Here is a 55221-nt window from a genome sequence, read left to right on the forward strand (position 1 = left end):
CAGGTGCCCGGCCTCGAGACGCGAAGTGCACGCCGTCGAAGTAGGAGAGGGTACGCAGAGCGCCCTCGGTGCGGCCGCGGTGCGTCTTGAGGTAGAGGCCGATCTCCCGGTACGGGTGACGGTCCGTGAGCGTGGCCGCGCGCGGGTAGTCGCACAGGAACGGCACGTCCGGCGCGACGGCCGCCAGGTCCGGGACCAGACCGCCCACCGCGATCGTGATGCCGCCGCCCTGACTGGAGCCGATCGCCACCGTGCGCGCGGGATCGGCCAGGGGATGCGAGCGGGCGGCCTCCACGGCACGCACCGCGTCCGTGAACACCCGGCGGTAGTAGTAGTTCTCGGGGTCGTCGATGCCCCGCGTCATGAAGCCGGGGTACGCGGGCGCGCCGCCCACCGGGTCCGCGGTGCCGCCACCGCCGCCCCAGGCGCTGCCCTGGCCGCGGGTGTCCATCACGAAGTGCGCCCGGCCCGTGGACGCCCACAGCAGATGCTCGTGCGGCAGACCGCGCCCGCCGCCGTAGCCCACGAACTCCACGACCAGCGGGATCGGCGCGGAGACCTCGGCGGGGATCGTGAACCAGCCCTTCACCGGGTGCCCGCCGAACCCGGCGAACGTCACGTCGTACACCTTCACCGTCGTCAGGCCGGTGTCGACGAGCTCGAAGCGGGCGTCCAAGTCGTGCTCGTGGGCTTCCTCCAGGGTCTTGGACCAGAACGCGTCGAAGTCCTCGGGCTCGGCGGACTTGCTGCGGTACTCGCGGAGCTCGTCGATCGGAAGGTCGAACAGGGCCATGTAGGACCGCCTTTGTGAAGAGTGAGTGCGGATGATCACACCGTACGTGGGTGGTCGGACGACTCGCCAGGTATTTGGCCCGCCACGCGCCAACGATGACGTCATGCCGTCTGACGCCGAAGGGCCGGTCGAGGAAGCAGAACTGCTGGTCAGGGATGCCGAACTGCTCATGGTGGACGAGGAGCGGGAGATCCCGGGCGGCTGGCTGGCAGCCAGGGGTGGTCGGGTCACCGGCGTCGGATCCCCCGGGACCGAACCCGAGGCGCGTACGACCGTCTCCGCGGCCGGCCGGCTCGTCACCCCCAGGCCAGTTCCGACATGCTCATCGGCGGTGGCACCGCCAGGGTCGAGGAGATGCGCGAACTGGGCCACCTGCGGCCCGGCGCATGCGCCGACGTGGTCGTCCGGGACCTGTACGAAGTGCCGTCGCCGGCGCCTTGAGCGACCCGGTGGAGGCGTGGCTGCGCTGCGGGCCCGCCCCGGCCTGGCGCTGGTGGGCAGGCCGGTCATGCCCGGCGGCGTGTCCACTGCGGTTCGGTGAGGGCCCACTCGCGTTCCCACTCGGCCATCCGGTGGCGGTTGGCCGCACCTCGTACGACGGAGTGGCCGAGGAGCACCATCGCGACCGCACCGCCCGCCGCGCACGCGCCGATGGTGAGCGTGTGCTGCCAGACCGCTGTTTTGTCCGGGGGCGGGGGCACACTGTGGCCCTTGGTGTCGAACCACACGTCCACCACTTCACCCTGGCGAGTGCCCCCCGGGACCCGTGCCGTGGCCGTCCGCGGACCGCCGCCCGGGTCCGTCCAGCGCACGGTCGCCCGGTACGCGTGCTCGCGCCCGCCCTGCACCGAGGGCAGCGAGCCGGCGGTCCTGCCGACGACCTCCGCACGGACACGATGGCGATCGGCACGCTGCTCGGCGGCGACCGCGCCGGCCTCGGTGTGTACCCACGAGGCCACGAACGCCCCGACGAGAGGAGCGCCCACCCATATCAGGACCGCGACGACCAGGACCGTCCATGCCTCGACGACGTCCGACCGGCGCCGCAGCGGGCTGTGCCGCCAGCGCCAGCCGCGCACCCGGGTTCGCATGTCGACCTCCGCACCGCGCACGACTGCGAGTGCCCTCCAGGATCCAGTACCCGTTCCACCGGCATCGTTCACCAACGGCCCCGAGCGGGGCCGCCGGACAAGTGCCCAACAAGGTGGTGCCGAAACGCCGGGGCGGTGCGGGCCGGGGTGAACCGGCCACGAGGCCGCGACAGGTTCCGCCCGCGTGCTGCGAATGGATACGGCCGCGTTCTGCGAACGGACACGGCCGCGTGCTGCGAACGGTTACGGCTATGTGGCGCGAACGTTCACGGCCACGTGGCGCGAACCGTCGCGCCGTCAGCCGAAGCGTTCGATCCGGATACGGTCCACCGGCTGACCGGCGTCGACCAGCAGGCGGGAGGCATGCTCGGCGAAGGCGTTGGAGCCGCACACATAGGCCTCCCACCCACCAGGAGGCTGCTCGGCCAAGAGCGGCGCCACATGTGCGGCCGCCATACGGCCCACCGGCACATCCTCCGGTGCGTTCCGTGTGAACACCGGCGTCGTCTCGGCGCCCAACTCCCGCGCGTAGATCAGCTCCTCGGGACTGCGCGCGGACACCAGCAGCCGCAACGGCACGGACAGGTTCCGCGCTCGGTGGTGCCGCACCATCGACATCAGCGGAACGACCCCGGAGCCGGCCCCGATCAACAGGGCGGGCCGGTCGCCGGGCCAGGCGAAGAACCCGCTCAGCGGACCGCGCACCTCGACCTCGTCCCCGGGCTTGGCAACCGTATGGAACCAGCCCGAGACCTCACCGCCCTCGACATGGTCCAGGGTCAGCTCGATGTGTCCCGATTCGTCGGGTGCGGACGCGATCGAGTAGTGGCGCTGGGCCGCGTAACCGTCCTCGGCGGTCAGCCGCAGGATCAGGTGCTGGCCGGGCAGATGCCCCGCCCAGGCGGGCACCGCGAACCGGTACGTGGCGGCGTGCGGGGTCTCGTGGCGGATCTCGGTGAGCGTGGCCCGCTGCCACAGGGCGGCGGCCTGTTTGCTCACGGCGATCCGCCCGGGCACGGCGAACCGCGTCGGGGGAGTGAAGCCAGGGGCAGTGAAGCCAGGGGCAATGAAGCCAGGGGGAGTTGTGGCGGGCGCAGTGGCGCCGGGGGGAGTGGGCGTCTCAGTCACCGGAGTACCGCTGCTCCTCCCAGGGGTTGCCACGGGCGTGGTAACCGTTCTGCTCCCAGAAACCCGGCTCGTCGTGGTCGAGGAGGCGCAGACCCGCGATCCACTTGGCGCTCTTCCAGAAATACAGGTGGGGGACCAGCAGCCGCGCCGGCCCGCCGTGCTCGGCGGCCAGCGGCTTCCCGTCGTACTCCCAGGCGATCCAGGCACGCCCGCCGGTCAGGTCGGCGAGCGGGAGGTTCGTGGTGTAGCCGGTGTGCGAGTAGGCGACGGCATGGGTGGCGGACCCATGGGGCCGCACCACATCCAGGAACGCGTCCAGCGACACGCCTCCGAACCGCACCCCGAACTTCGACCAGCTCGTCACGCAGTGGATGTCGCCCTCGTAGGCGGACGCGGTCAACTCGTGCGCCTCGGCCCAGTCCCAGGTGCGGGGCGCCTCGACCAGCCCGTCGACACGGAACGTCCAGTCGTCGGGCGTCAGGTCGGGCGTGACCTCCGCGGACAGGACGGGCCAGTCGTCGCCCGCGTCGTACTGGCCGGGCGGCAGCCCAGGATTGTGGACACGGGCGCGTCCGGTGAAGCCTCGGGTGACGTTCATATGGGTCCAGCGTGACAGCGACGACAATTGCTTACGCGTTCAACCGTACGCGCACGTCAGGTATCCCCCCGTCTCGGGGCGGCCCCACGATCATTAAGGCCGTATGAAGTCTCCTGCGTCCCGGGAATAGCGGACCGCCGATCCTCCTTGCCGACTGATGTCACAACCGGTGGCCCATACAACCGCCGATCCGGCGACGGTGAAGGAGAGTGGGAGCAGTGCCCAAGGCGTACGTCTTCACGCGGTACGGCGGCCCGGAGACCGAGGCCTTTGCCGAAGTGGACCGGCCCGTTCCCGGCCCCGGTCAGATCCTGGTCTCGGTGCGGGCCGCCGGGGTCAACCCCGTCGACTGGAAGCTGCGCACCGGGTACCGGCGGCCCGGCGAGAGCGGCGAGCGCCTGTTCCCAGCCGTCCTCGGCAGCGAGGTCTCCGGGGTCGTCGAGGAGGCCGGCGAGGGTGTCGAGGGGTTCGCCGTCGGAGACGAGGTCTTCGGCAACACGGCGGCCGGTGGCTACGCCGAGTACGCACTGCTGCTCGCCGCGGTGACCGCGCAAAAGCCTGCCGGGCTGTCCTTCACGGACGCCGCGACCCTGCCCGTCGCCGCCGCGACCCTGCCCGTCGCCGCCGCGACCGCGTACGACGGGATCCGCCAGCTCGGCCTGCCCGCCGGCGCGACCGTGCTGGTCACCGGCGCGGGCGGCGGCGTCGGCGCGGCGGCCGTGCAGATCGCCCGGGCCTACGGAGTGACCGTCGTAGGCGTGGCGAGCGAGACCAAGAAGGACTTCGTCGAGTCGCTCGGCGCCGTGCACGTTTCCTCCGGGCCGGGCTGGGCCGACCGGGTGCGGGCGGCCGCGCCGGAGGGCGTCGACGGGGTCTACGACCTCGTGGGCGGCGACGTGCTGTCCGAGGCGGCTCGGCTGATCACCGACCGGACGAAGCTGATCACCGCCGGCGCCCCGTCCGAGGACGTGGAGCGCCTGGGCGGTGCCAGGGTGGCCCGGGCTCGTGACACGGCCGTCCTGGAGGCAGTGGCGCGCCTCGTGGTGAACGGCGACCTGAACCCGCACGTCACCGAAACGTTCCCACTGGACCGAGCCGACGAGGCCCTCCGCACGGTCGAGGACGGCCACGCCCGCGGCAAGGTCGTGATCGAGGTCGCCCGATGAGCACCGGAGCACCGCAGACCACGGGCGGACGTCAGACCGCCGACGGACGTCAGAGCGCCGACGGACGCCAGGCCCACAGCCAGCCGCAGGCCGCCGGTCAGGCGCAGAGCCCCAGCCGTCAGCAGGCCGGTGGTCAGTCGCAGGTCGTCGGGCAATCTCAGAGTCCCGGCCGTACGCAGAGCCCCGCCCAGCCGCAGCCCCCCGACGCACCCCACGTCCTGGACAACCCCGCCCGCGCCGCCCTGACCGGCCCGCACGCCCACTTCGCCGAGCGGCACGGCCGGATTCTGCGCTACCCCGTGGACGTCACGCCATGGCTGGCTCTGCCCGACGAGCCCGAGGCCGACGACTGGGCCGACCTCGCGGCCTTCGCGGGCCCCGGCACCGAGGTGCCGCTGCTCGGGTTCCGGGGGCGGGTCCCCGACGGCTGGGAGGTCACGTTCCGAGTGGAGGGCGTCCAGTTCGTGGACGATGGCCTGGCCACCGCCCCGGAACCCGAGGCGGTCCGACTCGGCCCCGACGACGTGCCCGAGATGCTCGACCTGGTCGCGCGGACCCGGCCCGGCCCCTTCCTGCCCCGCACCGTCGAGCTCGGCACCTACCTCGGCATACGGCGGGACGGTGCCCTCGTCGCCATGGCGGGGGAGCGGCTGCGCCCGCCGGGCTGGGCCGAGATCAGCGCCGTCTGCACCGACCCGGCCTTCCGCGGCGAGGGCCTGGCGAGCCGGCTGATCCTCGCCGTCGCCCACGGCATCCGGGAACGCGGCGAGACCTCGTTCCTGCACACCGGCGCCGGCAACACCAATGCCATCCGGCTCTACGAGTCGCTGGGCTTCCGCCTGCGCCGCACCACCGCCTTCATGGCGGCACGGTCGCCGGGCCGGCTGCCGGCGGATGATGTCACGGCCGTACCGGTGTCGTAGCCGGAGCCGGAGCCGGAGGACAGCGGTCAGTCGTCCTCGGAGTCGGCCGCCGACCAGCCGTTGTACCGCACGAGATACCGGGCGAACCGCTCCAGGTCCTCCGTCGGCCAGTCCTCGAGCCGCTCCCGGACTGCCGTGCGGCGCCGCTCGGTGACCTGGGCGAGGATGCTCAGGCCGGCCTCGGTGAGGTCCAGGACCTGGACGCGGTGGTCCTCAGGGTCCTGGCGCCGCTCGACGAGCCCGGCGCGCTCCAGGGCGGCCACCTGACGGCTGACCGTGGACTTGTCGAGAGCGTAGTGCGCCGCCAGGTCGGTGGCGCGACAGCCGCCGCTCTCCTCCAGGTGTCCGAGGAGGGTGTACGACACCAGCGACAGCTCCGGGTGCATGCGCCCGGCCGAGGCCCGGGCCCGGCGGGCGAACGCCGTCATCTCGCGCTGGATGGTCTCCACGGCTGCGTCGCCGCCGGTCGTTGCGGATGCTTTCACGGGACCTCCCTCGCGCCACTGGTTGCATAATACAACTCCGGATGGAGTCGGCCCTCGGCGACTGATCATTGGGGTAATGTGGCCGCGCTGTGTCCGTCGCGAACGACCGAGGAGGTGAGACCCATTACCGCTGTGTCAGGTCGGGTGCTCTCTCCTCGTACCGTCGCGGATCACCGCCAGTAGGCGGCCGCGAGAGCGCCCTTCGGCTCCCGAAAGGCCCTCGGCTTCATGCCTCCACTCTCTGCTGCCTCACCTTCCTCACCGCAGTCCTCGCCCTCGTCCCGTGACTCCGTCGTGGCCGCGCTGCGCGCCGCCGGCTGTGTCTTCGCCGAGGACGAGGCACGATTGATCCTGGCCGCCGCCCGCAACCCGGCCGAACTGGCCGCCATGGTCGACGGCCGTGTCCTGGGCCGTCCCCTCGAACTCGTCCTGGGCTGGGCCGAGTTCAGGGGCCTGCGCATCACCGTGGAACCCGGCGTCTTCGTACCCCGCCGCCGTACCGAGTTCCTCGTCGAACAGGCCCTCGCCCAAGTCCCCCACGCGTCCGTCGTGGTGGACCTGTGCTGTGGTTCGGGTGCCGTCGGCGCCGCCCTCGCCACCGCGCTCGGCCCCGTCGAACTGCACGCCGCCGACATCGAACCGGCCGCGGTGCGCTGCGCCCGCCGCAACGTCGCCGCTGTCGGCGGTCACGTCCACGCGGGCGACCTGTTCGACGCTCTCCCCGGTGAACTGCGCGGCCGCGTCGACATTCTGGCGGCCAACGTGCCGTACGTCCCCACCGGCGAGGTCGCCCTCCTGCCCGCCGAGGCACGCGACCACGAGCCGCTGGTCGCCCTCGACGGCGGCGCGGACGGCCTGGACGTCCTGCGCCGGGTCGCGGCCGAGGCGCCCCGCTGGCTCGCTCCCGGCGGCTGCCTCCTGGTCGAGACAAGTGAACGCCAGGCGTCGGCAGCCGTCGAGGCCTTCGTCGGCGGCGGACTGGAGACGCGCCTGGCCGTGTCCGAGGAGATGTACGCCAACGTGGTGGTCGGCACCCGCCCGTAGCGAGCCGTTGCGTGACCGTAGGGTTGTGGCGCCCCGCCGCGGTGGCTGCCGATCGGGGCGCTCGGCCGCTCTCATGGCGTCGGCCGCTCTCATGGCGTGGGCCGACGTGCGGCGGATCGAAGGCGATGGCGAGGAGTGTGCGGGGCGTGCGGGGCGTGCGGGCGAGGCGGTCGCTGGGGAGACCATTCGGCGGCAGTGGAGTTCGGGCTGATCACCTGCAGTGGCGTCTTCAACCGGGTGCTCGCCACCTACCGGCTCGACCACACCCCGACCCACCGCGTCGCCCGCACCCTGTCCGCGTGGTCGGTCACGGCAAAGCTCACCACCGCGGCCCTTACCGCCCTGTGGGGCCTGCTCGCCGCCCTCGTCGGAACCCGCTCCGCGATCGCGGCCGCCGGTCTCCTCCTGCTGGCGACTCCCCTGCTGCTCCCACGTCACGACCGGGCGGTTCGCCGACGGCACGAGCCGGAACCGGACCCCAGCCGCACCTGACACCCCCAGGTCAACCGGGCGTCTGCACCCGCGCGATGAGCAGCGCCACGTCGTCGGAGTTGTCGGGCTGGTGCAGGGTGCGCAGCAGGAGATCGCAGACCTCCTCCAGCGGGCGGTCGGGGCCGTCGAGCAGGGCCAGCAGGGCGTTCAGGCGCTCGTCGAGCGGGTGTTGCCGCGTCTCGACGAGGCCGTCGGTGTAGAGCACCAGCCGGTCGCCGGGTACGAGGTCGATGGTGGTGGTGGAGAAGGCGACCCCGCCCACGCCCAGCGGTGCCCCGGTGGGCAGTTCGAGCAGCTCCGGCGGACGTCCCGTACGGAGCCGGGCGGGTGGCAGATGCCCGGCGTTGGCGATCCGGCACTGCCGCAGCGCCGGGTCGTGGACGACGTACACACAGGTCGCGATCGACTGGTCCGGGCCGTCGGTGATCCGGTCGAGGTGCTCCAGGAGCTGGGCCGGGTCGAGGTCGAGGGAGGCCAGGGTGTTCGTCGCGGTGCGCAGCCGGCCCATGGTCGCCGCCGCGTTGAGCCCGCTGCCCATCACGTCGCCCACCACGAGCGCGGTCTTGCCGCCGTCCAGTGGGATCACGTCGAACCAGTCGCCCCCGACCTCGGCGGTGGCCCCCGCGGGCTGGTAGCGGGAGGCGACCTCCAGGCCGCCCGTCATGGTCGGGTGGCTGGGCAGCAGGCTGCGCTGGAGGGTGAGGGCGGTCTCGCGGGCGTTCTGGTACCAGCGCGCGTTGTCGATCTGCACGGCAGCGCGGGACGCCAGCTCACGGGCGAGCAGCAGGTCGTCCTCGGTGAACGGCAGCGGATTGCGGGTGCGTTTGAGATCGAGGGCGCCGAGCACCTCGCCGCGTGCGATCAGCGGTACCGCCAGATAGGAGTGCACGCCTGCCCGGGCCAGCAGCTCGACCGCCTCGGGGGAGCGGGCGATGCGGGGCAGGTCCCCGGCCTCGACCTGCGCGACCAGGATCGGTTGTCCGGTGCGTACGCACTCGGTGACCAGGCGGTCGGGAGCGTACCGGGCCACCTCTCCGGGCGGGTCGGCCGCGCGCAGGGCGTCCGGGGCGCGGTCCGCCTCGACGGCCAGGGCACGGATGACGGCCGCCTCCGCGGGGCCGAGGGTGCTGGGTCGGCCCTGCACCACCGCCTCCAGCAGATCCACCGCCGCGATGTCGGCGACCTCGGGCACCGCGACCTCGGCCAGCTCCCGGGCGGTGCTGTCCAGGTCCAGGGTGGTGCCGATCCGGGCGGAGGCGTCGGCGACGAGGGCCAGGCGGCGCCGTGCGGCCTCGGCCGCGACGGCCGCTCGGTGCTGCTCGGTGACGTCCACGACCGAGCCGGCCACGCCCAGCACGGTGCCGTTGGCGTCCTCCAGCCGGTAGAGCGAGATCGACCAGGCGTGCTCCTCGTCCGGATCGGCCGGGGTCCGGCCCACGGCCTCCTGGTCGACCAGCGGCTGTCCGGTGTCCAGCACCAGACGGGCCGCGGACTCGAGGGCCTCGGCGCCCACGTCCGGCAGGACCTCGCCGATCGTGCGTCCGACGTGTTCCTCGGCCGGAATGCCGTTGAGCCGCTCCATTGCCGGATTGACGGAGACGTACCGCAGGTCGGTGTCGAGGACGGCGAGCCCGATCGGGGACTGCGCGACCATCCGCGTCGACAGCGCCACGTCCCGCTCCAGCCGTCGTACGGTCGACTGGTCGGCGGCGAGGCCCAGCGCGTAGACGTCGCCCCGGTCGTCCAGGAGCCGCATGTTGCGGAACTCCACCAGCTTCGTACTGCCGTCCTTGTGTCTGACGGGGAACGCGCCGGCCCAGCCCTGACCGGTCTCCATGACGTCGGCGAACAGCTTGACCACCAGGTCGACATGCTGCTCGTGGATCATCAGGTGCGCCGCGTACTGCCCGAGCGCCTCCCGTGCCGGGTAGCCGAACAGTTCCTCGGCCTGCGGGCTCCACAGCACGATGCGTCCTTCGGTGTCCAGGACGATCGAAGCCACTCCGAGCACGTCGAGGAGCCCGCTCGGCTGTACCGGTCCACGCACCGGCCCGTCAGCGGGGCCGTCGGCCCGTACCTGCTGCTCGCCGTCCTCGGTCAACGGACACTCCCGGCTGCTCTCATTGCACGCACCGCCCTCGGCCGTCTTCACGACACGCCGTTCCCCCGTGCCGACTCCCCTGTTCTATCGCGTCCGGCCCTCTTTGCGACGTCACCGGCGGCTTCTTCCACCATCCCTCAACACGGCGCCGCTTCCACCATCCCTCAACACGGCGCTACGCGTCGGCGAAGCCGCGGCGCCGCACCGTGACCGAGCCGACGCGCCGCGTTCTCGATTTGGTCTGTACATGACGATCTGAACGGGCCACACTGTCCGCCGAGTACGCCCACCCCCCGAGGAGCCCTTCCATGCCCCTGCGTGCCCGGCAACGTTGTCACACGGTCCTCGCCGCCGCCGTCGCCCTCACCGCCGCCACCCTGCTGGCCACCGCCCCGCCCGCCTCCGCCGCCGACACCTGGACCGAGGCGGGCTCCGACCGGGCCGACCCGCTGACCGAGAGCCAGGGCCTCACCTCGGTCGAGGTACCCGCCGGGGCCGCCAACCGGTACACGGGGATCGGCACCATCCCCGTCGACCTGAGCGGCCGTGGCTGGAACCACGTGGGTGACCCCGACGCCTCGTACGACGGCCACTACATCGAGCCCTACCAGCGGGACTCCGGTACCACGAAGATGTTCCGCGTGCAGTCGCCGGGCGGGACCTGGTCGGAGTACGTCCACACGCTGAGCTCCGGGGAGGTGCTGAACAACTCCTGGGTCGCCGTCTCGCCCGGCGGCCAGTGGATGCTGGCGGGGGAGTACGGCACCATGAGCCGGCTGCTGGTCTTCCCCACGCCGGGCGTCAATGCGAGCACCTCGCCCGCGGCGAACCTTCCGCAGGCGTCCACCGTCCGCCTCGACCACGCCGTACGCGACGTACAGGGCTGCGACTTCCTCAGCGCCACCCAGCTGCTCTGTTCCTCCGACGACCCCGCGGGCACGCTCTTCGGCATCACCAAGCCGCTGCTCCAGATCGACCTCTCCGCGGAACCGAACGGCACCTCCGACGTCACCGGCCACGTCACCGCCCTGCGCCAGCTGCCCCTGCGCAGCTCCTGTTCGGGCACGTTCGAGGCGGAGGGCATCGACTACGACCGCCGTACCGGCACCCTGCGCGTGATCGTCGTGTCACCGGGATTCTGCGTCCTGACGGACAGCAAGACGTACCGCCTCACGCGCGGCTGACCGCGCCGACCGAGGAACTGCGCCTTCGCCGGTAGTGCTCCGGCGAAGGTGGTGCTTTTCTGGGGGTGGGGTGCGGTACCGCAGGGTTTGCCCCACGGCACCGCAGCGCGGCCACGAGAGGAGCGATCACGATGGACAGCGAGCGACCGCACCCGGAATCCGTCTCCGTGGAACTGAGCGGCAGCAAGGAGGACGCCCGGATCGTGTTCGACACCCTCTGCGCGTGCTTCGGGTCCGACCGGTGCGCGGACGACGTACCCCGGGACTACCACGAGGTACGTCCGACCGTGTGGCTCGGCACCTTCGATGTGGCCGACGTGCACGAGGGCTGCCCGCCCGTCAGCCTCGGAGCGTCCGTCATGGCCGACGTGCAGGGTGGCTACTGGGCCGTCGACCGGTTCCGCACGACCCTCCACTCCCACTTCACCGTGCATGACCTCGCCACGGTCTCCGGCGACCAGGAGAGGGAGCTGCACGTGCGGCTGGAGAGCCACTGATCCAGCGGATCAGCCCTGCTCGACGGGTACGACCACCAGCTCGGCGACATTGACGTGGGCGGGCGCCGCGACCGCGAAGGCGATGGCGTCGGCGATGTCGCCGGCGGCCAGTGGGCGCAGTCCGGCCCGCATCCGGGCCAGGCTGTCGCGCATGCCGGTGTCCTGCATGTCCGCGCCCAGTTCGGTGCTGGTGACGCCGGGCTCGACGTTCTTCACGCGGACTCCGCGCGGGCCCAGCTCCGCCCGCAGGTTGCGGGTCAGGTGGGCCACGGCCGCCTTGGTGGCGCTGTAGACGGCCCAGCCGGGGTAGAGGACGTGACCGGCCACCGAGCCGACGTGGACGAGGTCCGCGGGGCCACCGCGGGCGGCCGCGGCCAGGAGGTCGTCGGTGAACGCGCGGGACGTGTTCAGCAGGCCGCGCAGGTTGATGTCGATCATGCGGTCCCATTCGTCTCGGGCAGCCTGCTCGAAGGGGGCGCCGAGCATGGCTCCGGCGTTCGCCACGACGAGGTCGACGGGGCCGAGTTCCCCGGCGACGGCCAGGGCGGCCCCGGTGACGGCCGCGGCATCGGTCAGGTCGACGGCCAGGGGCAGGACGGTTTCTGAGGTCGTACGGCCCAGTTCGTCGGCCAGCGTCTTGAGGCGGTCCTCGCGGCGGCCCAGCAGGGCGACGCTCGCTCCGTCGGCGGACAGACGCCGGGCAGTGGCCGCGCCGATCCCGCCGGAGGCGCCGGTGACCACCGCCACCCGGCCGTCGAGGGGGTGTACGTGTTTCGGTGAGGTGTGTGTCATGCCGTCCACCGTGCGGCCGGCTCCGGTGAACGACCAGGCCGTGGCGCCCCGAGGAGAGCGGGTCATAGGAGTGCCACGGTCACCTGTCGCCACCGCCCGGCTCGACATCCGAGGGACACGTCCGGCACCTGGCGGCACGTCACCCTGAGTGCGCACGTCCCCGCCGCACGACGTGGCTCGCATCACTCCGCTCTGGTTGTGCAACTAGTTGCATAAACGCGTCGCGGTCCTCTACAACAAGAGGGCACACTGCCGCGCATGGAGGGGCCCGATGAGCCGTTACCCGCACCTGTTGACCCCGCTCGACCTGGGCTTCACCACGCTGCCCAACCGCGTCCTCATGGGCTCGATGCACGTCGGCCTGGAGGAGGCCGAGCGAGGCTTCGAGCGCATGGCGGAGTTCTACGCCGCCCGGGCGCGCGGCGGAGTGGGCCTGATCGTGACCGGCGGCATCGCCCCGAACGACGAGGGACGGCCGGCCGAGGGCGGCGCGAAGCTCACCACGGACGCCGAGGCCGAGCAGCACGCGCTCATCACCGAGGCCGTGCACCGCGAGGGCGGCCGGATCGCGATGCAGATCCTGCACTTCGGCCGGTACGCCTACCACCGGGACCTCGTCGCCCCGAGCCCGCTCCAGGCGCCGATCAGCCCCTTCGTACCGCGCGAGCTCACCGACACCGACGTCGAGAAGACCATCGACGACTACGCCCACACCGCCCGCCTGGCCCGGCAGGCCGGGTACGACGGCGTCGAGATCATGGGCTCCGAGGGCTACCTGATCAACGAGTTCATCGCCGCGCAGACCAACCGACGCACCGACCGCTGGGGCGGTTCGTACGAGAACCGCATGCGCTTCCCCGTCGAGATCGTCCGGCGGGTGCGCGAGGCCGTCGGCGAGGACTTCGTCATCATCTACCGGCTGTCCATGCTGGACCTGGTCCCGGGCGGCTCGACGCTCGACGAGGTGATCACGCTCGCCAAGGCCGTCGAGGCGGCCGGGGCGACCATCATCAACACCGGCATCGGCTGGCACGAGGCCCGCATCCCCACCATCGCCACCTCGGTGCCGCGCGGTGCCTACACCTGGGTGACGAAGAAGCTCATGGGCGAGGTCTCCGTGCCGCTCGTGACCACCAACCGCATCAACACCCCCGAAGTCGCCGAGGAGTTGCTCGCCGAGGGCTGCGCGGACATGGTGTCGATGGCCCGCCCGATGCTCGCCGACCCCGACTTCGTGAACAAGGCCGCGGCGGGCACGCCCGAGGCGATCAACACCTGCATCGGCTGCAACCAGGCCTGCCTCGACCACACCTTCAGCGGCCGGATCACCTCCTGCCTGGTCAACCCGCGCGCCTGCCACGAGACCGAGCTCGTTCTCTCCCCGACCCGGCTGCGCAAGCGGGTGGCCGTGGTGGGCGCGGGACCGGCGGGGCTCGCCTGCGCCGTCAGCGCGGCCGAACGCGGCCACGAGGTCACCCTCTTCGACGCCGCGAGCGAGATCGGCGGCCAGCTCAACGTCGCCCGCAAGGTCCCCGGCAAGCAGGAGTTCGACGAGACCCTGCGCTACTTCCGCCACCAGCTCGACGCCCACGGTGTCGACGTACGGCTGAACACCTGGGTGGCCGCCGAGCACCTCGCCGACTACGACGAGGTCGTCGTCGCCACCGGCGTCACTCCGCGCACCCCCGACATCCCCGGCATCGACCATCCGAGTGTCGTCGGCTACCTCGACGTCCTGCGCGACGGCGCCCCCGTCGGCGACCGCGTCGCGATCCTCGGCGCGGGCGGCATCGGCTTCGACGTCGCCGAGTTCCTCACCGACGGCGGCGACAAGGCGAGCGAGGACCCGGCGACGTACTTCCGGCAGTGGGGCGTCGACATGGACTACGCGGCACCCGGCGGACTCGCGGCCCCGGAGCGGCCCGCCCCGCCGCGCACCGTCCACCTGCTCCAGCGCAAGACCACCAAGGTCGGCGCGGGCCTCGGCAAGACCACCGGCTGGATCCACCGCACCGAGCTCAAGCACCGCGGCGTCACCATGGTCCCGGGAGTGCAGTACGACCGGATCGACGACGCCGGCCTGCACGTCACCGTCGGTGACACGAGCACGGTCCTGGAGGTCGACACCGTGGTGCTGTGCACCGGACAGGATCCGCGCCGCGACCTGTACGAGGCACTGCTCGCCGCGGGGAGCAACGCCCACCTCATCGGCGGTGCCGACCTCGCGGCCGAACTGGACGCCAAGCGCGCCATCAAGCAGGGCACCGAGGTGGCGGCGACGCTGTAAGGGCCGTGTGACGGCCTCCCTAGGATGACCCCATGTCACTCCCGCACGCGATCCTCACCGCCCTGCTCGAGAAGCCGTCGTCGGGCCTCGACCTGACCCGCAGGTTCGACAGGTCGATCGGCTACTTCTGGTCGGCGACGCATCAGCAGATCTATCGCGAGCTGGGAAAACTGGAGGCCGAGGGGCACATCCGCGCGCTGCCCGCCGAGCAGCCGGCGCGCGGGCAGAAGAAGAGCTACGAGGTCCTGCCCGCGGGCCGCGCCGAACTCCGGCGGTGGACGGCCGCGGCGCAGGACCCCAAGCCGCACCGCGATGCGCTCCTCCTGCGCCTGCGGGCCGCCGCCGTCGTCGGCACCGCGGGCCTGGAGGCCGACCTGCGCCGCCATCTCGACCTGCACCGCCTGCAGTTGGCGGAGTACGAGGAGATCGAGAAGCGCGACTTCCCGCCCGGCAACGACAGCGCGCAGGCCAGGCTGCAGCACCTGGTCCTGCGCGCGGGCATCGAACTGGAGACCTTCTGGACGCAGTGGCTCACCGAGGCCCTGGCGGAGCTGCCCGTTCCCGAAGAAGGGCTGGGCTAGAGCCGGTAGGGCTTCGAGCGGCGGCGCAGGAACCAGGCTGTGGCCAGGGCGCCCGCTCCCACCAGGCCCCCGCCGGCCGCCAGCGTGAGAGTGCCGTAGTCCTTCGTGGCACCGCCGATTCCGCCCATGACACCGCGTGACGGCGAGGCCGTGGCGGAGATCGTGGGAGTGGACACGGGGGTCACGATGACCGACTGGGTGCCCGCGGTGCTGTTGTCCGCGCACCGGACGATGACGGTGTAGGTACCCGCGCTCACGCTCGACCAGGCCGCCGACTGAAGGGTGCTCGTCCCCGACAGCGCCACCTGGCGGCCCTGGGAGAAGCTGGCCTGGCTGCTGTTGAGGAGCGAGGCGGTGCCCCAGCTGCCGTTGACCTGCGTACAGGCGCTGGTCGTGACGGAGACCGTGGACCCGGTGGTGCTCACGGAGATCCCCGAAACGGCGGCGGCCGGCGTGGCGGTCAGGGCGAGCGGCAGCGCGGCGGCCGCCACGGTCAGGCCGGAGCGGAGGAGTAGTTGAGTAGTGTGCATGGACCTGTCCTCCGGCGGCACGGTCGGCGGTACATCCCTTGCGCCGCCGAGGGTCGGGGAAGGCCCGTGCTGCCCTCAGGGGAAGCCAACGTGCACCTGGCCCGGTCCGCATGCGGAGGGCGCCCGGGCAGGTGACGGCTTCCATCGTCCGGGGGAACCGGGAGCGGCCGTCATGGCTGTTCCGGCCGCGGGGTGGCGCCCGTGGTGACCGTCCGCTCCGTCGAGAAGCCGCCCCAGGTGCCGTCCGGCAGCTTCGCCCGGATCCGCACCCGGTGGCCGGCCCCGGCCTCCGGCCCCAGGTAGAAGCTGTACGTCGCCCGGTCGCGCGGCGCGGCCCCGCCGAACACCAGCGAGGTGGCCGGACGGCCGTCGAGGTGGACCTGGTACTCGGTGACCACCCCGTCCGTGCGCGGCGGAACCCAGTCGAGGTCGAGGTGGTACGCCCCGTCGACGCGGCGGGTGGTCGCGCGGAAGTCGGTGGGAGCGGTGGCCCGTCCGTCGTCGGTGCCCGCAGTGGTGAGGCGGACGGGACCGCCGACGGGAGAGACGTTGTCCGCAGCGTCCCGCGCCCGCACGGTGAAGGAGTAGCGGGTGCCCGGACGCAGCCCGATGACCACGGCCGACGTCTGGTTGCCGCCCACGCTGTGGATCTTCGTGGTGCCCTGATGGATGTCGTACGACGCCACGTCCCGGTCGTCCGTCGAGGCGTCCCAGGACAGCTGGACCGCGCGGCTTCCGGCCGCCCGGCCCCGCAGCTTCCCCGGTCGCGTCGGGGCCGAGCGGTCCGCCGTCACGGCCGCCGGAGTCGTCGCCCGTACCTCCCGGCTGCGGGGCCCGACGCGGCCCTCGGTGTCGCGAGCCCGCACGGTGAAGACGTACAGGGTTGACGGCCTGAGCCTGGTGACGTCCACCATGTGCTGCGAACCCGGCACCTCCTCGACCTTTGTGGTGCCGCGATATACCTCGTAGGCTCCGACGCTCTCGGACGCCGCGTTCCACATGACGTGCACGCTCGTCGCGCTGCCCGCGGTGGCGGTGACGCCCGGGGGCGCCGCGGGGAGCCGACCGCCGTCGGCCGTCCCGTCCCCTCCGCAGGACGCGACCAGGGTGAGCGCTGCGCAGAGCGCGAGGCGGTGGGGCAGGGAAGCGAGGGCAGGGGCGGGGGCGGAAACGCGTCGCACGGCTGCCTCCCGGAGGGCACGTGGCGGTATTGGTCCGGACCAATATGGCTCGGCTGACGCGATCACATCAAGAGGCGGGTCCGGGTGGCTGTCCGCCGAGGGCGGCTGCGGGGTATCGGCAGCCGTCCGCCGAGGGTTTCGTATGCTGAGTCCCTTCGCGGCGGAACTCGCCATGAGATGTGGGTGGTTCACGCCGCCGCGCGGGCCGCTGTCGTCGCTGATCCCGCGCCGGTGCGGGCGGCCGGGAGGCCGGAGCCCTTGGCGGGCCAGGGCTCCCGGCCCCCGTCGGGACTTCGCGGACGTGCACCGTCCGGCCCCACAACGGTGGCGGCACCATTGATACGGCATCAGATTGGGCTGGGTGTGCGTCCTTGTCCCCCAGGAGAGGGTTCCGTATGGTGCGTGCCCAGTCACTGACGCTGGCCGCGGCAGGGGCCGCCCTGCTCGCCCCCACGGTGCCGCCCGTGCCGATCCAGGTCGCCGCGTCCGCCGGGCCCCAGGCCGTTCGGCAGGGGCCGACCGTGCGGCGCGTCGACCAGGTCCGCGCTGCCGACCTGCTGGCCAGGGTGCGTGACTGTGCCCCCGTCTCCCGCGGCCGTTACCGCAACGACGACGGCACGCCCGCGACGACCCCGGTCTGTGACACCCGGGACGCCGTGTTCTGGAAGGCCGACCTGGACATCGACTGCGACGGTCGGCCCGGTCGCCGCTGCAACGACCGCACCGACCCGCTCTTCTCCGGCGCCACGGCCTACCAGCAGTCCGACGGCCGCCAGTTGGACGCCGAACGCCTTCCGTACATCGTCGTGCCCGGCCCGAGCCGCGCCTGGGACCACGGCGACGACGGCGTGCGCGGCGGTTCGGTGGCGGCAGTCGTCCACCGTGACCGCGTGCAGTACGCGGTCGTCGGTGACGTCGGCCCGCACGACATCATCGGCGAGGCGTCCTACGCCACCGCCGAGGCACTCGGTATCCGCGCCGATCCGCGGGGCGGCGGCACCAGTTCGGGTGTCACCTACATCGTCTTCAAGGACACGCGGGTGGCGCCCATCGAGAACCATGAGGCCGCCGTAATGATGGGGGAGCGGCTGGCGAGGCGGTTCGTGCGGAGCCGGTGAGTGCCTGGCGGTGCGTCAGACCGCAGACCATCCGTCGTCGACCGGCAGGACCACACCGTTGATGTTGCCGGCCGCGTCCGAGGCGAGGAACACGATGGCGGCGGCCTGCTCCTCGGGCTGGGCGACGCGACCGACGTTGACGAAGTGCGGGCCGAGCGCCGTCGGCCCGTGGGTGCCCTGCTCGGCGTCCACGACGATGGGGGTCGCCGTACCGCCCGGGGCGATGGCATTGGCCCGGATGCCCTGCTTGCGGTACATCACGGCGAGGTTCTTCGTCAGTCCCACCACCCCGTGCTTCGAGGCCGTGTAGGCGGCGCCCGCCGCGCTGCCGCGCAGGCCGGCCTCGGAAGCGGTGCTCACGATGGCGCCCTTGCCCGCGGCCAGCATGTGCGGCAGTACCGCCCGCGTGAGCAGGAAGGGCGCGGTGAGGTTGACCCGGATGACCCGCTCCCACTCCGCGTCGCTCACGTCCGCCAGTGCTGACATGCGGTCCATGATCCCGGCGTTGTTCACCAGCACGTCCACCCCGCCGAAGCGCTCCACGGCCGTCTCGGTCACCCGGTCGACGACGGCCTGCTCGCTCAGATCCCCGGTGACGGCGACCGCGCTCCCGCCCGCCTGCTCTATCTCGTTGACCACTGCCTCCGCGCCCTCGACGTTGAGATCCGCCACCACCACGCGCGCACCCTCCGCGGCGAAGGCGAGAGCGGTGGCGCGCCCGATGCCCGATCCCGCTCCGGTGACGATGACGCTACGTCCGTCGAGTCCGCTGGTCATGAGGTGCTCCTGTCCGTATCTCCGCAGGCGAGGTGCCCGCCGTGCGCTCACCCTACGACTTAATGTCTGTGAGTGACATAAACTCTTGGTGGAGAATTCCCGGAGAGTGATCGCCGTGATCGCCAGCAGCCGGAGGAACCGATGACCGCACCCAGCGGACGCACGGGACGACCGCCCCTGACAGAGGAGCGCAAGGCCGAGATCAGGTTGGAGATCGCCCGGGCCGCGGTGGACCTGTTCGTCACCCAGGGTGTCACGGCGACCACCGGCGAGCAGATCGGACAGGCGGTCGGCGTCTCGGCGCGGACCGTGTGGCGCTATTTCCCGAGCAAGGAGAGCTGCGTACGGCCGCTGTTCTCGGAGGGCATCGACGTGATCGCCGCCTGTCTGCGGGACTGGCTGCCCGGCCGACCCCTGGAGCAGCTCTTCGACCGGTCGCTCACGAGGGAGCTCGCTCTGGTCGGCGGTCCCGACCGTGCCACCGTCGGCGCCCTGGTCCGGCTGACCCGTACGGAGCCCGGACTGCGTGCCGTCTGGCTCCAGACCTACGACGAGGCCGAGCCGGCGTTCGCCCGCGCCCTGGCCGAACGGGCCGGGCTGCGCGCCGACGACCTGCGGCCGACGATCCGCGCGGCGATGTTCAACGCCGCCCTGCGCGCGGCGGTCGAGCACTACGCCTGGCGCACCGCCGACACATCGACCGACCGCACGACGGCGGAGGCCGAGTTGGTGGCAACGCTGCGCTCGGCCCTCGCCGTCGCGGCGGAAGGGGTCATATAGCTGTCTGAAGGGGCGTCACACCTTGCGGTACGTGTACGCCTCCACGGCCGCCGCCTCCACCGCCGCGAGGTCGGCTCCCGTGGCCGCAGTGACGACCGCGGCCACCGCTCCCTCGACGAAGGGGGCGTCCACCAGGCGGGTGTTGCCCGGCAGTTCGTCGCCCTCGGCGAGCAGCGCCTTCACGGTGAGGACGGCACTGCCGAGGTCGGTGAGGACGGCGACTCCGGCGCCCCGGTCCACGGCGGCGGCCGCGGCGGCGATCAGCTCCGCGCTCGTGCCGAGCCCGCCGCCCTCGGTGCCGCCCGCCGGAGCGACGGGCGCCTCGGTACCGCCGCCGGCCAGCCCCTTGGCCAACTCGGCCACCGACTCGGCGACCGCCGCGCTGTGCGACACCAGCACGATCCCGACCAGCTTCCCGTCACTCACCGGCCGCCTCCGCAAGTCCGGCGATGAGCAACGACGCCGACGTGGCACCGGGATCCTGATGCCCGATACTGCGCTCCCCGAGGTAACTCGCCCGGCCCTTGCGGGCCTGCAAGGGCGTGGTCGCCAGCGCACCTTCCTCGGCGGCGGCTCGGGCCGCGAGGAAGCCGTCGCCGAGCGCGTCGAGGGCCGGCACCAGGGCGTCGATCATGGTCTTGTCGCCGGGTGCGGCACCGCCGAGCGCCATGACCGCGTCCACGCCCTCGCGCAGCGCCTCGGCGAACTGCTCCGCGCCGACCTCGCCGGCGTCCCCGAGCGCCTTGCCGGTGCGGCGCAGCAACGTGCCGTACAACGGCCCCGAGGCGCCACCGACGGTCGAGATGAGAGTGCGACCGGAGAGCATGAGGACCGCCCCCGGCGTGGTGGGCGCCTCCTTCTCCAGCATCGCGGTCACCGCGGTGAAACCGCGCTGCATATTGCTGCCGTGGTCGGCGTCCCCGATGGGTGAGTCGAGGTCGGTGAGCCGTTCCGCCTCGCGGTCGACGGACACGGCGGTCGCCGTCATCCAACGGCGGAAGAAGTCGGTGTCGAGCACTGGATCTCCTTGCGTGGTCGGTACGTTGTGTTCGCCGGCCCTCGCCTGCTCACACTCCCCAGCGCAGTCCCGCCGTCTTCACCGGCGCGTCCCACAGGCGCAGCAGCTCCTCGTCGATCTGGCACAGGGTGACCGAGGCGCCGGCCATGTCGAGAGAGGTGACGTAGTTGCCGACGAGGGTGCGGGCGACGGCGACACCGCGCTCGGCGAGCACCCGATGCACCTCGGCGTTGAAGCCGTACAGCTCCAGCAGCGGAGTCCCGCCCATGCCGTTGACCAGGACGAGGACGGGATTGCGCGGGGTCATGTCGTCCAGGATCGCGCCGACCGCGAAGTCGGCGATCTCCCGCGAGGTCATCATCGCCCGCCGTTCCCGGCCGGGCTCGCCGTGGATGCCGATGCCCAACTCCAGCTCGCCGGGCGGCAGATCGAAGGTCGGGCTGCCCTTGGCCGGCGTGGTGCACGCGCTGAGCGCGACCCCGAAGCTGCGGGAGTTCTCGTTGACCTGATGGGCAATCGTCTGCACCCGCTCCAGGGGCTGCCCCTCGTCGGCCGCGGCTCCCGCGATCTTCTCCACGAACAGCGTCGCACCCGTGCCGCGCCGCCCGGCCGTGTAGAGACTGTCGGTGACCGCCACGTCGTCGTCGACCAGCACCTTGGCGACCTGGATCCCCTCGTCCTCGGCGAGTTCGGCCGCCATGTCGAAGTTCAGCACGTCACCCGTGTAGTTCTTCACGATGAACAGCACACCGGCGCCGCTGTCCACGGCCGCCGCCGCCCGCACCATCTGGTCCGGCACCGGCGACGTGAACACCTCACCCGGGCAGGCCGCCGAGAGCATCCCGGGCCCCACGAACCCACCGTGCAGCGGCTCGTGCCCCGAACCCCCGCCGGAGATCAGGGCGACCTTCCCGGGCACGGGAGCGTCCCGTCGTACGATCACCCGGTTCTCGACGTCGACGGTCAACTCGGGGTGGGCGGCCGCCAGGCCGCGCAGCGCATCGGCGACGACGGTCTCGGGGACGTTGATCAGCATCTTCATGGGTACCTCCTGGTGAGACTGGAAGGTGAGCCTCTGACCTCTAGGGGAAGTATCGATGCTCAGAGAGCACCGGTCACGTTTGCAGGAGAGGAACGACCACTTCCTGTGGGGTGCGGAGGCGGGTGCCGCGGGGTCCCGTTTCTCCAGGGCGTGCAGGACGGCTTCCGCGGCCGGTGGGAGGCGGCGGCTGCAGTGTTCGCCACCTGGACCGGGCCCCGGCGGACACGGACGTGCCCGAGGAGCGGGCGGTGCGCTCGCCACGCCGGTGATCAGCGTGCTGGACTACCGGAGCGTGGCCACGAACTTCCCGAGCCGGGCGATCCCCTCGCGGAGCGCGTCGGCCGACGCCGCGTACGACAGGCGGACGTGGCTTTCCGCCGTGTGGATGCCGAAGTCCCTGCCCGGAGTGAGGGCGACGTGTGCCTCCTGCAGCGCTCGTTCGCAGAACTGCCACGAGGTGAGGCCGGTGTTGCTCACGTCGAAGTAGACGTAGAAGGCGCCGTCGGGCGGGACGGGGACCGGCAGGCCGATCCGCGCCAGACCGTCGAGGACGAGCGCGCGCCGCTCGGCGAACTCGACGCGGCGGGCCTCGCAGACCGCGAGGGACTCCGGGGTGAAGCAGGACAGCGCGGCATGCTGGGCGGGAGTGGAGGCGCACAGGAAGTAGTTCTGGGCCAGGCGCTCCATCGCCGGCACCAGAGCCTCGGGGACGACGCACCAGCCGAGTCGCCAGCCCGTCATGCCGAAGTACTTGGAGAAGCTGTTGATGACGACGGCGTCGGGGTCGTACGACAGCGCGCTGCGCGGCGGCCCGCCCTGAGCGTCGTGATCGCTCAGGTTGAGGTAGATCTCGTCGACGATGCGCCACGCGTCGCGCTCACGGGCGAACTCGCAGATCGCCGCCAGTTCGTCGGCCGGGACGGAGGTACCCGTCGGGTTCGACGGGGTGGCGATCATGACGCCGCGGGTCCGGTCCGTCCAACTCGACCGTATCGACGAGGCGTTCAGCTGGAAACGGGACTCGGCGGTGGTGGGGACGAGCGTGACGTCCGCGCCGAAGCTTTCGACGATCTGCCGGTTGCAGGGATACGACGGGTCTGCGATGAGCACCTCGTCGCCCGCGTCGACGAGGGCCGCCGTGGCCAGCACCAGGGCGGCCGATGCGCCCGCGGTCACGACGACCCGGGAGGGATCGACCTCGACACCGTGCAGGTCCCGGTAGAACTGCGCGATCGCCTGCCGCAGGGCGGGCAGTCCAAGCGCCGCGGTGTAGGTCATCGGGCGCCCGTCCATGGCCTCGCGCATCGCGTTCAGTACGGCCTCAGGCGCGCCGAAGTCCGGTTCGCCGAGGCTGAGTTTGACGACGTGGTGCCCCTGGGCCTCCAGCGCCGCGGCATGCTTGCCGAACTCCATGGCGTAGAACGGGGCGACGGCCTGGGCACGTTGCGAGATCCTCATGCCGCGACCTCCGGCTCGATCGCGGACAGAAGTGTCGGGGCGAACCGGTTGGCCGGAACATCGATGCCTTGGTTCATGTCGTCTTCCTGGTCGCCGGTCAGCAACGTGGGTGGCGGCACAGTTTATGCGGTGAGCTGGGCGCGAGCGTGCGTGGGGCGGGCGCCGGCCTCCCGGCCGGGAGGTGCGCCCGCCCCACGATCGGCGGTCGGGCCGTCAGCAGCAGCGGCTCTGGGGGTGGCTCTCCCGGTGGAGTGTGCGTTGCACCTCGTACTCGCGGCGGGTCGGTACCGGTGCGAGCGGGTGGTGGCGTCGGTGTCGGTCGCAGTAGCGGTCGTACTCGGCCTCGCCCGTCAGCTCGCGCAGATACCAGTGCACCGCCCGTGCCCAACGCCGGGCGGTCATGAGCGGGCTCCCGCCAGCGGCTCGGCGACCTGCTCGGGTACGTCGATGCGTGACTCGATGTACGGCGCCTCGGTGGTCGGGAGCGGAGACGAGGACCGTATCGCGCGCACGCACACCACCGTCGCGTTCACGATCACCACGGCGACCAGCAGGAGGAAGAGGGAGATGAGAACGCCGTCGACGGTGGAGTTGGTGACCACGGTGTGCATGTCGTCGACGGTCTTGGCGGGCGGCAGGACCTGGCCGGCATCGATGGCGTCGGCATACCGCGTGCGCTGGGTGAAGAAGCCCACCTTGGGGTCGTCGGAGAAGATCTTCTGCCAGCCGGCGGTGAAGGTGACCACGACCACCCACGCCAGCGGGATGCCGGTGACCCAGGCGAAGCGCAGCCGCCCGGACTTGATCAGGATCGTGGTGCAGACGGTGAGGGCGATGGCGGCGAGCAGCTGGTTGGCGATGCCGAAGAGCGGGAAGAGCTGGTTGATCCCGCCCAGCGGGTCGGTGGCGCCGGTGTAGAGGAAGTAGCCCCAGGCGGCGACGACGAGGGCGCTGCACAGCCAGATGCCGGGCTTCCAGTTGACCCGGCCGACAGGCTTCCACACGTTGCCGAGCATGTCCTGCAGCATGAACCGCCCGACCCGGGTACCCGCGTCGACCGTCGTCAGGATGAACAGGGCCTCGAACATGATCGCGAAGTGGTACCAGAAGGCCTTCATCGCCGTGCCGCCGAAGACCCCGGAGAAGATCTCCGACATGCCGACGGCCAGGGTGGGCGCGCCGCCCGAGCGCGCGATCAGGGTCTGCTCCTCCACCGCCTTGGCCGCCTGGGTCAGCTGGTCGGGGGTGATGGTGAAGCCGAGGCCGGCCACCGCGTGGGACGCGGACTCGGCCGTGGCGCCGAGGAGGCCCGCGGGGGCGTTCATCGCGTAGTACAGGCCGGGTTCGAGGGTGGCCGCGGCGATCAGCGCCATGATCGCGACGAACGACTCCATCAGCATGGCGCCGTAGCCGATCAGCCGGACCTGGGACTCCTTCGCGATCAGCTTCGGCGTGGTGCCCGAGGCGACCAGGGCGTGGAAGCCGGACAGCGCACCGCAGGCGATGGTGATGAAGAGGAAGGGGAAGAGGGAGCCGGCGAAGACCGGACCGGCGCCCGAGCTCGCGAACTTGGTGACCGCGTCCGCCTGCAGCACGGGGGCGGCGACCACGACGCCGACCGCGAGCAGCGCGATCGTGCCGATCTTCATGAAGGTGGACAGGTAGTCGCGCGGCGCGAGCAGCATCCACACCGGCAGGACCGAGGCGACGAAGCCGTATCCGATCAGGCAGAAGACGAGGGTCGTCGGGCTGAGGGTGAAGGTGCCCGCGAGCGAGGAGTTCTGGATCCAGCTGCCGCCGGCGATGGCGAGCAGGAGCAGTGCCACGCCGATGAAGCTGGTCTCGACGACCCGGCCGGGGCGGATGCGGTGCATCCAGAAGCCCATGAACAGGGCGATGGGGATGGTCATGGCGACGGAGAAGGTGCCCCAGGGGGAGTGCGCGAGGGCGTTGACCACGACCAGGGCCAGTACACCCAGCAGGATGATCATGATGGCGAAGACGGCGATCAGGGCGGCGGCCCCGCCCGCCCGGCCGATCTCGTCGCGGGCCATCTGCCCCAGCGACGTGCCGTTCCGCCGCATGGACAGGAACAGCACCACCATGTCCTGCACCGCCCCGGCGAAGATCACCCCGGCGACGATCCACAGGGTGCCGGGCAGGTACCCCATCTGGGCCGCGAGCACCGGGCCCACCAGCGGACCGGCGCCGGCGATCGCGGCGAAGTGGTGGCCGAGCAGTACCCGGCGGTCGGTCGGCTGGAAGTCGACGCCGTCCTCCAGGCGCTCGGCAGGGGTGGCCCTGCGGTCGTCCGGCTTCAGCACGCGCCGTGCGATGAAGCGGGAGTAGAAGCGGTAGGCGATGGCATACGAGCCGAGCGCGGCGACCACGAGCCAGACCGCGGAGATCTTCTCCCCACGGGCCAGTGCGAGGACGCCCCAGGCGACGGCGCCCAGCAGCGCGACGGTGGCCCACAGCAGGATCGACCGGGGGGACATGCGGGGCCGTACGGACGGCGGCTCCTGTGGCGCCGGGAGACCGGATTCGGGCATGGCTGACGTACTCATGGCGGCTCCTCACCTCGGGGGTGATGGGGGACAGGCAGTGCGTGAAGACCGGCGACCGGGGTGTGACCTCCGGTCGCCGGCCCGGATCAGGGATCGCGGTGTTCGTGCCTGGTCAGCGCGTACGCGGCGAGCAGGCAGAGGCCGCACCCCGGCACCCAGGCGAGCTGGTACCAGTAGAAGAACGGCGTGCCCGCGAGCCGTGGGCTCGCACCGGCGTACCAGGGGACCCACAGCAGTCCCGCCGCGGGTGCGAGGAGCAGGAGGGCGACGGCGACGCGCCGTAGCCGGTGATGACCGGTCCGTGCCATGACCTGCGCTCCTCTCCCGCTCGCTGTGGGTCTGTGCAAGAGTTGCCCACCCGCCGGAAGTGGTTGACAGCGGATTTCCAGAAGATTTCCGGCCGTGCTCCGTCAACCGAATCAGCCGTCTGCGCAACCAACCGGTGAGACCCAGGCACACCAAGGACGGTGACCCATGGCCGATGGCGCCATGACCGCGACGTTTCTCGCCGTGATCGGCGGGGCGTCGCTGCTCGCGGTCACCGCACGCCGCCTGCACCCGAGCGACCGGCTGCCCTCCCTGGAGGGCTGGGCGCTGGCCGACCGGAGCCTTGGCCCCGTGTGGACCTGGTTCCTGCTCGGCGGCACGATCTTCACCGCCTACACCTTCACCGCCGTCCCCGGACTGGCGTACGGCAACGGCGCGCCCGCCTTCTTCGCCGTGCCGTACACGGTGATCGTCTGCCCGCTCGCCTTCGTGCTGCTGAGCAGACTGTGGACCGTGGCCCGCCGGCACGGCTACATCACCGCCGCCGACTTCGTGCGCGGACGCTACGGGTCGCCGCCGCTGGCCCTGGTGGTCGCGCTGACCGGGATCCTCGCGACGATGCCGTACCTGGCGTTGCAACTGCTCGGCATCCGCGCGGTGTTGACGGCCGGAGGCGTGTACCCGCGCGGCGCGGGCGGCGACCTGGTGATGGTCGCGCTCTTCGCGGGGCTCGCGGTGGCGACGTACCGGCACGGGCTGCGGGCGCCCACCGTGATCTCCGCACTCAAGGCGGTGGCCGTCTTCGTCTCGCTCACCGCCGTCTGCTGGCTGGTCCTCGACCGGCTCGGCGGCCCCGGGCCGGTCTTCGACGGCGCCGCCCGGCGGCTCGGCGGGACGGACGCGGCGCACTCCGCGCTGCTGTTGTCCCCCGCCCAGCAGCCGGCCTACGCCACGCTCGCCCTCGGTTCCGCGCTGGCCCTGCTGATGTACCCGCACGTCCTCACCGCGGGGTTCGCCGCCGACGGCCCGCGCACCCTGCGCAAGGTCTCCGTGGCGCTGCCCGCCTGGACGGGGCTGCTCGCGCTCTTCGGCTTCCTCGGCGTCGCCGCCCTCGCGGTGGGCGTACGCGCACCGGAAGGCGGGGCCGAGGCCGCCGTGCCGATGCTCGTCGACCGGCTGATGCCGGCGCCGCTGGCCGGGCTGGTGTTCGCCGCGATCACCGTGGGGGCGCTGGTCCCGGCCGCCGTGATGTCCATAGCCGCCGCCACCAGCTTCGTACGGAACGTGTACGTCGAGTACGTCCACCCGACCGCCACCCCCAAGCGGCAGGTGCGCATCGCCAAGGCGGTGTCGCTGACCGCGAAGGTGGGGGCGGTCGCGTTCGTGTTCGGGCTGCGCGACCAGGACGCGATCAATCTCCAACTGCTCGGCGGCGTCTGGATCCTGCAGATCTTCCCCGCCGTGGCAGTCGGGCTGTTCACCGGGCGGCTGCATCCACGGGCGCTCCTGGCCGGATGGGCCGTGGGCATGGCGGCCGGAACCGTCCTGGTGGTGCGGGAGGGGTTCTCGTCCGTCGTGCCGGTCGGCCTCGGCGGCCCGCCCGTGGAGATCTACGCCGGGCTCGTCGCCCTGCTGCTCAATCTGACCGTCGCCGTGGCCGCAACCCTGGCCATGGAACGCCTCGGCGTCCCGCGCGGCGCCGACCTGACCGACCTACCGACCCGCCTGGCCGTCAGGCGGCGCCCCGAGACGGGAGCGAACAACCCGTGAGACGCAGACCGGACATCCCCCTCACGCTGCCGCCCGTGCCGCCGCCCGCGACTCCGGCCGATCCCCTCATGCCCCCGGTGAGCGACCCGGCCGACCTGGAGCGGGAGGCCGCCCTGGCCCGTCTGTTCGAGCTGCACTACGCCTCCATGCTGCGCCTGGCGGTGCTGCTCGGCGCGGACGATCCGGAGAACGTGGTCGCCGAGGCGTACTACCAGATCTACCGCAAGTGGCGGCGGCTGCGGGACACCCAGGCGGCGGAGGCGTATCTGCGCTCCACCGTCTGCAACCTGACCCGGATGCGCATACGTCACCTTCAAGTGGCCCGCAGACATGTGGAGAACCCGCCGGAGGAGGTCGTCGCCTCCGCCGAGAGCACCGCCCTCCTGCACGACGACCAGCGTGTGCTGATCGACGCACTCCAGCAGTTGCCGGCCCGGCAGCGCGAGGCGCTCGTGCTGCGGCACTGGCTCGGCCTGAAGGAGAGCGAGATCGCCGCCGCGATGGGCATCTCCTGCGGGTCGGTCAAGACACACACGGCGCGCGGTATCGCCGCCCTGAGCCAGGCGATGGAGGCTCGGAGATGAACGACACCGGCCGGGGCCGCACCGAGAACGAACGCACGGCGAAGGGCCACCCCGCGAACGAACGCACGGCGAACGACCACACGGAGAAGGACGGCATGGAACACGAGCGCGGCCGGGCGCCGGAAGGCGTGGCGGACGTGGGCCGGACGGAACGGGAACTGCGCGAAGCCCTGGAGACGCTGGCCGGCGGAGTACGGGCCGCGCCGGACGCCTATCGCACGGCCCGCGGCGAGTGGCTGCGCCGGGAACGCCGCCGCCGGCTCGTCCTCGCCGTCCTCATCGCCGTCGTCTTCACCCTGGCCACGCTGATCGGCCTGTGGGTCCTCAACCAGGCCCCGGCCGACCCCGGCGTCATCTTCTCCGGCGCCGGAAGCGCCATTGCCCCTGGCGGGGCGGTGATCGGGCCGGGATGAGGGGCGTGCGGTGCGGAGTTCGTGCCGCCGGCTTGTCAGTGGGCAGGTCTAGTGTGCGTGACACCGGAACCAGGCCTGACCAAGGGGGAGCCCATGACCACGCTCGACAACCGTCCGAACACGGCACTCCTCGTCGTCGACGTGCAGAAGGGCGTCGTCGACGAAGCCCACGAGCGCGACACGGTCGTCGCGAACATCGGCAGTCTCGTCGAGAAGGCGCGGCAGGAACGGGTCCCCGTCGTCTGGGTCCAGCATTCCGACGAGCAGATGGCGAAGGGGAGCGACGACTGGCGGATCGTCCCCGAGCTGACTCCGGGCATCGGCGAGCCGCTCGTCGAGAAGACCTACGGCGACTCCTTCGAGGACACCATGCTCGAGACCGTGTTGTCGGGCCTCGGAGTCGGCCGACTCGTCGTCGTCGGCGCGGCGACCGATGTGTGCATCCGCTCGACGCTGCACGGTGCGCTCGTCAGGGGATACGACGCGACCCTTGTCAGCGACGCCCATACGACGGACGACCAGACCGCTTGGGGAGCGCCGCCGCCGGACCAGGTCATCGCGCACACGAACCTGTACTGGACCTACCAGACGGCACCGGGGCGCACGGCCGGGACGGTCGGGACCCGCGACGTCGCCTTCGGCGGTATGTCCTGAAGCCACGTCCGCGTGTCCACCGGCCCGGTCCCGCTGCACATCGCTGATCCGATGGCTGTGATCGACTCGGCCATTGGAAATCCGATGGTCTTTGTGCCTACGGTCGAGAACGTCGCCGGGTGGTCGAGAACGTCGCCGGGTGGCGGCAGTAAGCACGGGGTGGTGCTGATTCACCCAAGAGAGCCATAACCACCGTCCGTCACGGCAGCACCCTTTCCGATCCGAGACGGACAGTGCCCGAGGAGATGACGATGGCGAAGATCCTTTTCGTGATGACCGGTGCCGACCGCTGGACCCTGGCCGACGGCAGCACGCACCCCACCGGCTTCTGGGCCGAGGAGGCCGTCGCACCCTACGAGGCCTTCAAGGCCGCCGGGCACGAGGTCACCGTGGCCACCCCCGGCGGCGTGGTCCCGCCCGTCGACCAGGGCAGCCTCGGCTCCGGCGCCAACGGTGGCCCGGAGCAGGCCGCCAAGATCCGCGCCGTCGTGGAGACGGCTCCCGAGCTCCGGGCCCCGATCGCGCTGACCGACGTACGCCTCGACGAGTACGACGCGGTCTATGTCCCCGGCGGCCACGGCCCCATGGAGGACCTGGCGGTGAACGCGGACTCGGGCACCATCCTCACGCGGGCGGTGGGGAGCGGGATGCCGGTCGGCGTGGTCTGCCACGGCCCGGCCGCGCTGCTCGCCGCGGTCAAGGAGGACGGCACCAACGCCTACGCCGGCTTCCGCATCACCGCTTTCACCAACACCGAGGAGCAGCTCGCCGGCAACGCCGAGCGCGCCAAGTGGCTGCTCCAGGACCGCCTGACGGAGGCGGGCCTGAAAGTCGAGGTCGGCGAGCCATGGGCGCCGCACGTCGAGGTCGACCGCAACGTCGTCACCGGCCAGAACCCGGCCTCCTCCGCCCCGCTCGCCGCCGAGCTGCTCAAGAAGCTGGCCTGAAAGTCCCTGGCGTGGAGGCGGGCGAACGGCAGGGCGTCCGTCTCCACGTGGCCGCCGCCCGCTTCTGCTTCGTCGGCCTGGCCTCGGCCTCGGCGAGTGCCGGTGGCGTACCGCCGTCTTGAGCGCAACCGCGGTGCCTCCTGCGGAACCGGCCCTGGACGCCGGGGAGTTCGACATTGCCGCCCACCGCAGGTCGGTCGGTCGCCGAGTTGCAGGTCTGCAACGCGCTGCTACGGCAACGCCCCGCTACGGCCGCGACGGCGCCCGCCCCCGTCGCTTCCGGCTACGGCCGCGTCAGCGCCCGCCCGCTCCGCCGCTCCCGAAGGAACCGCTGCTGCCCTCCTCCCAGCGGGGCCGGTCCGTGGACGAGTCGGTCCGGGTTCCGGCGTCGCCGTGGCCGTGGCCGTGGCCGGAGAGCTGGTGCGGGGTCAGACGGTGATCACTCCGCGGCACCTCGTCGGGCTCCCGGTTCTCCCGCACCTCGCGGACCGGACCGTCCTCCGGCAGCCGCGGCTGCTCCTCGGGCGTCGGCCGCGGGGGCTCCCGGCGCTTGACGCGGACACCGAGAGCGAAGGCGCCGATCAGCACCGCCACGACCACCACACCCACCACGACCAGGCCGAGGCCGAGAGCGCCCCGACCTGCGGCGATGTCCATCCATGAGGTATTCATGGCACGCGAGTACCCCTGGCACCGTCGGCGAACCTGTGCCCCGCGCGGTCGGGCGGCGGACCCCGGAGAAGGGGCCGGAACCCTGGGAAACACGGGGTTTGGCCCGGTCGGCGGCGGCTACCCGCCCGGTGTGACATCGACGACAGACCAACAGGAGCTCTTCCGGTTCCTGGAGGACAGGTTCGCCTGCGCCCAGGCGTGCACCGAGTGCGCACGGGCGTGTGCCCTGCGCGCAAGCCTCATGGATCCGGACGGCACAGAGGAACAGGAACTCGTACGGCGCAAGGGCATCATGTGCGCGGAGGTCTGCGACGCGACCTGCCGGGTGCTCTCCGAGCAGAACTGCCTGGACGAGGAGGGCATCCGCGTCCAGCTGGAGTGGTGCCGGTCGGTGTGCCTGGAGTGCGCGCACGTCTTCGACCGGTACCCGGGCACGGAGGACGGCGCGAAGGCGTGCCGTGAGTGCGCACAGGCCTGCTCGGACTTCATCGCCACCCTGGTCTGAGAGTTCGGCCGACGGGGCGCCGAGGGGCCGACCGCGCATGCCCATTCCCAATTTCTGGAACACGTTCTACGGTGTGCGCGGTCAGGACCGGCCTGGGAGCCTGGAGGCGCCGTGCATCTCGATCACACGCCCGAGCAGCAGCGACTGCGCACCGAACTGCGCGCCTACTTCGCCGAGTTGGTGCCGGACAACGCCCACGCCCGCTACACCGACCGGGCCGCGCAGAAGCGCTTCTACCGCGACACCATCCGCCGCCTCGGCCAGGACGGCCGGCTCGGCGTGAGCTGGCCGAAGGAGTACGGCGGCCAGGGCCTCACCGCGATGGAGCAGTTCATCTTCTTCGACGAGGCCGCCCAGGCCGGCGTGCCCCTGCCGCTCATGGCCCTGAACACCGTGGGACCGACGATCATGCGGTACGGCTCGGAGGAGCAGAAGGCGTACTTCCTGCCGAAGATCCTCTCCGGCGAGATCGACTTCGCGATCGGCTACAGCGAGCCCGACGCGGGCACCGACCTGGCCTCTCTCAAGACCCGTGCCGTCCGGGACGGCGACGAGTACGTCGTCAACGGCCACAAGATCTGGACCACCAACGGCGACACCGCCGACTGGGTCTGGCTCGCGGTCCGCACCGACCCCGACGCACCGCCGCACAAGGGCATCACCATGCTCCTCATGCCGACCAGCGACCCCGGCTACTCCTGCACCGTCATCAACACCCTCGCCTCGCACGACACCACGGCCAGCTACTACGAGAACGTCCGCGTCCCCGTCTCCCACCGGGTCGGCGAGGAGAACCAGGGCTGGCGGCTGATCACCAACCAGCTCAACCACGAACGCGTCACCCTCGCCGCACACGGGACCATGGCGATCCGCGCCCTGCACGACGTCCAGCGCTGGGCCATGGAGACCAAGCTCGCCGACGGCCGCCGCGTCGTCGACCTGCCCTGGGTACGCCGCCTCCTGGCCCGCACCCACACCAGGCTCGACGCCCTCAAGCTCCTCAACTGGCGGATGGTGGGCGCCGTGGAGGACGGCACCCTCACCCCGCAGGACGCCTCCGCGGTCAAGGTGTACGGCTCCGAGGCCCGCCGGGACGCATACGCCTGGCTCATGGAGATCGTCGGAGCCGCGGGCGCGCTCAAGGAAGGCTCGGCCGGCGCGGTACTGCACGGCGAGCTGGAACGCGGCTACCGCTCGGCGGTCATCTTCACCTTCGGCGGCGGCAACAACGAGATCCAGCGGGAGATCATCTCGTGGATCGGGCTGGGGATGCCGCGGGTACGCCGCTGACCGTTTGTGACGAGGATTTTGGTTGGCACAAAAGAGGGATAGTTGGCACCAAGATCACGGCCGTTGTCACAGGTGTCGGCGCATCACCTCGATGCACGTGGCGCGGGCTGCGTTCGACCGGTCCCGGGGATACGGGAGTCCGTGTTCATGCCGCTGTCGCTGGTGATCGGTGGCTGCTGCCAGGCGAGGCTCATCTGTGCGCCGGCGTCCGCACGCGCCGTGGCCACGAGGCTTGCGTAGGGTCCCGCGACGGTCGTGGCCTCGATCTGGAGCCATGCCTGGTGAAAGGCCATTCGTGCCAGCAGGCTGCTGACCTCGTCGGTGAGCTGTTGCCGTACGGCGGACGAGGACTCCGGTCGGCGCCGGGCCGTTGGACGGTGCCGCTGATACGGGCGCTCGCCGATAGGCCGTGATCTCGGTGCGCGCCAGCCGAGAAGGCGGAGACGTCCATCGGCTGCGGAGAGCATCGCCCCACACCAACCAGGCACGGGCCTGCCTCTGAGGCGACCGGCACGATCCCGGCCGCTCCTACAGCGGCGACCCGTCGCGGTCAGCCAAGGGGGGAGGAGGCCGGCAGGTGCTGGTCGGCGGCCCAGGAGGCGAGGATGCGCAGCCGTTCGTGGGTGGGGGAGCCGGGGAGGGCCGTCCAGACGGTGAGGTTCTGGTCGGGGTCGGTGTTGGCGGTGAGGGTGTCCCAGTCCAGGACGAGTTCGCCGACGACGGGATGGTTGAGGGTCTTGGTGCCCACGGTGCGGGCGGCGACGTGGTGGTCGCCCCACCAGCGGGCGAACTGCTTGTCGCGCATGGACAGTTCACCGACCAGCTCGATCAGGCGGGGGTCCTCGGGATATTTCGCGGCCCCCATGCGCAGCTGGGCGACAGAGATCTGCGCGGAGGTCTCCCAGTCGGCGTACAGAGTGCGCATGGCCGGATCGGTGAACTGGATCCGGGGATAGTTGCGGTGCTTCTCCGGCAGGCGGGAGAAGTCGGTGACCAGGGCTGCGGCCAGTGCGTTCCAGGCGAGGATGTCCCCGCGTCGGCCCTGCACGATGGCCGGGGTGGCGGTGAGGTCGTCCAGGACCCGCTGCAGCTGCGGCTGGACCTTCTGCCTGCTGCGCCGTCGGGTACGGGTGCTGGTCTTTCCGGCGAGCTGGAAGAGGTAGCCCCGCTCGTCGTCGTCCAGGTGGAGTACCCGGGCCAGGACGTCCAGCACGGGCGCCGATGCCTGCATGCGGCCCTGTTCGAGACGGGTGTAGTAGTCGGTGCTGATGCTGGCGAGCTGGGCGACCTCCTCGCGGCGCAGCCCGTCCACCCGGCGAGGCTTGCCGGTTTCCGGCAGCCCGACCGTGCGCGGGCTCAGCTCCGAGCGGCGCTTCTTGAGGAATTCTCCCAGCTCATTGAGGGGGACGTTGGCGGTCATGCTTCCCAGGATGACACCGATTCCACCCGAGAAAGGGGGGAGAATTTACTCCCTGGATGTTCCCCTCCCGGGATGAATTTCTCCGCTTTTCGCGCCTGCCCTCGCGTGTAAGTCTCGATACCGAGCAGCCGATGGTGACCTTCGGCTGCGGCTCACCGACCCCCGCACCGAAGGAAGCACCCCCATGCGCGGAGCAGTCATTCACGCCCCCGGCGACGTGCGCTTCGAAACCCTCGACGACCCGAAGGTCATCCACCCGACCGACGCGGTAATCCGCACGGTCGCCACCTGCGTGTGCGGCTCGGACCTGTGGCCCTACCGCGGCGCGGAACCCATCGGCGACCCGCACCCGATGGGGCACGAGTACGTCGGCATCGTCGAGGAGGTGGGCAGCGAGGTCGCCGACGTCAAGCCGGGCCAGTTCGTGGTCGGCTCCTTCGCCACATCGGACAACACCTGCGCCAACTGTCGTAACGGCTGGCAGTCCAACTGCCTGCACCGCGAGTTCATGAGCACCTGTCAGGCCGACTACGTGCGCATTCCCAACGCCCACGGCACCCTCGTCGCCACCGACGAACACCCGGACGCCGAGATGGTGCCCAGCCTGCTCGCCGTCTCCGACGTGATGGGCACCGGCTGGTACGCCGCTCTCGCCGCCGAGGTGAAGCCCGGCTCCACCGCGGTCGTGGTCGGCGACGGAGCGGTCGGCCTGTGCGGCGTGATAGCCGCCAGGGAACTCGGCGCCGAGCAGATCATCGCCATGAGCCGCCACGAATCCCGGCAGAAGCTCGCTCTGGAGTTCGGCGCCACCGAGGTAATCAGCGAGCGCGGCGATGAAGGCGTCGCCCGCGTCAAGGACTTCACCGGCGGCATAGGCGCGGACTCCGTGCTGGAGTGCGTGGGCACCGCCGAGTCGATGCGGCAGGCCCTGCACTCCGCCCGGCCCGGCGGCAACGTCGGCTTCGTCGGAGTCCCCCACGACGTGGCCGTCGACGGCCAGGAGCTGTTCTTCTCCCACGTCGGCCTGCGCGGCGGCCCCGCCCCCGTGCGCCGCTACCTGCCCGATCTGATCGACCGGGTCCTGACCGGCCGGATCAACCCGGGCAAGGTCTTCGACCTCACCCTGCCCCTGGAGCAGGTCGCCGAGGGCTACAAGGCGATGGACGAGCGCCGCGCCATCAAGGCCCTCCTCAAGCCCTGACCCCCAGGCCGGTGACCGGCTGCCCCTGTCGAGCACCACAGAAGTGAGACAAGGAATGCCTGCAGTAGGCAACTACATTTTCGACCTGGACGAGAACGTCACCCGGAAGCCGGTGTCGTACGAGAACAGGTACGGGATCACCATCTCCGCAGACCTCTACCAGCCGAAGGACTTCGACGCCTCCCAGGAACACCCCGCGATCATCGTCGGCGCACCGTACGGCGGCGTGAAGGAGCAGGGCCCGGGCATCTACGCCCAGAGCCTGGCCCGGCGCGGCTTCGTGGCCCTCGCCTTCGACCCCTCCTACAACGGTTACAGCGGCGGCGACCCGCGACACGTCTCCTCCGCCGACATCTTCACCGAGGACTTCAGCGCGGCCGTCGACTACCTGGGCACCCGTGACTTCGTGAACCGGGACCGCATCGGCGTCGTCGGCATGTGCGGCAGCGGCGGCTTCGCCCTGAGCGCGGCCCAGGTCGACCGGCGCATCAAGGCGGTCGCCGCGGTCGTCATGTACGACATCGCCCGGATCTCCTCTGAGGGCTGGCAGGGCTCCCTCACCGCGGAGGAACGAGGCGCCATGCTCGACGCGATCGCCGACCAGCGGTACGCGGACTTCGAGGCCCACGCCCCCGCCCTGACCCCGCGCGGCGCGCCCATCGGGTTCGACGAGAACACCAACCCGGTCGGCCGTGAGTTCGGCGAGTTCTACTCCACTCCTCGGGGCTACCACCCGAACTCCATCACCCAGTTCACGCTGACGAGCGGCATGTCGTTGATGAACTTCCCGCTGCTGTCGAAGATCGAGTGGATCTCGCCGCGGCCCATCCTGTTCGTCGTCGGCGAGAACGCCCACTCGCGGTACTTCAGCGAGGACGCCTATGAACTCGCGGCCGAACCGAAGGAGTTCCACGTCGTCCCGAACGCCGGTCACGTCGATCTGTACGACAAGACGGACCTGATCCCGTTCGACAAGCTGGAGGAGTTCTTCAGCAAGAACCTGGCCTGATCTCACGCCGCGCACCGCGTACGACCGCACCGGACGGCGACGGGCGCACATTGTCACCGGCCCTCGGCCTCCTCCCGCCCCGCACTCACACCATCGGGCCGCATCACCGGCAGCGCTGATGCGGGCGGGGGCCACCACCTCCACAAGGAACGACGAACCCCATGACGACCTTCGCGCTCATCGGCGCCGGCCCCGGTCTCGGGCTGGCCACCGCCCGCCGCTTCGGCGTCGCCGGCCACGCCGTCGCCCTCATCGCCCGCAACGCCGAGCGCCTGGAGGAGATGACCGCCGAGCTGGCCCGCGACGGCATCCAGGCCCGCGGCTTCACCGCCGACGTCCTCGACATCGAGTCCCTGGACGCGGCCCTGTACACGGCCGCCAAGGACCTGGGGCCCATCGAGATCCTCCAGTACAGCCCCGTGCCCCGCGCCGACTTCATGAAGCCGGTCCGCGACACCCGCGCCGACGACCTTGAGGCGCCCCTCGCCTTCTCCGTGAAGGGCCCCGTCACCGCGGTGAACGCCGTTCTGTCCGGCATGCGCGAACTCGGCCGCGGCACCGTGCTGTTCGTCAACGGCTCCAGCGCCGTACGCCCCAACCCGAACGTGGCCGGTACCTCGATCGCGTTCGCCGCCGAGAGCGCCTATGCCCGCATGCTGCACGACGCGCTCGCCGGGGAGAACATCCACGCCGCGCAGCTGATCATCCCGGGCGCCATCCGGCCCGACGCCGAGCACAGCAGCCCCGACGTGCTGGCACAGCGGCTGTACGACATCCACCAGCAGCGGGACGGATTCCGCCACTACGCCGAGCCCCTGCCCGACTAGCCACTGGACGACCCCGTGAACCCGGCATCCCTTCGCGCTCTCGCCCGTGTGGCCCCGGCTGCCGCCCTGCTGCTGGTCGCGACCGCCTGCACCGGCGATTCCCTGTCCTCCTCCGCCTCCGCGTCGCCGCAGGCTTCGACAGCTCCGGCCGCCACCACCTCACCCGGCAGGACAACCGCCATGAACATCCGGCTCACGCTCAACGGCCACCGCATCGCCGCCACTCTGAACGACAGCGCCACCGCCCGCGACTTCGCTGCCCAGCTTCCGCTGACCCTGTCGCTGCGCGACTTCCACCAGGCCGAGAAGATCGCCGACCTGCCGCGAAAGCTGTCCACCTCCGGCGCCCCGGAAGGCGCCGATCCCAAGGCCGGCGACCTGGCGTACTACGCGCCCTGGAACCAGCTCGCCACCTACTACCGTGACGCCCCCTACGCGGCCGGACTGATCCCCCTCGGGCACATGGCCGACGGCGGCCCCGAGCAGCTCGCCACCGCCGACGAGATCACCGTCGAAGCCGCGCCCTGACCCGCTCCAGGCTCATCCCGCATGGGCCGCCCCGGAGGAAGGGGGGAGGCGATGCTCCCCTTTTCGCCCGGTTCGGTTCATGGAACCGTCGAAGACCCGGCTGCGCCGTCCGCAGTCCCGCGACGGCTTCAGCCGCTCCCCTCCTCGATCCGCCGATTTCCACACAAGGAGAGACCACACGTATGCCTTCCGCATCCGGGACCACCCCCGGCAAGCTTCCCTTCGTCGTCTGGGTGCTCGCCGCCGGCACGTTCCTGATGGGGACCACCGAGTTCGTCGTCGCCGGCCTGCTGCCGGAACTGGCCGGTGACCTCGGAGTCAGCGTCTCCCACGCCGGCTTGCTGATCACCGCCTTCGCCATCGGCATGATCGTCGGCGCGCCGACCATGGCGATGGCGACCCTGCGCCTGCCGCAGCGCCAGACGCTGGTTCTGGCCCTGTCCGTGTTCTGCCTCGGACATCTCGTCGCCGCGCTCAGCACGTCCTTCTCGGTCGTTCTCATCGCCCGCGTCGTCACGGCTCTGGCCACTGGGGCGTTCTGGTCCGTCGGTTTCGTCGTCGCCACCACCGCCGCGGGCCCGCGCAACGCCACCCGCGCCACGGGCGTCATGATCGGGGGCCTGACCCTGGCCAACGTCGTCGGTGTGCCGATCGGCTCCTTCGCCGGCCAGTTCACCGGCTGGCGCGGCCCCTTCTGGGCCCTGGCCGTCCTCTCCGGCCTTGCCGCCGCTTTCATCGGCCGCTTCATCCCGGCCCAGGAGCAGCGCGCCGAGGTGTCCCTCCGGGCCGAGGTCCGGGCTCTGCGGCAGGGCCGGCTGTGGCTGGCGCTCGGCGCCGCGATGCTGATCATGGGCGGTGTGCTGGCGACGTACACCTACGTCACGCCGCTGCTGACCGACCGCGCAGGCATCCCCGCAGGCGCCGTACCGCTCGTCCTCATCGCCTTCGGCGTCGGCGCGCTGGGCGGCACCACCATGGGAGGCCGCTTGGGCGACCGGCGTCCGATGGCCACCACCATCACGGCCGCCACGGCCACCGCCCTGGTCCTGCTCCTGATGATCCCGCTGTCCGGCAACCCGGTGACGGCTACCCTCCTCGTCTTCCTCATGGGCCTGACCGGCTTCACGGTCAACCCGGTCGTCACGGCTCTCGCCATGCGCTTCGCAGGCGATGCCCCCACCCTCACCTCGGCGCTGACCACCTCCGCCTTCAACACGGGCATCGCCGCCGGATCGGCGATCGCCGCTACGGCCCTGGACTCCTCCCTCGGCCTGACCGGCCCGCCCCTGGTCGGCACCGTCATCGCCGTCCTCACGCTGCTGCCCCTGATCGCTCTCGCCGTCCACGGCACTTCCCGCAAGGGCCGGATCGTGGCCCGGAGCAGCGCTGCCACGCACACGCGACACGACGCCCCCGCGCAGGTGCCGTCGCAGCACTGACCGAGGCCCGGATCCGCGCACTGCTGACACGAACCCGACGACGCACAGCAGGCGAGAGGAATCTGCACATGACTGTGAACAACGCGGACTTCACCGGCAAGGCGGCTTTCGTGACCGGAGCCGGCTCCGGCATCGGCCGCGCCACCGCCGTCGCCTTTGCCCGCGCGAGCGCCCGCGTCGCCCTCGCCGACCTGTCCGAGGACGGCCTGCGAGAGTCCGCACGGCTCGTCGAGGAGGCGGGCGGGCAGGCCCTGGCCCTCACCTGTGACGTCACCAGTGAAGACGACGTGAAGTCTGCGCTGGACGACACCATTCAGGCGTTCGGACGACTGGACGCCGCCTTCAACAACGCCGGCGTCGAGCAGCCGGTCAAGCCGGCCGCGGACATCGAGAAGGACGAGTGGGACCGCGTCATCGGAGTCAGCCTCACCGGGATGTTCCTGTGCATGAGGCACCAGATCCCCCTCATGCTCCAGCAGGGGGGCGGCGCGATCGTCAACGCCTCGTCAGGCGCCGGAGTCAAGGGCTTCAAGGGACAGGCGGCCTACGCCGCGGCCAAGCACGGCGTGATCGGCCTGACCCGCTCGACGGCCCTCGACTACGCGTCGTCCAACGTCCGCGTCAACGCCGTCTGCCCCGGCATCATCGACACCGAGATGATCCAGCGCTTCGCCGAAAGCACACCCGGAGGAGGCGACGCACTGATCGCGGACGAGCCCATCGGACGCCTCGGCACACCGGACGAGATCGCCGCCGCCGTGCTCTGGCTCTGCTCGGACACCGCCTCCTTCGCCACCGGCCACGCCCTGGTCGTCGACGGCGGCCAGACCGTCTGACGGCGGTTCATGGCAAGGCGTCGTGCCTCCGCAGCCCATCCGGGCAGCCCGACTCCACTCATGCCACCACACCTCTGCACTCGAACGGAGACCACGACGTGAACCCCACGTACGACTTCACCGGCCAGGTCGCCCTCGTCACCGGAGCCGGCGCCGGCATGGGCCTGGCGACCGCCCGCGCGTTCGCCGAGTCCGGAGCCGCCGTCGCGCTGACCGACATCGACGAAGCCGCCCTGGACGCAGCCGTCAAGGAACTCACCGACTCCGGCCACCGAGCACTCGCCCTCACCTGCGACGTCAGCGACGAGGACCAAGTGGCGGCCGCGGTCGACCGCACCGTGGAGACCTTCGGCCGCCTGGACATGGCCTACAACAACGCCGGCATCCAGATCCCGCCCAGCGACGCCGCCGACGAACCCGCCGAGCGGTTCGACCGCGTCAACGCCATCAACCTCCGCGGTGTCTGGGCCTGCATGAAGCACGAGCTGCGGCACATGCGTGCCCAGGGCAGCGGCGCGATCGTCAACTGCTCCTCGCTCGGCGGCCTGGTCGGCCTCCCCGGCCGCGCCTCCTACCACGCCTCCAAGCACGGCGTGATCGGCCTGACCGTCAGCGCCGCCCTCGAATACGCCCCGCGCAGCATCCGCGTCAACGCCGTCTGCCCCGGCACCATCGACACCCCCATGGTCAATGACATGATCGCCAAGGGGGAACTGGACCGCGCCGAGGCCGAGGCGAACCACCCCATCAACCGGCTCGGCACCGCCGAGGAGATCGCCCAGGCGGTCCTGTGGCTGTGCAGCCCCGGGGCGGGTTTCGTCATCGGTGTCGCGCTCCCCGTGGACGGCGGCTACGTCGCCCGCTAGGGACTGCCCACCCGCGAAAGAGAGTTCAGAGACACCATGGAATTCATCAATCAGCAGCCCAGCAGCAAGGCCCCGGCGGACTGGTTCACCGGCGACGTCTGGTGGGACGTCATCGTGGCCGGCCAAGCCCCGTCCAGGATGCGTGCCAACCTGGTCCGCTTCTCACCGGGCGCCCGCACCAACTGGCACTCCCACGCCCTGGGCCAGACCCTGCACATCGTTTCCGGCATCGCCCTGATCGGCACCCGGGACGGCACCGTCTTCGAGGCCCACCCCGGCGAGACCGTCGCCTGCCCGCCGAACGAGGAACACTGGCACGGCGCCACCCCCGACCGGTTCATGGAGCACATCGCCCTGTGGGAGGGCACAGGCGACGGCACCCCCGAGACCGCCTGGGCCGAGCCGGTCACCGACCAGCAGTACGACGGCCCCCGCACCCACAACCAGTAGCCCCGGCCCGTCGATCACGCAACCCGGGCTCACACAGGACGTCAGGGCATCCGGCAGAAGGGCCGTGGTCGGAGACCTGCTCGAAGCGGACGATCAGTCCGCCACGCACAACGACGCGATGAGCGACGCGGACGCCACCCACACTCGGGGAGGCGACGCGGCTCTGTCCTGCCCCGCCCCGCGCGAAAGTGCCCCCGATGACGTCGGCCACTCGCTCCTGACGGAGCGTAAAGGGGGAGGAAAGTCTCCCTGCCACGAGTGTTGCCGGTGGTGCAAGACTCCCCAGGTGACCAGTCGCCGCTGCCAAAGCGCGCGGTTGCCCATATCCCTGCGGTGACGACGATCCACTCTCCCGTCCCGCTGTTGAGTACGGCCGATCCGTCCGCGACACGAAGGCGTACGTATGTCCACTGAACTCCCCGAGTCTGACGTTCCTCCCCCCACGGGGGCCGGCGAGTCCTCCCCGGCGCCCACTCGGCGCACGTTCATCGCCACCAGCACCGCGGTCGGTGGTGCCGTCGTCGCGGGCGGCGTGATCGGAGGGACCTCCCTCCTCGACCCGGAGGAGGCGACGGCCGCCGAGCGGCCGCCCTCCAGCCGCGTCTCCCTGACGGTCAACGGCACCCACCGGACCGTGACGGTCGACAACCGCACCTCACTGCTGGACCTGCTCCGCGAGCACCTCGGCCTCACCGGCTCGAAGAAGGGTTGCAACGCCGGGGCCTGCGGAGCGTGCACCGTGCTGGTCGACGGCCACCGGGTCAACTCCTGCCTGACGCTCGCCGTCCGGCTGGAAGGCACCGAGGTCACCACGGTCGAGGGCCTGGCCGATGGCGCCGAACTCCACCCGTTGCAACAGGCGTTCATCGACCAGGACGCCTTCCAGTGCGGCTACTGCACCCCCGGCCAGATCGTCTCCGGGGTGGGTTGCATCCAGGAGGGTCACACCGGCTCGCCGGAGGAGATCCGGGAGTGGATGAGCGGCAACATCTGCCGCTGCGGCTGCTACGTCAAGATCGTGCGCGCGGTCGAGCAGACCGCGGGCCGGAAGTAAGAGGAGCGGCCCGTGCATCCCTTCACCTACACCCGTGTCTCCAATACCCGGGAAGCCCTCGACGCCGGTCGCAGAGGCGGGCGTTACATCGCCGGCGGCACGACGCTGGTCGACCTGATGCGGGAGACCGTGGAGCAGCCCGAGACCCTGGTCGACATCAGCGGCCTGCCGTTGCACGAGGTCCTGGTCACCAAGGACGGCGGCCTGCGCATCGGCGCCCTGGTGAGCATGTCCGAGCTCGCCGCGCACCCCGCGGTGCGCGCCGCCTACCCGGTCGTCTCCCAGGCGCTGGAGCTGAGCGCCTCGGCCCAGTTGCGCAACATGGCCACCATCGGCGGCAACATCATGCAGCGCACCCGCTGCACCTACTTCCGCGATGTGACCGCCGACTGCAACAAGCGTGAGCCCGGCTCGGGTTGTGCCGCGCTGCACGGCTTCAACCGGATGCACGCGATCCTCGGCACCTCCGACGCCTGCGTCGCCACCCACCCCTCCGACGTCGCCGTGGCCTTCGCGGCCCTGGAGGCGACCGTGCACCTGCTGGGCCCGGACGGCGGGCGTGACCTCCCCTTCGCCGATTTCCTGTTGCGACCGGGCACCACACCTCAGCGCGAACAGGCGCTGAAACAGGGCGAGTTGATTACCACCGTGGAGATCCCGGCGCACCCCCGCCCGCTCAGGTCCGGCTATCTGAAGGTGCGTGACCGGCAGTCGTACGAGTTCGCGCTCACCTCGGCGGCCGTTGCGCTGCACATCAAGGGCGGGGTGATCCGCGAGGCGAAGGTCGCCGCCGGGGGAGTGGGCACGGTGCCCTGGAAGCTGCCCGAGGTCGAGCGGCACCTCGTCGGCCGACGCCCCTCGGACGCCCTGTGGACGGCGGCCGCGGAGAAGGCGGCGGAGGGGACGCGCCCGCTCGCGCACAACCGCTTCAAGGTCGCGCTGCTCAGGCGGACCGTCGAACGTCAGCTGCGTATCGTAGGAGGTATGAAGTGAGCCCCCAGCCGCAGGCAGCCGTGGGTGCGCCGCTGTCCCGGGTGGACGGGCGGCTGAAGGTCACGGGCAGGGCGGAGTACGCCGCCGAGCACGACATCAAAGGTGTCGTACACGCCGTCATCGTGGATGCGAGCGTCGGCCGCGGCCGGATCTCCTCCATCGACACGCACGCCGCCGAGAAGCACGCGGGTGTGCTGCGGGTGATCCACCACGGCAACGCGCCGAAGCTCCCGTACCGCGACAACGCCGGCTCCAACAACCCGGCCGGGCGGCGTTTGCGGGTGTTCCAGGACGACCGGGTGCTCTTCCATGGTCAGCCGGTCGCCGTCGTGGTGGCCACGACGTTGGAGGCCGCGCAGCACGGTGCGAGCCTGGTCAAGGTCCGCTACGACGCCGAAAAGCCCTCGACCGACCTCACCGAGTCCGAGCCGGGTGATCCGAACCCTTACGCACGCGGGGACGCGGAGGCCGGTCTGCGCTCCTCGGCGGTGCGGCTGGATGTGACGTATCGGCTGGCGCGCAATCACCACAACCCGATGGAGCCGCACGCCACCATCGCCCGCTGGGACGGCAACAAGCTGACGGTGTGGGACAAGACCCAGTGGGTGATGGGCACGCATGACGAGATCGCCGCGGTCTTCGACCTGCCGGCGGACGCGGTACGGGTCATCAACCCGTTCGTCGGGGGCGGGTTCGGCAGCGGGCTGCGCTGCTGGCCGCACACGATCGTCGCGGCGCTGGCCGCAAGGGTGACGCGTCGGCCGGTCAAGCTGGTGCTGTCGCGTAAGCAGATGTACTTCGGCACCGGCTTCCGGCCGTCGTACGCGTATCGGCTGCGCCTCGGCAGTGACCGGCGTGGGCGACTGAACGCCGCGATCCACGACATCGACGCCGAGACGTCCTCGTACGAGACGTTCACCGAGGCCGTCATGGGCGCGGGTCAGATGCTTTACAGCATGCCCAATGTCAGCCAGGCGTACCGGCAGGTGCCGCTGGATGTGAACACCCCGATCTGGATGCGCGGTCCCGGCTTCGCGTCGGCGTCTTTCGTGATCGAGTCGGCCATGGACGAGCTCGCGCACGAACTCGGCATCGACCCGATCGAGCTGCGTCGGCGCAACGAGCCGAGCGAGGACGAGTCGACGAGCGAGCCGTTCTCCACCCGGCGGCTGCGCGAGTGCTACACCGTGGGTGCCCGTGAGTTCGGCTGGCAGCGCCGCTCGTCCCGGCCGCGTGCGCGGCGCGAGGGTGACTGGCTGATCGGCCTGGGCATGGCCGCCGGCGTGTACGACTGCGGGCGTTTTCCCGCGCAGGCCAGGGCCCGTCTGGATGCCGACGGCACCGCGGTGGTCGAGGCGGCCACCAGTGACATGGGGCCGGGTACCTACACTTCGCAGACGCAGGTGGCGGCGGACGCGCTGGGTCTGACCATGCGTACGGTGACGTTCCGGCTCGGCGACTCCCTCTATCCGCCGACCTCACCGCACGGCGGCTCGGCGACGATGGCCAGTGTCGGCTCGGCCGTGGTCGACGCCTGCAACAAGGTGCGGCAGCAGGCGATCCGGCTGGCGGTCGAGGACCGCGAGTCGCCGCTGTACGGCGTGAACGCGGACGACGTGGTGGTCCGCAACGGTCGGCTGCACGTACAGGGCAGCCCGGCGCGCGGGGAGACCTACAAGAGCCTGCTGGCCCGGGGCGGCCGCGCCCGTCTGGAGGCGGACGGCTCCTACAACGGGCCGGGCAGCGACCGGTCCGCCTACTTCGCCTACAACGCCACCTTCGCCGAGGTCGCCGTGGACGCGACCCTGGGTCTGGTGCGAGTGCGGCGGATGCTCGGTGTCTACGACGCGGGCCGGATCATCAGCCCCAAGCTCGCCGAGAGTCAGGCGTTCGGCGGCATCGTGGGCGGTATCGGTACGGCGCTGCTGGAGCACACGGTCACCGACCACCGCGACGGCCGGATCGTCAACGCCAGTCTGGCCGACTACCTCGTGCCCGTGAACGCCGACGTCCCCGACATCAAGGCGATCTACCTGGACGGCGAGGACAACGCGGGCAACCTGCTGGGCGTCAAGGGCCTCGGCGAGGTCGTCCAGGTGGGGGTGGCGCCCGCCATCGCGAACGCGGTCTTCAACGCCACCGGCCGCCGTGTTCGCGAACTGCCCATCACCGCAGAGGTATTGCTCTAGCCCTGGCTCCTCTTTCGGTGAAGGGCCACCGACCGGTCCGGCAATCTGTCCCCCCGTCGGGTTGCCGGCCCCCGAGGGCCGCCGTCGCGTCCACGCTCCCCGCCGGCGTGGCGGCGGCCCGCCAGATCCCCCGCACGGCGAACCACGGAGAGCGACCCATGCTGAACATCGCGGACCCACTGCACCGCTGGTGCCGTGGGTCACGTCCCTTCGCCCTGGCCACCGTCGTCGACGTCCGCGGCAGCGCACCGCTGCCGACCGGTACCTCGGTCGCGGTGGACGCAGACGGCAAAGCGGTCGGCAGTATCTCCGGCGGCTGCGTCGAGGGCGCGGTGTACGAACTGTGCCGGCAGGTGCTGCAGGACCAAGGTGCTCCCCAGCGCGCCTGGTTCAGCTACTCCGACGACGACGCCTTCGCCGTCGGACTGACCTGCGGCGGCGAACTCGACGTCCTCGTCCAGCACGTCGACCCCACAGCCCAGCCGCACCTCGCCGACGCCCTCGACGAGGTCGTACAGGGCCGACCGGCCGCTGTGGCGCAGGTCGTCGACGGCCCCGACGATCTCCTCGGCTCAACTCTCAGCGTTCGTGGCGATGACCGTGCCGCCTACGGGAGCGTGGACGGCGGGCCGGCGGACCGGGCGGTGGCCGACCGGGCCAGGGCCCTGCTGCGGGCCGGCCGCACCGCTCGCGCCGACCTCGGCGGGGCAGGGGAGGAGTGCCCAGAGCGCCTGTCCGTCCTCGTCCACGTGGCGGCCGCCCGCCCTCGCATGCTGATCTTCGGCGCGGTCGACTTCGCCGCTGCGCTCAGCCAGGTGGGCCGTTTCCTGGGCTACCGGGTCACCGTCTGCGACGCCCGCCCCGTCTTCGCCACGGCCGCACGCTTCCCGCACGCGGAGGAGGTGGTGATCGACTGGCCCCACCGCTACCTGGAACGCACCGAGGTCGACGAGCGCACCGCCGTCTGCGTCCTCACCCACGACGCAAAGTTCGACATTCCCCTGCTGCGCCGGGCGCTCGCCCTGCCCGTCGGCTACGTCGGCGCGATGGGCTCCCGCCGCACACATGACGAACGCCTGCGACTCCTGCGTGAAGCCGGGGCGTCCGGCGAACAGTTGGCCCGGCTGCGCTCCCCGATCGGCCTCGACCTCGGCGCCCGCACGCCTGAGGAGACGGCTCTGTCGATCACCGCGGAGATCGTCGCCCACACCAACCAGGGCACGGGCCGACCCTTGAGCCGGATCACGGGACCGATCCACCGACCACACCAGCCAAGGCAGCCCGCCTTGGCCGGCTGAGCACCGACAGTTGCCCGTACAAGGGATCGGCCTTCGGCGCCGGTGGCCCGAGACGGTGCCCCGGTCCTGTCCTTGCCTGGTCCGGGTCTTGATCCGAGACCGGACCCGATGGATGAACGCCGTCCGAGGCACGTTTGGCTGGCATCCCGGTGGTGGAGGCGGTGTACACCGGTCGGACCAGTTCGCCCTGCCGTTCGACCACCAGGAAGCCGGTGGCGCCCTGCCCGCGGCGGGGCCAGCGTCCGAACTGCCGGGAGCAGGCGCGGCGCGTGCACGTCCGCGTCGGCACGACCGAGGCGGGTCCCGGAACCGGCGGCACGGACCGCCCCGGACGCAGCACCGCTTCACGGTCCCTGCCGGAGGGCCTGCCGATCAGCGTGATCGAGGTGGCGGACGAAGGGCCGGGCCTCGAACCCGTCGACGCCGAGCTCGTCTTCGAGCGCTTCTACCGCGCCGACCCCGCCCGCTCCCGCCGCCACGGCGGAAGCGGCCTTGGCCTCGCCATCGCCGCGACCATCGCCGAGGGCCACGGCGGCCGCCTCGAACTCGACACGGCCCCCGGCAGCGGATGCACCTTCCGCCTGGTCCTGCCCGCAGTCGACGCCGACCAGGAACCCCGCCGATCCCGCCGAACGTGAGGTTCTCTTCCGTCGCTACGCCAAGTTGCTCGCCGGCCTTCGAGAGGCAGGCGAACCGCCGCATCGAGCAAAAGCGCCTGCATACCGGGCTCCGTGGTGGTCGGGCCCGTGAGACGAGCGCAGGCCTCCAAGTTCCCTCTCAGGCGCAGGGGCTCACCGTTGAGGCCTGGACGTTCCCCGATTCCGGTGGCAGAGCACGACGTCAACGTCGACTCGGTGGCAGGGCTTTCAATCGGCCGCAGACGCCCGGTCTGCAGCCGTAGTGTCCAGGGCGGCGGTCGGCACTGCTCGATGCCGTCCCCGCAACGGCCTCAATGCGTCATGAGGAACCGGGCGGCAGAATCCTGGCTCCGTTCGCCGGTGTGAGGGGTACGTCAAGGCGTGCGGCGAGCACGTCGTACGGGATACCGAAGGTTTCGAGGACGGTGGCTCCTTCGGGGCCGACACAGAACGTCGCGAGGTCGGTGTAGACGCGGTCGACGCACCCCAGTCCGGTCAGCGGGTAACTGCATTCCCGCACCAGTTTGGGCGAGCCGTCCTTCGCGAAGAGCGTCATCATGACGAACACCTTCTTGGCGCCGATCGCGAGGTCCATGGCACCCCCGACAGCGGGGATCGCGCCGCGTGCGCCGGTATGCCAGTTGGCCAGGTCACCGGCAGCCGAGACCTGGAACGCGCCGAGCACGCAGATGTCGAGGTGGCCGCCGCGCATCATCGCGAAGGAGTCGGCGTGATGGAAGTAGGCCGCTCCCGGCAGCTCGGTGACCGGGATCTTTCCCGCGTTGGTGAGATCGGGGTCCACCTGACCGGGCGCGGCTGCGGGGCCCATGTTGAGCATGCCGTTCTCGGTGTGCAGCACCACCCCCGATCCCTCGGGGAGGTGGTCGGCGACCAGCGTCGGCTGGCCGATACCCAGGTTGACGTAGGAGCCGTGCGGGATGTCGCGCGCCACCAGGGCGGCCATCTCGTCCTTGCTCAGTGGCCCCCGGTCGAGGTTCTCCACCAGCGAGGTAGACGCGTTCATGCGGGCACCCCCGTCTGCACGACGCGGTCGACGTAGATGCTCGGTGTCACGACGACCTCCGGGTCGATCGCACCGACCTCGACGATCTCGCGGACCTGGGCCACCACTGTGTTCGCGGCGGTGGCCATGACCGGTCCGAAGTTGCGCGCGGTCTTGCGATAGACGAGGTTGCCCATGCGGTCGGCCCTGTGGGCGCCGATCAGCGCCACGTCGCCCTTGATCGGGTACTCCAGGACGTAGGTGCGGCCGCGTATCTCGCGGGTCTCCTTTCCCTCCGCCAGGGGTGTACCGACGCCGGTGGGTGAGAAGAACGCGCCGATGCCCGCACCGGCCGCGCGCATCCGTTCGGCGAGGGTGCCCTGTGGCACCACTTCGAGCTCGATCCGTCCCTCGCGGTAGAGCTGGTCGAAGACCCACGAGTCGGACTGGCGGGGGAAGGAGCACACGATCCTGCGTACCCGCCCCTTGGCCAGGAGCGCGGCCAGTCCGGTGTCGCCGTTGCCGGCGTTGTTCGACACCACGGTCAGTTCGCTCGCGCCCTGCCGGATGAGCGCGTCGATCAACTCGACCGGCATGCCGGCCATGCCGAACCCTCCGACCAGCACGGTCGAGCCGTCCCTGATACCGGCCACGGCCTCATCGGCATCCGCACATACCTGAACAGTCATCGGGCTCCCTCCGCCACGTTCTCCAGGACGACCGCCAGGGCCTGTCCGACACCGATACAGATCGCGGCGACGCCCCACCGCTTCCCCGACGCGCGCAAGCGTGCGGCGAGGGTGCCGAGGATCCGGCCGCCGGAGGCGCCGAGTGGATGGCCGATCGCGATCGCGCCACCCTTGGTGTTGACGATGGCCGGATCGATCTTCCAGGCGTCCACGCAGGCCAGCGACTGAACGGCGAAGGCTTCGTTGAGTTCGACCGCCGACACGTCCGACCAGGAGATCCCCGCCCGTTTCAGCGCCCGCTCGGCTGCCTCGACCGGCGCGAACCCGAACATCTGCGGCTCAAGTGCCGATACTCCGCGGCCCGCTATGCGCGCCAGCGGCGCGAGGCCGATGCGAGAAGAGGCCTCCTCCGACCCGATCAGCACGGCGGACGCACCGTCGTTCAGTGGTGAGGCGTTGCCGGCGGTGATGACGCCGTCGGGGCGGAACGCCGGTTTGAGGCCGGCCAGCTTCTGCGGCGAGGTCGCCGGCCGGATGCCCTCGTCGCGGGAGAGACGGACCTCTCCGTCCAGCACGACGGGAACCACCAGGTCGTCGTAGAAACCCGAGTTCCAGGCATCGTCCGCGAGATGGTGCGAGCGGGCGGCGAACTCGTCCTGCCGTTCGCGGGTGATGGCGAACCGCTCGGCCAGCTGTTCGTTCGCCTCGCCCAGGGAGACGGTCCACTCCTTGGGCATGCGTTCGTTGACCAGCCGCCACCCCAGAGTGGTCGACACGGCGGTCATGTTGCCGACGGGGAAGGCCCGTGACGGCTTGGGCATGACCCACGGCGCACGCGTCATCGACTCCACCCCGCCGGTGAGGACGATGTCGGCGTCCCCGCTCTCGACGGCCCGCGAGCCGATGATCGCCGCGTCGAGGGAGGAGCCGCAGAGCCGGTTGACGGTCGTGGCCGGCACGGACGTCGGCAGCCCTGCCAGCAGGACCGCCATCCGGCCGACGTTCCGGTTGTCCTCGCCCGCGCCGTTGGCGTTGCCCCAGTACACGTCGCCGATGAGCGCGGGGTCGAGCGACGGCGACTTGGCCAGGACTCCTGAGACGGCGACGGCGGCGAGGTCGTCGGGTCGGACCTCGGCGAGCGCTCCACCGAACCGTCCGAAGGGGGTTCTCACTGTGGTGTAAACGAAGCTGGCAACCATGGGGCTCAACGTAGGTTCGCCGATTGATCTCGTCCAATACACAGTTCTGCTTGATTGATCAGTGGCGGATATAAGGTGTGGTCATGGAGCTCCGCCATGTCCGTTACTTCCTCGCTCTCGTCGAGGAGTGCCACTTCGGCCGCGCCGCGCAGCGCCTGCACGTGGCCCAGTCGGCCCTCTCCCAGCAGCTCAAGCAACTGGAGCGACAGCTGGGCACGCCGCTCTTCACCCGGTCCACACGGCGCGTGGAGCTCACCGAGGCCGGCCGCCATCTGGTCACCCATGCGCGATCGATCCTGGCCGAGGTGGAGCGGGCTCAGGAGCAGATGGCACTGCTCGCCACCGGCCGTACCGGACGTGTCTCCATCGGGTTCGTCGGCACCGCCACCTACGACGTCCTGCCACGGATCGCCCGCACGGTACGCGCGCAACTGCCGGGCGTGTCCCTGGAACTGCGCGGTGAGCTGCTCAATCCCGAGCTGGTCGACGGCCTGCTCGGAGGCAGCTATGACCTGGCCCTCCTGCGCACCGACACTCCGGTGGACGCAGCCGTCGAGGTCACGACCCTCCGGTCCGAACGGCTGGTGGCCGTCCTGCCCACCGGCCATCCGCTGGCAGGCCGCCGCGAGATCCCCCTCGCGGCACTCGCCGGCGAGCCGATCGTCGTCCACCCCTCCCGTGACCGTTCCTCCATGCACGGCCGGGTCCTCGCAGCGTGCGCCCGGGCCGGCTTCGAACCCTCCGCCCTGGTCGAGGTCGGCGAGACCGCGACGCTGGTCGTGTTCGTCGCCGCGGGCCACGGCGTCGCCCTGGTCCCGGAGTCGGTGCAGAGCCTCCGCCTCGACGGTGTGACGTACCTGCCGCTCGTCGAGACGGAAACCGTCGACCTGGGGCTGGCGCGTCGAGCGGGCCCGAACTCACCGGCCGCGGAACAGGTCGCAGCGGTCATCGAGGCATGCGTGAGGCGGTGAGCGGCCGATCGAACCTCGACGGCGACGGCGTGGAGAACGACGGCGTGGAGAACAGGGCGGCAGGGCCTCATCCGAGGCCCTGCCCACACGTGGGGTCCTATCGGCGGCGAGGGTGAGGCGGCTGTACGGGCGTCACCCCAGGCGCGTTTCTCACGTCTGCCCCGCGAGGGGACGCGCGGTCCCGCCGACACCCCCGTGACCCGCGGCCGCTGCCGCTTCCGGTGCGCGGGGAACCAGCCCGACCAGCAGGGCGCCGATGACGCCGGGTACGGCGAGTGCGTAGAAGTTCCACTGGAACGCCAGCCCGGCTCCGATGATGAGCCCGAGCAGCGGCGGGGCGAGCATCGAGCCGAGGCGGCCGAACCCCAGCATCCAGCCCATCGCCGTGGCGCCCATGCGTACCGGATAGTGCTTGGAGACATAGGCGAGGACGAACGACTGCGTGCCCATGGCCCCGACGCCACCCAGTGCGACGGCCGCATACAGCACCGTCGTGGGCAGCCGCAGGCTGAGCAGTATGACGGCCACGCTGGACACGAGGTAGGTCGTGGTGATGATCGGTTTGGAGCCGAACCGGTCGGCCGCCAGAGAGATGATGAGCGTGCCGACGACAGCTCCGATGTTGAACACGAGGAGGAAGCCGAGCGAGGAGCCCGCGGAGTGGCCGGCCCGACGCATGATCTCCGGGAGCCACGTGTTGAAGCCGTAGATCATGAACAGGCACAGGCACGTCATCACCAGGAAGCACACCGTCGCCACGACGTAGCTGCGCGACCCCCTTCCCGGCCGGGACAGGTGACTGACATGGAACCGCTGCTCAAATCGCCTGCCGAGCCGCCCTGTTGCCGCACCGTCTCCTGAGCGGAACGCCACCACTATGAGCACGAGCACTAACCCCGACCCGCTCGCCGGTACGGCTGCCCCCCTCACCCGGCAAGCTCGGGCGCAGCGTCTTCATCGCGGCGGTGGCCGCGATCGGCGGATTCCTCTTCGGTTACGACAGCGCCGTCATCAACGGCGCGGTGATCGGTATCCAGCACCACGCCGACGAGCTGGTGATCAAGCTGCCGGAGCAGGGTGTGCTCGTCGCGCAGGATCTCGTCTACCACGACACTCACCTGTTCCTCGGCATCGTGCGGCGGATGACGCGACCTGGCGGAAGGTGACCCCGAAGCTCCTCCGGAAGTGTTCGGTGCCTGAGCGGACTCGCAAGGCGCAGGTGCGGTCCGCCGCGTCGGGCTGCCATCGGACAGGGTGTCGTCGGCGCAGTGGCTCACGCAGCGGGCGAGAGGTTCCTCAGGTGTGGGACGTGATGAACTCGTGGAGAATTGACGAGAGTTGTGAAAGGTGGCAAGAATTCAGCTCGCTTCGCTGCGTCTGAAGTGAGCGAAGTGACGCGAGTGGCCTGGTCGCGCGCGCCTCTGGTCGTTTCCTGTTCGTGCGCCACCTCCCCCTCGCGTTCTGCCACCTCCCACATCTTCACTTCCGTAGAGGTCTATCTTGTCGCGTTCGCAACAATTCAGAAGTCTGTCCGCTCTCGCCGCCACCGCCTTCGTCGCCGCCACCGCTACGGCTCTGCCCCTGCTCGGGGCCGGGACGGCAAGCGCCACAACGTCGGGCGCGTGCGAGTCCGCCACGGTGCAGTACCGCATCGTCGGTGCCGACGGGAACATCGTCGGCGCGGACTGGACCTCCCAGGGCGGGCTCTACCTCTGGAAGACCGCTCCCGGAACCGTCGAGGTCCGGCTCGCTCCCGGTCAGACGGTCGGGGACGGCTGCAAGTACCCCGTCTCCCTCGCCGAATACACCACCGAAGGGCCCGACTGGAACACCTCGGGCCGCCAGACGCTGGTCGACAAGGCCACCGTCTACCTCACCGCCGCGGACGTCGCCGGTGCGGAAGACGCCAAGCGGACCTGGCAGAAGCTGAACGTGAAGACGCCCGACTGCTACGGCCAGATCGACCTGTACGGCGATGACGTCACCTACGACGGCGGGACAGGCGAAGGGCACGGCCCCGCTCCCTACAAGCCCGACAACGTCGTCACCCCCTACCACCTCATAGCGGCGTGGAACGGAGGCGACAAACCGTGCACCCCCAACACGCCGGAAGAGCCCACCCCGACCCCGTCGCAGCCGACCCCGAGTTCTCCAGCCACTCCCGCCACTCCCACCACTCCCGCCACTCCCACCACCCCCGCCGGCGACCAGCCGCCCGCGGAGACGACGACCCCACCGACCACCCCCGGCACTGCCACGACGCCTCCCACGACCCCGGACGTGCCTCCGCTGGCGTCGACGCCGCCCACCACGCCGAAGCCGACGCCCAGTGAGAGCACCCCGCCGCTGGCGGAGACCGGCTCCAGTGCCCCGGTCGGTCTGATCGCAGGCGGTGCCGCCCTGGTGGTCGCCGTCGGAGCCGGGGCGATGTTCGCGGCCGGCCGCGCACGCCGCTCATGACGAGGGCCCAGCAGGGCGCTTTCGTTCTCTAGCACGGCCTGACGGCTTCGCTCCGGCACTCGCCACGAGCGGAGCCGTCTTCGCCGGCAGGGGTCCCGCCCCACGACCGGTCGCCTCTCGGCCACGATCCTCACCCGCCTCCGGCACACTGCCGGCACACCGCGCCGGCCGCCGCTGCCACCGGCGCCGTCTTCCTTCGAGGATGCTGCTGGCCGTCGCCTCGGCATTGACGGCTCCGGTCATGGCCGATCGTCGAAGGGGGCGGGCGTGCTCCATGCGGGGTGTGACCGGGGATTGAGTACCGTTTCCGGGTCGGGACGTCAGTCGTCGCGCGCAGCTGTGTCGTAGCTTTCGCGTGCCACGCTGATTGCATCGAGATGCTCCTCGCCCCAGGCCTCAAGGGCCGCCACGATCGGGAGCAGACTGTGGCCGAGCGGGGTCAGCTCGTAGTCGACCCGCAGGGGTACGGTCGGTGTCACGGTGCGCGCCACCAATCCGTCCTGTTCCAGGCCGCGCAGTGTCTGGGTGAGCATTTTCTGGCTCACCACGGGGATGCGCCGGGCCTGTACGACGTCGTCATGGACGCGGCCGTCGTGGGAGAGCAGACCCTGGAGTGGGTGCGTGACGGGGGCGCGTATGCGGGAGTGACGCCCCAGGCACAGCCGGAACCGGTGCGGGGGATCCGGACGGCTGCGGTGATGGTCACTGCGGACGGCGCGCGGCTCAAGGAACTGGTGGCTCTGGTCGACGCGGGTGCACTCACCACCGGGGTTGCCGAGACGTACTCTTTGGAAGAGGCGGCGAAGGCGCACGCCCGACCCCCGGAGGGCGGGATACGGGGGCGGCTCGTGCTGCTGCCCTGAGCCGTCGGCCGGCGCGAGCCCTCGCCAGGCGCCACCGGTGCATTCCCACGGCCGATGTGCGGCCGCGCTTCTGGGGAGCAGGAACGGGAAGCAGACCATATCCGCCACCCCGTCGGCTCCTCGTGCGGCGGTTACCGAGCAACTTCAGACGCGTTCATGCTGGCGCATTGGCGCATTGGCGCATTGGCGCATTGGCGCACTCAATGGTGAGCCGGGCCCCACTACCTCTGCTCAGCTCCGTCCCGAAGGGATCGATCCTCATGCGTTACGCCGTCCTCGGCACCGGCATCGTCGGCCGGACCATCGCCGCCAAGCTCACCTCGCTGGGTCACGAGGTCGTCATCGGCACGCGCTCCCCGCAGGTCACCCTGGCCCGCACCGAACCGGACGCCATGGGCAACCCGCCGTTTGCCTCCTGGCACACGGACCATCCCGATGTCGTGGTGAAGTCCTTCGCAGAGGCCGCCGCCTTCGGTGAGACGGTCGTGAACACCACCGCCGGCGCTGCCACCGGCGACGTCCTTCATGCGGCAGGCAGCGCCAACCTGGCGGG

General features: G+C 71.1%; 56 protein-coding genes and 4 pseudogenes (2 of these 60 only partly in view). 36 read left to right on the top strand and 24 right to left on the bottom strand.

The features are described 5' to 3' along the window. Window positions 1–793: the 5' portion of an acetylxylan esterase gene (locus ADK57_RS13525; protein ID WP_053749671.1), read on the bottom strand. 176 nt of this gene lie to the left of the window's left edge; 793 of the gene's 969 nt are visible here — the first part of the coding sequence; the start codon lies at window positions 791–793; the stop codon falls past the left edge of the window. Between the two features lie 318 nt (window positions 794–1111). Here ADK57_RS13525 and ADK57_RS51970 point away from each other — a divergent pair, with 318 nt between their 5' ends. Further along, the gene (locus ADK57_RS51970) at window positions 1112–1234 is read left to right on the top strand and encodes a hypothetical protein (protein ID WP_267890764.1); all 123 of its coding nucleotides are present in this window, start codon (window positions 1112–1114) and stop codon (window positions 1232–1234) included. Between the two features lie 65 nt (window positions 1235–1299). Here ADK57_RS51970 and ADK57_RS13530 read toward each other — a convergent pair whose 3' ends face one another. The 3 genes from ADK57_RS13530 to ADK57_RS13540 all read right to left on the bottom strand — a co-directional run bounded on the left by ADK57_RS13530 (window position 1300) and on the right by ADK57_RS13540 (window position 3610). After that, entirely contained in the window at window positions 1300–1884 is a 585-nt protein-coding gene (locus ADK57_RS13530) for a hypothetical protein (protein ID WP_053749900.1), read from the bottom strand. 297 nt (window positions 1885–2181) lie between these two features. After that, on the bottom strand, window positions 2182–2952 hold the full coding sequence (locus tag ADK57_RS13535; RefSeq protein ID WP_063785949.1) for a ferredoxin reductase: 771 nt from the start codon (window positions 2950–2952) through the stop codon (window positions 2182–2184). Between the two features lie 52 nt (window positions 2953–3004). Then, the gene (locus tag ADK57_RS13540; RefSeq protein ID WP_053749673.1) at window positions 3005–3610 is read right to left on the bottom strand and encodes a sulfite oxidase-like oxidoreductase; all 606 of its coding nucleotides are present in this window, start codon (window positions 3608–3610) and stop codon (window positions 3005–3007) included. 218 nt (window positions 3611–3828) lie between these two features. On the opposite strand from ADK57_RS13540, the gene ADK57_RS13545 reads away from it, so the two are divergent. Both ADK57_RS13545 and ADK57_RS13550 read left to right on the top strand, forming a co-directional pair. Continuing rightward, the gene (locus ADK57_RS13545) at window positions 3829–4776 is read left to right on the top strand and encodes an NADP-dependent oxidoreductase (protein WP_053749674.1); all 948 of its coding nucleotides are present in this window, start codon (window positions 3829–3831) and stop codon (window positions 4774–4776) included. A gap of 218 nt (window positions 4777–4994) precedes the next feature. Beyond that, window positions 4995–5699 carry a GNAT family N-acetyltransferase gene (locus ADK57_RS13550; protein ID WP_053749901.1) on the top strand — a complete coding sequence of 235 codons (705 nt, stop codon included), beginning with the start codon at window positions 4995–4997 and terminating at the stop codon, window positions 5697–5699. 26 nt (window positions 5700–5725) lie between these two features. Here ADK57_RS13550 and ADK57_RS13555 read toward each other — a convergent pair whose 3' ends face one another. Continuing rightward, window positions 5726–6127, bottom strand: a complete 402-nt coding sequence (locus tag ADK57_RS13555; protein ID WP_053749902.1) for a MarR family winged helix-turn-helix transcriptional regulator — start codon at window positions 6125–6127, stop codon at window positions 5726–5728. Window positions 6128–6412: 285 nt separating this feature from the next. Here ADK57_RS13555 and ADK57_RS13560 point away from each other — a divergent pair, with 285 nt between their 5' ends. Next, window positions 6413–7228: a putative protein N(5)-glutamine methyltransferase gene (locus tag ADK57_RS13560; RefSeq protein ID WP_053749675.1), complete on the top strand. Its 816-nt coding sequence runs from the start codon at window positions 6413–6415 to the stop codon at window positions 7226–7228. A gap of 195 nt (window positions 7229–7423) precedes the next feature. Next, window positions 7424–7720, top strand: a pseudogene (locus ADK57_RS13565) (MFS transporter); the annotation flags it as partial. Between the two features lie 10 nt (window positions 7721–7730). On the opposite strand, the gene ADK57_RS13570 reads toward ADK57_RS13565, so the two are convergent. Then, window positions 7731–9722, bottom strand: coding sequence for a SpoIIE family protein phosphatase (locus tag ADK57_RS13570; RefSeq protein ID WP_420711857.1), 1992 nt, complete (start codon window positions 9720–9722; stop codon window positions 7731–7733). 407 nt (window positions 9723–10129) lie between these two features. On the opposite strand from ADK57_RS13570, the gene ADK57_RS13575 reads away from it, so the two are divergent. Continuing rightward, window positions 10130–11005, top strand: a complete 876-nt coding sequence (locus tag ADK57_RS13575) for a hypothetical protein (protein ID WP_053749677.1) — start codon at window positions 10130–10132, stop codon at window positions 11003–11005. A gap of 131 nt (window positions 11006–11136) precedes the next feature. After that, window positions 11137–11502 (top strand): hypothetical protein, encoded by a 366-nt coding sequence (locus tag ADK57_RS13580; protein WP_053749678.1) that lies wholly within the window; start codon window positions 11137–11139, stop codon window positions 11500–11502. Window positions 11503–11511: 9 nt separating this feature from the next. Here the strand turns inward: ADK57_RS13580 and ADK57_RS13585 are convergent, their stop codons facing one another. Then, window positions 11512–12294 (bottom strand): SDR family oxidoreductase, encoded by a 783-nt coding sequence (locus tag ADK57_RS13585; RefSeq protein WP_053749904.1) that lies wholly within the window; start codon window positions 12292–12294, stop codon window positions 11512–11514. Between the two features lie 271 nt (window positions 12295–12565). Between ADK57_RS13585 and ADK57_RS13590 the strand changes: the two genes are divergently transcribed. Together ADK57_RS13590 and ADK57_RS13595 are read left to right on the top strand one after the other, a co-directional pair. Next, entirely contained in the window at window positions 12566–14581 is a 2016-nt protein-coding gene (locus ADK57_RS13590) for an NADPH-dependent 2,4-dienoyl-CoA reductase (RefSeq protein ID WP_053749679.1), read from the top strand. 32 nt (window positions 14582–14613) lie between these two features. Beyond that, window positions 14614–15162 (top strand): PadR family transcriptional regulator, encoded by a 549-nt coding sequence (locus tag ADK57_RS13595; protein WP_053749680.1) that lies wholly within the window; start codon window positions 14614–14616, stop codon window positions 15160–15162. On the opposite strand, the gene ADK57_RS13600 is transcribed toward ADK57_RS13595, so the two are convergent. Both ADK57_RS13600 and ADK57_RS13605 read right to left on the bottom strand, forming a co-directional pair. Beyond that, window positions 15159–15692 (bottom strand): hypothetical protein, encoded by a 534-nt coding sequence (locus ADK57_RS13600; RefSeq protein ID WP_053749681.1) that lies wholly within the window; start codon window positions 15690–15692, stop codon window positions 15159–15161. The genes ADK57_RS13595 and ADK57_RS13600 overlap by 4 nt on opposite strands. Window positions 15693–15862: 170 nt before the next feature. Next, a complete protein-coding gene (locus tag ADK57_RS13605; RefSeq protein ID WP_053749682.1) occupies window positions 15863–16873 on the bottom strand; it encodes a fibronectin type III domain-containing protein in 1011 nt (336 codons plus the stop codon). A 398-nt stretch (window positions 16874–17271) separates the two neighbouring features. Between ADK57_RS13605 and ADK57_RS13610 the strand changes: the two genes are divergently transcribed. Next, on the top strand, window positions 17272–17991 hold the full coding sequence (locus ADK57_RS13610) for a glycoside hydrolase family 75 protein (RefSeq protein ID WP_053749905.1): 720 nt from the start codon (window positions 17272–17274) through the stop codon (window positions 17989–17991). A gap of 15 nt (window positions 17992–18006) precedes the next feature. Here the strand turns inward: ADK57_RS13610 and ADK57_RS13615 are convergent, their stop codons facing one another. Next, complete coding sequence (locus ADK57_RS13615) at window positions 18007–18768, bottom strand: SDR family NAD(P)-dependent oxidoreductase (protein WP_053749683.1); 762 nt, start codon at window positions 18766–18768, stop codon at window positions 18007–18009. 141 nt (window positions 18769–18909) lie between these two features. On the opposite strand from ADK57_RS13615, the gene ADK57_RS13620 reads away from it, so the two are divergent. Continuing rightward, on the top strand, window positions 18910–19548 hold the full coding sequence (locus tag ADK57_RS13620) for a TetR/AcrR family transcriptional regulator (protein ID WP_053749684.1): 639 nt from the start codon (window positions 18910–18912) through the stop codon (window positions 19546–19548). Window positions 19549–19563: 15 nt separating this feature from the next. Here the strand turns inward: ADK57_RS13620 and ADK57_RS13625 are convergent, their stop codons facing one another. The 7 genes from ADK57_RS13625 to ADK57_RS13655 all read right to left on the bottom strand — a co-directional run bounded on the left by ADK57_RS13625 (window position 19564) and on the right by ADK57_RS13655 (window position 25941). Beyond that, a complete protein-coding gene (locus ADK57_RS13625) occupies window positions 19564–19974 on the bottom strand; it encodes a PTS-dependent dihydroxyacetone kinase phosphotransferase subunit DhaM (protein ID WP_053749685.1) in 411 nt (136 codons plus the stop codon). After that, window positions 19967–20566 carry a dihydroxyacetone kinase subunit DhaL gene (gene dhaL / locus ADK57_RS13630; RefSeq protein WP_053749686.1) on the bottom strand — a complete coding sequence of 200 codons (600 nt, stop codon included), beginning with the start codon at window positions 20564–20566 and terminating at the stop codon, window positions 19967–19969. The genes ADK57_RS13625 and dhaL overlap by 8 nt, the downstream gene beginning before the upstream one ends. A 49-nt stretch (window positions 20567–20615) precedes the next feature. After that, window positions 20616–21608 (bottom strand): dihydroxyacetone kinase subunit DhaK, encoded by a 993-nt coding sequence (dhaK, locus tag ADK57_RS13635; protein ID WP_053749687.1) that lies wholly within the window; start codon window positions 21606–21608, stop codon window positions 20616–20618. A 282-nt stretch (window positions 21609–21890) separates the two neighbouring features. Then, window positions 21891–23066, bottom strand: coding sequence for a pyridoxal phosphate-dependent aminotransferase (locus ADK57_RS13640; RefSeq protein ID WP_053749688.1), 1176 nt, complete (start codon window positions 23064–23066; stop codon window positions 21891–21893). 213 nt (window positions 23067–23279) lie between these two features. Then, window positions 23280–23468, bottom strand: a complete 189-nt coding sequence (locus ADK57_RS13645; protein ID WP_053749689.1) for a YbdD/YjiX family protein — start codon at window positions 23466–23468, stop codon at window positions 23280–23282. Then, complete coding sequence (locus ADK57_RS13650) at window positions 23465–25633, bottom strand: carbon starvation CstA family protein (protein WP_053749690.1); 2169 nt, start codon at window positions 25631–25633, stop codon at window positions 23465–23467. Before ADK57_RS13650 ends, ADK57_RS13645 begins: the two co-directional genes overlap by 4 nt. An 86-nt stretch (window positions 25634–25719) precedes the next feature. Next, window positions 25720–25941, bottom strand: coding sequence for a DUF3311 domain-containing protein (locus ADK57_RS13655; protein WP_053749691.1), 222 nt, complete (start codon window positions 25939–25941; stop codon window positions 25720–25722). A 166-nt stretch (window positions 25942–26107) separates the two neighbouring features. Between ADK57_RS13655 and ADK57_RS13660 the strand changes: the two genes are divergently transcribed. The 5 genes from ADK57_RS13660 to ADK57_RS13680 all read left to right on the top strand — a co-directional run bounded on the left by ADK57_RS13660 (window position 26108) and on the right by ADK57_RS13680 (window position 30268). Next, entirely contained in the window at window positions 26108–27670 is a 1563-nt protein-coding gene (locus tag ADK57_RS13660; RefSeq protein ID WP_053749692.1) for a sodium:solute symporter family protein, read from the top strand. A gap of 68 nt (window positions 27671–27738) precedes the next feature. Next, complete coding sequence (locus ADK57_RS13665) at window positions 27739–28254, top strand: SigE family RNA polymerase sigma factor (protein ID WP_234390175.1); 516 nt, start codon at window positions 27739–27741, stop codon at window positions 28252–28254. A gap of 95 nt (window positions 28255–28349) precedes the next feature. Continuing rightward, window positions 28350–28667, top strand: coding sequence for a hypothetical protein (locus ADK57_RS13670; RefSeq protein ID WP_053749907.1), 318 nt, complete (start codon window positions 28350–28352; stop codon window positions 28665–28667). 93 nt (window positions 28668–28760) lie between these two features. Then, window positions 28761–29321 carry an isochorismatase family protein gene (locus tag ADK57_RS13675; protein WP_053749693.1) on the top strand — a complete coding sequence of 187 codons (561 nt, stop codon included), beginning with the start codon at window positions 28761–28763 and terminating at the stop codon, window positions 29319–29321. Window positions 29322–29572: 251 nt separating this feature from the next. Next, window positions 29573–30268: a type 1 glutamine amidotransferase domain-containing protein gene (locus ADK57_RS13680; protein ID WP_053749694.1), complete on the top strand. Its 696-nt coding sequence runs from the start codon at window positions 29573–29575 to the stop codon at window positions 30266–30268. A gap of 294 nt (window positions 30269–30562) precedes the next feature. Here ADK57_RS13680 and ADK57_RS13685 read toward each other — a convergent pair whose 3' ends face one another. Then, complete coding sequence (locus ADK57_RS13685) at window positions 30563–30940, bottom strand: DUF6479 family protein (RefSeq protein WP_053749695.1); 378 nt, start codon at window positions 30938–30940, stop codon at window positions 30563–30565. Between the two features lie 130 nt (window positions 30941–31070). Between ADK57_RS13685 and ADK57_RS13690 the strand changes: the two genes are divergently transcribed. Both ADK57_RS13690 and ADK57_RS13695 read left to right on the top strand, forming a co-directional pair. Further along, on the top strand, window positions 31071–31445 hold the full coding sequence (locus tag ADK57_RS13690; protein WP_053749696.1) for a ferredoxin: 375 nt from the start codon (window positions 31071–31073) through the stop codon (window positions 31443–31445). 111 nt (window positions 31446–31556) lie between these two features. Continuing rightward, window positions 31557–32735 carry an acyl-CoA dehydrogenase family protein gene (locus ADK57_RS13695; RefSeq protein WP_053749697.1) on the top strand — a complete coding sequence of 393 codons (1179 nt, stop codon included), beginning with the start codon at window positions 31557–31559 and terminating at the stop codon, window positions 32733–32735. Window positions 32736–33285: 550 nt separating this feature from the next. On the opposite strand, the gene ADK57_RS13705 is transcribed toward ADK57_RS13695, so the two are convergent. Continuing rightward, window positions 33286–34155, bottom strand: a complete 870-nt coding sequence (locus ADK57_RS13705; RefSeq protein ID WP_053749698.1) for a helix-turn-helix domain-containing protein — start codon at window positions 34153–34155, stop codon at window positions 33286–33288. A gap of 184 nt (window positions 34156–34339) precedes the next feature. On the opposite strand from ADK57_RS13705, the gene ADK57_RS13710 reads away from it, so the two are divergent. From ADK57_RS13710 to ADK57_RS13775, 13 genes and pseudogenes are all read left to right on the top strand, one after another. Further along, window positions 34340–35356, top strand: coding sequence for a zinc-dependent alcohol dehydrogenase family protein (locus ADK57_RS13710; RefSeq protein ID WP_053749699.1), 1017 nt, complete (start codon window positions 34340–34342; stop codon window positions 35354–35356). 55 nt (window positions 35357–35411) lie between these two features. Then, on the top strand, window positions 35412–36365 hold the full coding sequence (locus ADK57_RS13715) for an alpha/beta hydrolase (protein WP_053749700.1): 954 nt from the start codon (window positions 35412–35414) through the stop codon (window positions 36363–36365). A 161-nt stretch (window positions 36366–36526) separates the two neighbouring features. Beyond that, a complete protein-coding gene (locus ADK57_RS13720; protein ID WP_053749701.1) occupies window positions 36527–37192 on the top strand; it encodes an SDR family oxidoreductase in 666 nt (221 codons plus the stop codon). 15 nt (window positions 37193–37207) lie between these two features. Then, on the top strand, window positions 37208–37720 hold the full coding sequence (locus ADK57_RS13730) for a cyclophilin-like fold protein (protein ID WP_078973107.1): 513 nt from the start codon (window positions 37208–37210) through the stop codon (window positions 37718–37720). Window positions 37721–37902: 182 nt separating this feature from the next. After that, window positions 37903–39159 carry an MFS transporter gene (locus tag ADK57_RS13735; RefSeq protein WP_053749704.1) on the top strand — a complete coding sequence of 419 codons (1257 nt, stop codon included), beginning with the start codon at window positions 37903–37905 and terminating at the stop codon, window positions 39157–39159. A gap of 68 nt (window positions 39160–39227) precedes the next feature. Next, on the top strand, window positions 39228–39995 hold the full coding sequence (locus tag ADK57_RS13740; protein ID WP_053749705.1) for a glucose 1-dehydrogenase: 768 nt from the start codon (window positions 39228–39230) through the stop codon (window positions 39993–39995). Window positions 39996–40093: 98 nt separating this feature from the next. Next, window positions 40094–40861 carry an SDR family NAD(P)-dependent oxidoreductase gene (locus tag ADK57_RS13745; protein WP_053749706.1) on the top strand — a complete coding sequence of 256 codons (768 nt, stop codon included), beginning with the start codon at window positions 40094–40096 and terminating at the stop codon, window positions 40859–40861. Between the two features lie 36 nt (window positions 40862–40897). Continuing rightward, entirely contained in the window at window positions 40898–41311 is a 414-nt protein-coding gene (locus tag ADK57_RS13750) for a cupin domain-containing protein (protein WP_053749707.1), read from the top strand. Window positions 41312–41714: 403 nt separating this feature from the next. Then, window positions 41715–42365 (top strand): (2Fe-2S)-binding protein, encoded by a 651-nt coding sequence (locus ADK57_RS13755; protein WP_053749708.1) that lies wholly within the window; start codon window positions 41715–41717, stop codon window positions 42363–42365. 12 nt (window positions 42366–42377) lie between these two features. Beyond that, complete coding sequence (locus tag ADK57_RS13760; RefSeq protein WP_053749709.1) at window positions 42378–43358, top strand: FAD binding domain-containing protein; 981 nt, start codon at window positions 42378–42380, stop codon at window positions 43356–43358. Continuing rightward, a complete protein-coding gene (locus tag ADK57_RS13765) occupies window positions 43355–45547 on the top strand; it encodes a xanthine dehydrogenase family protein molybdopterin-binding subunit (protein ID WP_053749710.1) in 2193 nt (730 codons plus the stop codon). Before ADK57_RS13760 ends, ADK57_RS13765 begins: the two co-directional genes overlap by 4 nt. Before the next feature lie 158 nt (window positions 45548–45705). Further along, window positions 45706–46845 (top strand): XdhC family protein, encoded by a 1140-nt coding sequence (locus tag ADK57_RS13770; RefSeq protein ID WP_053749711.1) that lies wholly within the window; start codon window positions 45706–45708, stop codon window positions 46843–46845. Between the two features lie 266 nt (window positions 46846–47111). Then, window positions 47112–47483, top strand: a pseudogene (locus ADK57_RS13775) (sensor histidine kinase); the annotation flags it as partial. A gap of 319 nt (window positions 47484–47802) precedes the next feature. Here the strand turns inward: ADK57_RS13775 and ADK57_RS13780 are convergent. Genes ADK57_RS13780 through ADK57_RS13790 form a run of 3 tightly spaced genes read right to left on the bottom strand, consistent with a single transcriptional unit; the run spans window position 47803 to window position 50374 of the window. Beyond that, complete coding sequence (locus ADK57_RS13780; RefSeq protein WP_053749713.1) at window positions 47803–48507, bottom strand: 3-oxoacid CoA-transferase subunit B; 705 nt, start codon at window positions 48505–48507, stop codon at window positions 47803–47805. Next, on the bottom strand, window positions 48504–49175 hold the full coding sequence (locus ADK57_RS13785) for a 3-oxoacid CoA-transferase subunit A (protein WP_053749714.1): 672 nt from the start codon (window positions 49173–49175) through the stop codon (window positions 48504–48506). The genes ADK57_RS13780 and ADK57_RS13785 overlap by 4 nt, the downstream gene beginning before the upstream one ends. Further along, the gene (locus ADK57_RS13790; protein WP_053749715.1) at window positions 49172–50374 is read right to left on the bottom strand and encodes a thiolase family protein; all 1203 of its coding nucleotides are present in this window, start codon (window positions 50372–50374) and stop codon (window positions 49172–49174) included. The genes ADK57_RS13785 and ADK57_RS13790 overlap by 4 nt, the downstream gene beginning before the upstream one ends. Before the next feature lie 83 nt (window positions 50375–50457). Here ADK57_RS13790 and ADK57_RS13795 point away from each other — a divergent pair, with 83 nt between their 5' ends. Continuing rightward, window positions 50458–51345, top strand: a complete 888-nt coding sequence (locus tag ADK57_RS13795; RefSeq protein WP_053749716.1) for a LysR family transcriptional regulator — start codon at window positions 50458–50460, stop codon at window positions 51343–51345. Window positions 51346–51495: 150 nt separating this feature from the next. On the opposite strand, the gene ADK57_RS13800 is transcribed toward ADK57_RS13795, so the two are convergent. Continuing rightward, window positions 51496–52275, bottom strand: a complete 780-nt coding sequence (locus tag ADK57_RS13800; protein WP_324612189.1) for an MFS transporter — start codon at window positions 52273–52275, stop codon at window positions 51496–51498. 113 nt (window positions 52276–52388) lie between these two features. On the opposite strand from ADK57_RS13800, the pseudogene ADK57_RS48965 reads away from it, so the two are divergent. Then, window positions 52389–52475, top strand: a pseudogene (locus tag ADK57_RS48965) (MBL fold metallo-hydrolase); the annotation flags it as partial. Between the two features lie 370 nt (window positions 52476–52845). Beyond that, complete coding sequence (locus ADK57_RS13810) at window positions 52846–53805, top strand: hypothetical protein (protein ID WP_053749719.1); 960 nt, start codon at window positions 52846–52848, stop codon at window positions 53803–53805. A 320-nt stretch (window positions 53806–54125) separates the two neighbouring features. Here the strand turns inward: ADK57_RS13810 and ADK57_RS51100 are convergent, their stop codons facing one another. Further along, a complete protein-coding gene (locus ADK57_RS51100; protein ID WP_053749720.1) occupies window positions 54126–54338 on the bottom strand; it encodes a winged helix-turn-helix transcriptional regulator in 213 nt (70 codons plus the stop codon). A gap of 27 nt (window positions 54339–54365) precedes the next feature. Between ADK57_RS51100 and ADK57_RS51105 the strand changes: the two are divergent. Together ADK57_RS51105 and ADK57_RS13825 are read left to right on the top strand one after the other, a co-directional pair. Next, window positions 54366–54668, top strand: a pseudogene (locus ADK57_RS51105) (zinc-binding dehydrogenase); the annotation flags it as partial. Window positions 54669–54928: 260 nt separating this feature from the next. Next, window positions 54929–55221 carry the beginning of an NADPH-dependent F420 reductase gene (locus tag ADK57_RS13825; protein ID WP_053749722.1) on the top strand. It continues 403 nt past the right edge of the window, so the window shows 293 of its 696 coding nt (coding positions 1–293); it begins with the start codon at window positions 54929–54931; its stop codon lies off the right edge, out of view.

The sequence above is a fragment of the Streptomyces sp. MMG1533 genome, from assembly GCF_001279775.1.
Taxonomy (GTDB): Bacteria; Actinomycetota; Actinomycetes; order Streptomycetales; family Streptomycetaceae; genus Streptomyces.

Excerpts from the sequence above, each read along its gene's own strand:
- ADK57_RS51970 (WP_267890764.1), top strand. The coding sequence starts at position 1,112 with ATGCTCATCGGCGGTGGCACCGCCAGGGTCGAGGAGATGCGCGAACTG.
- ADK57_RS13530 (WP_053749900.1), bottom strand. The coding sequence starts at position 1,884 with ATGCGAACCCGGGTGCGCGGCTGGCGCTGGCGGCACAGCCCGCTGCGG.
- ADK57_RS13540 (WP_053749673.1), bottom strand. The coding sequence starts at position 3,610 with ATGAACGTCACCCGAGGCTTCACCGGACGCGCCCGTGTCCACAATCCT.
- ADK57_RS13555 (WP_053749902.1), bottom strand. The coding sequence starts at position 6,127 with ATGACGGCGTTCGCCCGCCGGGCCCGGGCCTCGGCCGGGCGCATGCAC.
- ADK57_RS13560 (WP_053749675.1), top strand. The coding sequence starts at position 6,413 with ATGCCTCCACTCTCTGCTGCCTCACCTTCCTCACCGCAGTCCTCGCCC.
- ADK57_RS13575 (WP_053749677.1), top strand. The coding sequence starts at position 10,130 with ATGCCCCTGCGTGCCCGGCAACGTTGTCACACGGTCCTCGCCGCCGCC.
- ADK57_RS13580 (WP_053749678.1), top strand. The coding sequence starts at position 11,137 with ATGGACAGCGAGCGACCGCACCCGGAATCCGTCTCCGTGGAACTGAGC.
- ADK57_RS13585 (WP_053749904.1), bottom strand. The coding sequence starts at position 12,294 with ATGACACACACCTCACCGAAACACGTACACCCCCTCGACGGCCGGGTG.
- ADK57_RS13590 (WP_053749679.1), top strand. The coding sequence starts at position 12,566 with ATGAGCCGTTACCCGCACCTGTTGACCCCGCTCGACCTGGGCTTCACC.
- ADK57_RS13595 (WP_053749680.1), top strand. The coding sequence starts at position 14,614 with ATGTCACTCCCGCACGCGATCCTCACCGCCCTGCTCGAGAAGCCGTCG.
- ADK57_RS13600 (WP_053749681.1), bottom strand. The coding sequence starts at position 15,692 with ATGCACACTACTCAACTACTCCTCCGCTCCGGCCTGACCGTGGCGGCC.
- ADK57_RS13615 (WP_053749683.1), bottom strand. The coding sequence starts at position 18,768 with ATGACCAGCGGACTCGACGGACGTAGCGTCATCGTCACCGGAGCGGGA.
- ADK57_RS13620 (WP_053749684.1), top strand. The coding sequence starts at position 18,910 with ATGACCGCACCCAGCGGACGCACGGGACGACCGCCCCTGACAGAGGAG.
- dhaK (WP_053749687.1), bottom strand. The coding sequence starts at position 21,608 with ATGAAGATGCTGATCAACGTCCCCGAGACCGTCGTCGCCGATGCGCTG.
- ADK57_RS13640 (WP_053749688.1), bottom strand. The coding sequence starts at position 23,066 with ATGAGGATCTCGCAACGTGCCCAGGCCGTCGCCCCGTTCTACGCCATG.
- ADK57_RS13645 (WP_053749689.1), bottom strand. The coding sequence starts at position 23,468 with ATGACCGCCCGGCGTTGGGCACGGGCGGTGCACTGGTATCTGCGCGAG.
- ADK57_RS13650 (WP_053749690.1), bottom strand. The coding sequence starts at position 25,633 with ATGAGTACGTCAGCCATGCCCGAATCCGGTCTCCCGGCGCCACAGGAG.
- ADK57_RS13655 (WP_053749691.1), bottom strand. The coding sequence starts at position 25,941 with ATGGCACGGACCGGTCATCACCGGCTACGGCGCGTCGCCGTCGCCCTC.
- ADK57_RS13660 (WP_053749692.1), top strand. The coding sequence starts at position 26,108 with ATGGCCGATGGCGCCATGACCGCGACGTTTCTCGCCGTGATCGGCGGG.
- ADK57_RS13665 (WP_234390175.1), top strand. The coding sequence starts at position 27,739 with ATGCCCCCGGTGAGCGACCCGGCCGACCTGGAGCGGGAGGCCGCCCTG.
- ADK57_RS13670 (WP_053749907.1), top strand. The coding sequence starts at position 28,350 with ATGGAACACGAGCGCGGCCGGGCGCCGGAAGGCGTGGCGGACGTGGGC.
- ADK57_RS13675 (WP_053749693.1), top strand. The coding sequence starts at position 28,761 with ATGACCACGCTCGACAACCGTCCGAACACGGCACTCCTCGTCGTCGAC.
- ADK57_RS13680 (WP_053749694.1), top strand. The coding sequence starts at position 29,573 with ATGGCGAAGATCCTTTTCGTGATGACCGGTGCCGACCGCTGGACCCTG.
- ADK57_RS13685 (WP_053749695.1), bottom strand. The coding sequence starts at position 30,940 with ATGAATACCTCATGGATGGACATCGCCGCAGGTCGGGGCGCTCTCGGC.
- ADK57_RS13705 (WP_053749698.1), bottom strand. The coding sequence starts at position 34,155 with ATGACCGCCAACGTCCCCCTCAATGAGCTGGGAGAATTCCTCAAGAAG.
- ADK57_RS13710 (WP_053749699.1), top strand. The coding sequence starts at position 34,340 with ATGCGCGGAGCAGTCATTCACGCCCCCGGCGACGTGCGCTTCGAAACC.
- ADK57_RS13715 (WP_053749700.1), top strand. The coding sequence starts at position 35,412 with ATGCCTGCAGTAGGCAACTACATTTTCGACCTGGACGAGAACGTCACC.
- ADK57_RS13720 (WP_053749701.1), top strand. The coding sequence starts at position 36,527 with ATGACGACCTTCGCGCTCATCGGCGCCGGCCCCGGTCTCGGGCTGGCC.
- ADK57_RS13735 (WP_053749704.1), top strand. The coding sequence starts at position 37,903 with ATGCCTTCCGCATCCGGGACCACCCCCGGCAAGCTTCCCTTCGTCGTC.
- ADK57_RS13740 (WP_053749705.1), top strand. The coding sequence starts at position 39,228 with ATGACTGTGAACAACGCGGACTTCACCGGCAAGGCGGCTTTCGTGACC.
- ADK57_RS13750 (WP_053749707.1), top strand. The coding sequence starts at position 40,898 with ATGGAATTCATCAATCAGCAGCCCAGCAGCAAGGCCCCGGCGGACTGG.
- ADK57_RS13755 (WP_053749708.1), top strand. The coding sequence starts at position 41,715 with ATGTCCACTGAACTCCCCGAGTCTGACGTTCCTCCCCCCACGGGGGCC.
- ADK57_RS13770 (WP_053749711.1), top strand. The coding sequence starts at position 45,706 with ATGCTGAACATCGCGGACCCACTGCACCGCTGGTGCCGTGGGTCACGT.
- ADK57_RS13780 (WP_053749713.1), bottom strand. The coding sequence starts at position 48,507 with ATGAACGCGTCTACCTCGCTGGTGGAGAACCTCGACCGGGGGCCACTG.
- ADK57_RS13785 (WP_053749714.1), bottom strand. The coding sequence starts at position 49,175 with ATGACTGTTCAGGTATGTGCGGATGCCGATGAGGCCGTGGCCGGTATC.
- ADK57_RS13790 (WP_053749715.1), bottom strand. The coding sequence starts at position 50,374 with ATGGTTGCCAGCTTCGTTTACACCACAGTGAGAACCCCCTTCGGACGG.
- ADK57_RS13795 (WP_053749716.1), top strand. The coding sequence starts at position 50,458 with ATGGAGCTCCGCCATGTCCGTTACTTCCTCGCTCTCGTCGAGGAGTGC.
- ADK57_RS51100 (WP_053749720.1), bottom strand. The coding sequence starts at position 54,338 with ATGCTCACCCAGACACTGCGCGGCCTGGAACAGGACGGATTGGTGGCG.